This window comes from Siphonobacter sp. SORGH_AS_0500, from assembly GCF_031453245.1.
In the GTDB taxonomy this organism is placed as follows: Bacteria; Bacteroidota; Bacteroidia; order Cytophagales; family Spirosomataceae; genus Siphonobacter.
This window is the reverse complement of the sequence record NZ_JAVIYT010000001.1, coordinates 2,973,404-3,031,074: the sequence shown is the minus strand read 5'-3', so window position 1 is coordinate 3,031,074 and position 57,671 is coordinate 2,973,404. Positions and strand designations below refer to the sequence as shown.

The window sequence follows — 57,671 nt, the reverse complement described above, 5'->3', positions numbered from 1 at the left end:
ACCTAAGTCAAAATTGAAATTGGTGCTCATGAACTGCTTCAAATCTTCCAAATCAGCCGCAGTTGTTCTGGAAACGTTACCTGTGGCTCCAGGGCGGTTGGCTACCCAATCCAGAGCGGGCGTGCTGCTCTTGTAACGTTCAACGTTAGCAAAGAAGAACAACTTGTTTTTAATGATAGGGCCACCAATGCGGAAACCAGCGGTATTGTTATTGATCGTTACCGGAGGTAATTCTTTACCATTGGCTTTTTTACCTGCTAAATCAGAATTACGGAAAAGGTAATAAACCGAACCTGAAAATTCGTTGGTACCGGAACGAGTCACGGCATTGATACTCGCTCCTGAGAATCCCGTTTGGCGAACGTCGAAAGGAGCTACGTTTAACTGAACCTCATCCAAAGCGTCGAGTGATACGGCCGTAGTTCCCGTACGTCCACCCGCCGAAGCTGAAGAGCCTAAACCGAAACCGTTGTTGAATACGGAACCGTCAATGGTAATGTTGTTGAAACGGGCATCCTGTCCACCGAAAGACTGGCCGTTTCCGTAAGCGTTGTATTTGGTAATGTCGTTGATGGTACGGCCCAGGGTAGGAATCGTATTGATCGTTTCGCGACCATACGAAGCAGCGGCACCGGTCCGGTTCGAACTGAACACGCCGTTCTGGTTACTCGTAATCACGACTTCAGACAATTGGGAAGAAGCGTCTGATAATTGAAAGTTTACGTCCGCTGAAGTACCCAAGTTGGTGTAGATACCATCTTTCACCTGGTCCTGAAAGCCTACGAACGTAGCAGTAATTTTAAAAGGACCGCCTACCCGTACGCCAATCAGGGTATAACGACCGGAAGCATTGGTGGTAGTTCCATAACGGCTACCGGAAGGTTCGTGGATGGCAATAACGGTGGCTCCGGGCAGAGCTTCACCTTTATTATCCACCACAAGTCCCGTCACTGTAGAGGAAGTTACCTGAGCATGAGCCGAATTTAAACCGCAGAACACGGCTAAAAAAAGACCCAGAAACGAAAGCGTATGCCTTGATTTCGCTAAAAGTGCTTTCACAATTTTTTTGGTTAAATTTTAAGGAGTTTTGTTTTGAAGTATGTATGGGTACTGAAGTGGGTTCACTGCTAAACATAGAAAGACCTGACAGAACAAAAAATTCATAACTGTCAGGTCTTTCTAGAGGTGGTCAAATGTCAAATTATGATGCTAATCTACTAAAACAGGTAACGTAAACCAAATTGCATGCTCCAGGTAGTTGCCGTCGTCGTAACATTTCTGAACGGAGTGGTAGGCAACATGGTCTGACCGTTTACGGACACCGTGTTCATCTGGAATGTAGGAACACCAGCAGTAGTTACAGCTGATCTTCTTAACACGTTGTTAGAACCGGTAATTAACTCCTGCTGGATGCCCCAGTTGCTGTTTAGGAGGTTACCCACGTTCATGATGTCCAGGCTAAACTGGAGGCTGTGACGCTGCTTGCCAATGTTCGTGAAGATATCCTGTAACAAACGGAAATCGAAGTTATTAACCCAGGGCAGTAAACCTGCGTTACGACTTACATAGCCGCCTTTGCTATCACGTAATACCTGCACATTGTTCACGTACGTATCGAAAGCTTCGCGTTGTTGCTCTGCGGTGAAAGTTACACCGTTTGAAGTGAACGTAGCAAAGTTTAACTCTGAAGCACTGTTAGGGACGTATAACAGATCAGCTGAGATCCCATCACCGTTCAGGTCACCGTTGTACTGGAATGAGTAACGGCCCCGATTGGCACCATTGTAATATAAGGTGATTGTAGTAGCCAGGTGTTTCAGGTATTCGAAACGGTAAGAAAGGTTACCCACGATACGGCTTGGCAGAGCGTTGCTAGACGTGTAGAGCGTCAAGTCGTTCGGATTATTGATGTTCGGGCTGCTTCCCCAGGCCGAGCTTGCGTTAGATCCTGGGTTGTCCGAAATCGTTTTAGCCGATGTGTGTGAATAGAATAAAGATCCGTAGAAGCCTTTCGTCTGGCGAAGAGTGACCCCAATCGTTGCATTAAACGAGTGACCTTTCGTAGTGTTCGTTAATACACTGCCTGCGTTACCACCTAGGCGATTGTTATACGTGTAAGAAGCTGCATTAGGATAGAAATCACGCGTGTCGCCTGAGTAAGCCATCTTCTGCGTAGCCGCCTTGCGGTTGGCTCCAAATTGGTACACGCCCTGAAGGTCTTTCGTATACATCAGGTCAGCCGTGATTACGAAGGGAGTTCCTGGAATTACGTAATCAGCACCCAGACTGCTTCTCCATACTTGTGGCATTTTGAAGTTCCGGTCTACCAGAGCTAAGCTGCTGGGGACACCCGCATTGGGGTTCTTGATGAAAACATTTTCACCACCCGCCGGAGGATTATTCAGCCAGTAATATTTGTCAGGTTGGAAACGGATGTTGTTAATCCATCCTGAAGAAGCTGCGTAGCTACCAGGTTCGATTGTGTTCTGGATCACACCCGAGTTAGAGGGCATGTTGGTTAACCAAACGAAGGGCACACGTCCGGTAAAGATACCCGTTCCACCACGAACAACGAAGCCACCGTCTTCTTTCACGTCATAACGGAAACCGATACGAGGAGACAGCATAACGCGGGCTTTAGGCCATGAACCCGTGCTGTAGGTGCGGGGCTGTCCGTCCGTTCCTAGTAATTCCAGTTGGTCCACTACGGTGTTTGGCGTCAGTTTATTCAGGAACATGGGTAACTCCGCACGCAGACCGGCGGTTAAAGTCAGCTTTTTGTTCACCTGAATTTTGTCCTGAATGTAAGCGGAAGGTAAGCCGTATTTCGCCGGAGCATAAGTATCCTGACCCGCGTAAGGATACGTCAGGGCAAATTGAATAGGAGCTTTTTCATTAGCAGTTCCCGTAGTCAGGAAATCAGCAACGGAAGCATAGCGGTAATAAGAGGTACCAGAACGCAGGTATTGGTTACCGAAGCTTTGGTACTCGAAGCTAACCCCACCCGTAAAGTTGTGCTTGCCCGTTACATAGGTCAAGTTGTTCGTGATGTTGATGTTATCGTTCAGAACGTCATTGCCATAGGTGAACAGTTCGTAACCAGCCGTAATGTAGTTCACATAGTTGTTAGGATAACCCGTTCCGTCGCCAATGTCAATCATTGGAAATTCAGAACTTGGAGACGTACGTACCGACTGGATACGGCTGTAGGTAGCCAGGAACTGGTTGGATAGCTTGTTCGTGATGGAGCTGTTTAATTCAGCCGTTAAGGAGCGAACGATGTTTTTCTGGGTGTACATCGTGTTCGCGAAAGCCATCGATAACTGACTTACCCGGTTAGCTGTAGTGGAACGAGGGTAGGGGCCTGAGTTACCGTTGACAAGCGAAGGAGTGCTGCTTTCAACCTGGTTGTAACGAATGGCCAGTTTGTGTTTATCGCTAATGTTCCAGTCTAAACGAGCCAAAAAAGAGGTCGTTTTTTCGCTGTTATCGTTTGCATAATTTTCGTAGGCTCCTGGATCATAACCCCATTGGTTAATCAGGTGGTTACGAACAGCTTCCAAATCCGAACGACGCACACGGGTAATATTCTGATCGGGGTTGGAGGCTCCGTTTTCAGAAGCTTTCCATAAGTTAACTGCACCGGAAGCAGCACCTTTGTTTTCAATGTGCTCGGCGTTAACGAAGAAGAACAGCTTGTTTTTTACCAAAGGACCGCCTAAGCGGAAACCAATCGTACGAGCCGAAGAAACAGGTTTTTCAATGGTAACATTACCTGATTTTGAGCCTACCTGATTTTGGGTTCTCCAGAATGTGTAAGCAGAACCCGAGAACGTGTTGGTACCTGAACGCGTTACGGCATTGATCCCCGCCCCTGAGAACCCGCTCTGACGAACGTCATAAGGAGCAATGTTCACCTGAACTTCGTCGATAGCATCGATGGAGACCCCACCACCACCGGGCAGAGGGTTTCCATTCAGACCGAAACCGTTGTTGAAGTTGGCTCCATCAATCTGATAGTTGTTATAACGACTATCGCGGCCACCGAAGCTGTTACCGTTAGACTGAGGAGTCAGACGGGTAATGTCCGAGATGTCACGGCTTACGGTAGGAAGTGTAAGGATTTGACGAGCATTAAAAGAGGTAGCTGCACCCGTACGCTGACCCGTGAAGCCATCGCGGGTTCCCTGGATAGTTACTTCAGTTAATTGCGTACCTCCGTCAGACAACTGAATGTTGACGGTTGCCGCAGCACCCAGGTTAGCGAAAATATTGGTAGCCGTTTGTTCAGCATAACCGATAAATGATACCGTCACTTTGTAAGGACCACCTACCCGGATAGTGGGCAAGTTGTAAAGGCCTTCGGAGTTAGTGGTGGTACCATAGCGGGTTCCTGATGGTTCGTGAATAACGATCACGGTGGCACCAGGTAAATTTTCGCCTTTGGTGTCCGTTACGCGGCCATTAATAGCCGAAGTAGTAACCTGAGCATAGGATTGATTGCCAGTGATGATGAACATCAGCATCAGAGCAACTCCTAAGACTCCAGATAAAGGTAAAAACTTCCTCATCATGAAATTTGGAATTTAGTTTAAATTGAACTTTTAGTAGTGAGTGGAAAGAAAAATTTGACACAAATAAACATAGGAATTTGTCTTTTTTCAAGTCTTAATTTGATATGTACACTTTAAATATTTTTAATAATGTTCTGATCTGTAACAATTAGCCACTTTGGTATTGAAAAAGAACAATTTAGTGAATGTTAAATAATCGTTAAGTTTGCATAAGATATACTGTTGTATTTTTTTTATAATGGATGTATCCTCTCGAACCCTAAATTTCAATTTTTAATGAATTAACTGGGAAATACTAAGTTAGGAAGAAGAAAACTTTATAAAAGGATTAAAGCCATGCGGTAAAACAATCTATAAGCCTGGCAGCCATTCAGGAATAGATTACTTACAAACTATTTGGTAATTGATCCATATGCCAAATTTTATACCATAATTCGCTGACGTATATTTATATACGAATTAATTCTTAGGGTTACTGGTAGTTTATACCACAGGAGATGCTTACCATAGACTTGTAATAAAATCAAGGCATTACTAGTTGCTCATATTATATTTGTGGTTCTGTTAACCAACCTAATCCGGCAGGTTACATCATGCTTTAGCAGGCATCCCCATCTATGAAAAGAATTTATCTTGATAACGCAGCCACCACTCCGCTGGATCCGGTGGTTCTGGAAGAAATGTTACCCCTGATGCGGGAACAGTTTGGAAATCCCTCGTCTATTCACGGTCATGGACGGGTAGTTCGTTCGGCCATTGAGAAAGCCCGTAAGAAAGTAGCGGAATTACTGAATACGTCTCCTTCTGAGATTTTCTTTACCTCTGGCGGTACCGAAGCCGATAATACTGCGATTCGGAATACGGTACTTTCCAAAGGCATCAGACATATCATTACCTCGCCCCTCGAACACCACGCCGTTCTGCACACAGCCGAACATCTGGAAAAGGAAGGGCTGGCGAAAGTATCTCTTGTGGAACTGGATTCGAAGGGATATGTGGACTACGCTCATCTGGAAGAATTACTAAAAACAAACGAGCCGAGTCTGATTTCCTTAATGCATGGGAATAACGAAATTGGTAACTTACTGGATCTGGATCGGGTAGGGCAACTGGCAACGGAGTATAAGGCTCTGTTCCATTCTGATACCGTACAGACGATGGGCCATTACAAGCATGATCTTCAGCAGTTGAAAACTAATTTCATTGTTGGAGCGGCTCATAAATTCCACGGTCCTAAAGGGGTAGGATTCCTTTATATGCAGGCAGGAACTAAAATTCCTCCCTTCATTCACGGTGGGGCTCAGGAACGCAACATGCGGGGCGGTACCGAAAACGTGTATGGGATTGTAGGTCTGGCGAAAGCTCTGGAAATTGCTTACGCTGAAATGGCCGAGCACCAACAGCACATTCAGGGACTAAAAACTCATATGATGGACCGTTTGAAAGAGGCGATTCCCGAAATTGGCTTTAATGGTGACCCTGAAACGTCAGAGCAAAGTTTATATACGGTGCTGAATGTAAGCTTCCCACCGACTGCCGATAGTGAGATGTTGTTATTCAATCTCGACATTGAAGGTATTTCTGCGTCGGGCGGTTCTGCCTGTAGCAGTGGGTCAGACGTAGGTTCCCATGTATTAAGAGCGTTGAAAGCCGATCCTTCGCGTCCGTCCGCCCGGTTCTCTTTCTCCAAGTACACAACGAAAGAAGAAATTGATACCGTTGTTGACAAACTGGCGGTGATTATGGGCGTGGAAAAAGTTAGCTAGATTTTTATAAATAGTATCCTAAAAGAAAACCTCCCGGCAGTAACTGCCGGGAGGTTTTCTTTTTATGAGGTCAAGCTGTCATCCTGAGCGAAGCGAAGGAGCTTACCTGGAGAATAAGAAGCACTTTCGGAAAGTACATACGGCATTTAAGTAATGTTAATCCATAAATAACAATTTAAAAATTTGGAATACCTCAGGTAATGCATTCCAAAATGTTTCCAGAATTGGCCATTTGCTTTGTACACGTCGACCGAGCAGTTAAAACGTCGATGTTTGCGTATGAATGGTCTTCCTCTCCAATTATTCCGTGCCCGAAGTTTTCTTTTCAAACGAAAGCCTCGGTTCATTCTTTATGTATTGATGGGCACCCTGCCCGTTTCGGCTCAGGTGCAAACGCTCTCGCAGGTATTAGACCGCAGTGTAAAGCAGTTTCCGTTTCTGAAATCCAAGCAATCAGAGATGGAGAGTGCTCAGCAGCGAAAATCGGCGGCTCTAACCGAACGGTTACCTATTCTGACGGTTCAGCATCAGTATAATTACGCCACGAATAACAGCATTACCGGTTCGGTTTTTAATACCGAAGGAACCAACGTCGCTATTTCCGGTGGCGTTCGGCCTGAAAATAATTATGAAGGGGTCTTCGGCAGTTTTACAACGGCAGTAGCCGAATGGCGGCTCATCAACTTTGGTCGCGTGAAGGCCAGCATTCGGGCCGCCGATGCCGAAGTGACCCGTGCTCAGGAGGATTATCAGAACGAAATCTTCCAGCATCAGATTCGCGTATCGGATGCGTATCTGGCTTTGTTGATTAATCAGAAACTCGTTGACATTCAGCGACGCAACCTTGATCGGGCTCTCACGTTCAAGCAAATTGTGGACGCTGGGGTCCGTTCCGGCATGCGTCCGGGGGTAGATAGCTCCCTGGCCACAGCCGAGGCTTCCCGAGCCCGGATTTTATTACTTGAAAGTCAACAGCGGGAACAGGTTCAACGCCTCCAGCTTTCTGAATTAACGGGTCTGGTTGAAGATCATCTTCAGATCGATAGCCTTCGTTTTTATACCAGCTTACCCGCTTCACCTTCCGCTAGTGACAGCCTATTCTTAAATCATCCTGCCTTACGTTTTCAGAGAAGCCAGGTGGACTGGGCCACGGCTCGCAGCATTGCGACGCATCGTTCGTTATGGCCTACTATTTCGCTGGTGGGAGCAGGTTGGGCCAGAGGTTCGGGGGTTCAGAACAACGGCGATGTATACCGAACGGATGTGTCGAATGGGATAAAATATCAGGTTGGTAACTACCTCTTTGGCGTTTCGGCCCGCTGGAATCTAACCAATGCCTTGCGAATCAAGCGGGAATACCGGAGTGATGTAGCCCAAACGGAACGGTTTCAGCATTTATACCAAGAACAGAATAACCGCCTACAACGACTGACGCGAGAATCAGAAACGCAGTTTAACGTCGCGATGGAACAGGCCCGTCAGGCTCCGGTACAGTTGCAGGCTGCTCGTCAGGCGTATCATCAGGCACAGGCTCGCTACAAAAACGGGCTTGCGGATTTACCCACGGTTCTCCAGAGCTTCCTGACCCTTAATCGGGCCGAAGTCGACGCGTACGTAGCCAACAGCAACGCCTGGCGTTCCCTGCTACGCATCGCCGCCGCCGAAGGAGACCTCTCTCTCTTCCTAAATCAAGTAAAATGAGTTTGGATGTTTTGAGTTTGGGGTTTTGAGTTGGAAGTCAGCCAAGTAATAACTCAAAACCTTAATGGCAACCGCTCGAAACTCAAAACCCCAAACTCAAAACGCGAAACAAGCTATGCATCAACTCATCAGATCTGCTTTACGAAAGCCTGTGGCAATTGTGGTGGCGGTGGTGGGGCTACTGTTTTTTTCAGTACTCTCGCTTCGTACCATTCCTGTCGACATTTTTCCTGACCTGGACTTGCCGACCATTTATGTGGTGCAACCCTACGGGGGGATGGCCCCCGACCAGATGGACGGCTTTATTGCCACCCGTTACCAGGATCACTTTCTCTACGTGTCCGGTATTAAGGATGTAGACGTGAAAACCATTCAGGGTTTATCCCTCATTAAGCTTCAGTTTTATCCCGGCACGGACATGGCACAGGCAGCGGCAGAGGTTGCTAATAACGTGTCGAGGGCGAAAGCCTACATGCCCGAAGGCACCGTGCCGCCACAGGTCGTTCGTTTTGATGCCAGTTCTGTTCCGGTGGGGCAGCTGGTGTTTGAAAGCGAAACCCGTTCGCTGAATGAAATTCAGGATTATGCTTCTTCACGGGTGCGTCCGATGTTCTCGCGGATTGAAGGCGTATCAAGTCCGCCGCCGTTTGGGGGTAACCAGCGTACCATCGTCGTTCGTGTGGATCCTAAGAAAATCCAAAGCTATCAGTTAACGCCTGAAGAGGTTATTAAATCCATTGTGAGTAATAACCAGCCTTCGCCCGCAGGGAACATCCGGGTAGGCGACAAGGCCGTAATGACGCCCGTAAACTCGCTGGTGAAGAAGCCCGAAGACTTTCTGAATATTCCCATTCGTACAGGCTCTGGCCCTACGGTTTTTGTGCGGGACATCGGTACAGTAGAAGACGGAGCAGACGTAACGGTGAGTTATGCCCTCGTCAATGGTCGTCGGGCGGTATACATTCCGGTCGTTAAAAAATCGGATGCTTCGACGCTTCAAGTCGTTACCAACCTGAAAAATGCTTTACCCGAAATTCAGAAATCCGTACCCGAAGACGTAAAGATTTCCTATGAATTCGATCAGTCCGTTTACGTAACCAATGCTTTGAAAAGTCTGGTTACCGAAGGGGTGCTGGGGGCTTTGCTAACGGGTTTGATGGTATTACTCTTCCTGCGAGATTGGCGGAGTGTAATCATTGTAGTATTAACCATTCCCATCTCAGTCATGATTGCGGTGATGATGCTGAATCTGTTCGGGCAGTCCATTAACACCATGACGCTTTCCGGATTAGCTTTGGCCGTGGGGATTCTGGTCGATCAGGCCACCGTTACCATTGAGAATATCCACCAGCATCTGGAAATGGGGAAACCCAAAGCCGAAGCGATTTGGGACGCGTGTAAGGAAATCGTTTTCCCGGAATTCCTGATTCTGTTAGCCATTTTGGCCGTATTTGCCCCCGCCTTTGTGATGACGGGCGTACCGAAGTCCATGTTCTTGCCCCTGTCGCTTTCCGTGGGTTTCGCAATGATCGCTTTCCTTTTTATTGTCACAAACGCTGGTTCCGGTGCTTTCTAATTGGTTATTGAAATCCCATCCTGAACACGAAGCTCCAACGATGGCCCTGGACAGTCGGGAAATGCACTCGGTTATAGAAGAAGACCTGCATCCACCCGTTCCTGAAAGCGGCTTTGATCGCTTCAAGCATCGCTATAGCCGTTTTCTGGAAAAGCTGGTGCAACGCCGCAAGTGGGTAGTTCCCATTTACTTGATTGGAAGTATTGCGTTGATTGTGCTGTGCTTTCAATGGTTAGGAACGGACATCCTGCCGCATGGGAATAGCCATCAGTTCCAGATGCGATTGCGGGTGCCCGATGGAACACGGGTGGAACGAACCGAAACGGCAACGCTGAAAGTGCTGGACCTTATTAAGGAAGCCGTCGGTCCCGAGAACCTCGAAATTTCCTCGGCTTATGTAGGAACGGTGCCTTCGAGTTACGGTACTTCTAATATTTTCGTCTTTAATAGTGGCCCGCACGAAGCTGTAATGCAGGTTTCTCTGAAAGAAGATTATCACGTGAAAATGGATAACCTGAAGGAAGAACTGCGTCGGAGAATTGCCAAAGAGTTACCCAACGCCCGAATCTCTTTCGAACCCATTGAGCTGACGGATAAAATGATGAGCCAGGGGTCGGCTACACCAATTGAGGTAAGCGTGGCAGCGAAAGACCTGAAAGAGGCCGGACGTTTCGCAAATCTGATCAAGGCCAACATGCAGAAAATTGATTTCCTGCGGGATGTGCAAATTGCCCAGCCGCTGGAATATCCGGTGTTGAAAGTAACGATGGATCGCGAGCGGGCCGGACAATTGGGCGTAACCTCTTCGCAGGTAGCCCGTTCGATGGTGGCGGCCACTTCATCAAGCCGTTTTACCGATAAAAACCTCTGGCTCGATGATTCGAAAGGACTGGCTTACCAGGTGCAGGTGCAGATTCCAGAGTATTTGATGACTTCGGCGAATGAGATTGGAAATATTCCGCTGCGGTCAGGAGAAATGCATCCGGTCTTATCAGATGTGGCTCACTTTACCGAAGAAACGGCTCCGGGTGAATACGACCGGGCGGGGCCTAACCGACTGGTAACCATTAACGCCAACCTCCAGAACATTGATTTAGGGACGGCTCAGAAAGCGGTACAACAAGCCATTAAAGACGCAGGCGAGCCGCCTCGTGGGGTCATCGTGGAAATGAAAGGCCAAACTCAGTTATTAACCGACACATTGTCGGGGTTGCAAACGGGTTTGATGGTGGCCATTGTGATTATCTTCTTATTACTCAGTGCTAATTATCAGTCGCTGAAGTTATCCCTGGTCATTCTATCAGCAGTACCGGCGGTAGTAGCAGGTGCGTTAGTCATGTTGCTGGTCTGCGGGGCCACGCTCAATTTGCAATCGTACATGGGATTGATTATGTCCGTCGGCGTATCCGTAGCCAACGCCATTCTGATGGTAACCAATGCGGAGAATTTGCGGATATCTCTGGGTAATGCCCGCCGGGCCGTTATTCTGGCAGCGGGTAGCCGGATTCGTCCCATCCTGATGACCAGTATTGCCATGGTGGCGGGTATGTTACCCATGGCCTCGGGTCTGGGTGAAGGCGGCGATCAGATTGCCCCACTTGGTCAGGCCGTGATAGGGGGCCTGGTTGCCTCGACGCTGGCCGCTCTCTTAATTCTCCCTTGCGTGTTCACGCAGGTGCAGGCAAAAGCTTCTTTACAGTCGGTATCACTGGATCCTGAAGATCCCGAAAGCAAATATTATAAACTTCAAGCTCAGGAGGAAATCGCATGAAACGCATGAATTATTGGCTAATTCTTCCCGCCATAGCCAGCTTATATGCCTGCACACCCGCAGGTAGCGAGAATAAAAAAACGGAAATGAAAGCGGCGGCACCCGTAAAACTGGAAATGACCGAAGTTCGGGAAATGCAGCCGAGTAAGAACGTAACCCTGCCGGGTGAACTATTACCCTGGAATCGGGTGAATCTTTACGCGAAAGTGAAAGGCTTTGCCAGCCAGGTCAAGGTAGATCGGGGTACCTGGGTTCGAAAAGGACAGGTGTTGGTTCAGCTTGACGCCCCCGAAGTACTCTCGGAAGTCAACCAGGCTCAGGCTCAGGTGCAGGCTCAACAGGCAAATCTCATCCAGCAGCAATCGAAATACCGGGCCAGCCGCCTTACCTATCGGCGTCTGGTTGAAACCAATCGAGTGGAAGGAGCCGTTTCGCTCAATGAAATCGATCAGGCTCAGTCGAAGATGGATGCCGATAGTGCTCTGGTGATGGTGGCTCAGGAAAGCGTTCAAGCTGCCAAAGCCAATCTTCGCAGCAAACAGGATTTAAAGCAATACCTAACGATTACCGCTCCGTTCGATGGCGTGATTATCGAACGGAATATCAGTCCGGGAGCGTTGGTGGGAGCGGGCGATGCCGGAAAACCTTTGCTCGTGCTGGAGGATACCCGAACGCTACGGCTAACCGTAGCCATTCCCGAAGCATACGCGAATCAGTTATCTAAGAAAAGTCCAGTAGAGTTTATGGTAAACGCCATTCCTGAGCGGATTTTCAAAGGCTCACTGGCCCGGAGTGCCGAAAGCCTGCAACAGGACAAACGTTCAATGATGGCTGAATTTGACATTCCCAATGCCAAAGGAGAACTCAAAGCGGGCATGTATGCTCAGGTGAAATTACCCGTCGAGCGTTCGCAGGCGACCTTATTCGTACCTAAAAGTTCGGTCGTTACTTCATCCGAAAAAGTATTTGTTATTCGTTTAAATGGCGATAAAGCTCAGTGGGTAACGGTAGATACGGGTAATACGCTGGATAGTCTGATAGAAGTTTTTGGAGACGTAAAGGCGGGAGACGTCTTGGTTAAAAAAGCCTCAGAGGAAGTTCGGGACGGACAAACCATTCAAAAATAAATTCTTGATTCAAGCAAAAAGCCTCGACTCAAATCATTGAGTCGAGGCTTTTTGCTTGGGAAAGGTTACTTACAGAAATTATCAGATTCAATATTCAAGCGGTAAAATGTCACCTTTAATAAGGTATCTCGCTGAGTTAATGGCCAGCCGATGGCAGGGTTAGGAGTAGCCCGGAACCGGTAGCGTTTGCCTATTTCCAGTTTGTTGGAGGCTACTTGTCGAACGGTACGTGTTAAAGTAATCAGGTCACGCCAGGTATCGGTGCCTACCACCTGATATTGAACGTAGAGATTAGCAGGAAGTTTGGATTCATCTACTTGTTTACCAGCAGGACACTTCACCACCAATTCGACACTTAAAGTGGTTGGAGGCGTTTCGAAACTTATCGGAGCAACAATTGTCCGGCCATCACACAGATCCACAGGAGCCGAGGTGTAGATCGGTGTCGTCATGTCGCCGCCGTAGTAGTTATTCGCTCGGAAAACCTGAAGACGAACGGTTTTCTGAACCAATCCAGAGAACGAACGCTTCGAACCATTGTTCAGGTCCAGATAGGTTTCCAGGACGGGTTGGTTGGTTGCTACATCTATCAGTTTCGCATAGTAAAGAATATCAACGTTTTTCAGGTTGGTCTGAAACTGGAAAGTCGGCCCTACTTCACAAACAGGCTGTGTTTCGGCCAGTGCGTAATAGCTAAAATTAGAAACCTGAGTTTTGATGAAGAGCTTATTAGTGGAAGCATCTTTCTGAATGCGAAGCGTATTTTGACGAACCCAGATGTTGCGATTCAGGTCATAACGCCAGAAAGGAACTACATCTCCTTCTTTCACCAACTGACCGTTTAGCAAACGCTGATTCCCTATTAATTCAACGGTCACTTCGGCATTACCCGTTGATCCCTGAATAACCTGGCCGCCCGTGGTGAAAGCATCTAATTGAAAATAAGCCAAGCTTTGAAAAAGGAAAGCCGAGAGTTTGCGATCACTTTCGTCAACAGCATTATAAATGGTTTGCGTATGACCAGGCAAATACGTGTTGGCCTGGGTAGGATTAATATAATAAAGAGCCGCATTAACTTCACCCGTCAGGTCGTTACCTGCCAAGGTCTTTAACTCCAGATTATCCGGTAATGCCCATCGTGCTTTCGTTCCGGTTCCTGTTAAATCAGGCGTTTGCAGGGTAATAGAACGACCCGTATACGTTTGCTGCGTGGCTGATACACCGAAAGGAGGCTGATTGATATCAATAAGTTGAACCGTTTGGCGAATGTTGGTATTATCGGACATGTTAATCCGGGTCAGCTTACTTAAGTAGCCTTCAGCCTCGGCCAGTACAGAAAGTTTTACCGGATCCTGGGTAGTTGGCAGGTGATTGGGGTCAATAGACAACCCTAACAACCCTTCCGAGCTGGGCCTGATCACTTTGCCACCCGTCAGGTTTCTGATGCGTTCGGCATCATCTCCAACGATAGCAATTTTCAAATTGCTGGGAATTTTCTCCGCTGAGGAGGCATTGGCGTTGGCGTACTGGAGTAAAACGGTAGCTTCAGTACGCGGATCTTTAAACTGAAAATCGATATCCTTAAAAGGATTGGCACACGCATAAATTAGCGTCAGTAATGCGAGGCAGATCAGGGAAGGGAAAGAGTAGATTCGTTTCATCTTAAGATTTTGGCGGAAACCTTGATTGATTGAATATATACGTTTCTCTTTATCTCAAGGGTGGGTAGTAGGCTGAATAGTGTTGTTATTGAGATAAATATAAAGAAAAAAACTAACGATTGACCCAGTTTGATTATCATAAAATATCAGACCACCAGATTTTGGTAACCGTATGGAATCATGGGTATAACGTAGTACTTGGAATGAGCAGGTATAATCAGTTAGGAAAATAAAAAAAAGAAACCCCCAAACATCCGCCAATGTTTGAGGGTAACAAGTTTTGCAAGTATTCGTTAATACTTAGTTCTACTTGTACTAATAAAATTTTTTAAAATATCGGGCCATTCGTAATACAACTACCTAATGAGACGAAGCGTTCTCGATATGTGGAATAATTACTTCACATTAACTAGTGAAGAGTAAGGTAAGTAGCAGAAATAGGACATATTTTTAGTAGTAAATATATATATGATAGGATTAATTGAATATTTGTACAATAACTATAGTCTGTTCTTCTTGGTCAGAAATGTTGAAATAAGGGAGTGTAAGCACTATTGCTATTCAATGTATGCAATGGCTACTGATCTACACGTGCAGACTTTTTGAAGCCTGAGTAGCGGGCATAAACTACCAACCCTATTCTATATACTAATTCAAAGCTGGATCCACCTTTGCCCAGATCATTAACCCCGATGCGATAGCCGGGTTCAAGCCCAAAGCAGTCAGGTAATTGGCTAATGCATACAAAGCAAAACCCGCAATACCCTGCATGACGTAGAGGTAGAAAAAAGTAACGTACCGCAGCCATCTTTTTTCAGATAGTATAAGTGGATAAGCACCTGCCTCAACCGGGGAACTATATACGTATACATAAAAATGACTAGTTATTATCCAGTTTTATATGAATATGGTTCTATAATATGGCTGTATCTAACATGGTTTGGCAGTAGGAGGGTAATGAATAATAGCTTTGTTGAATGATGTAATGTATTAATCAGTATTACCCAATTAATCAGACTGGCTCAGTTGAGCGATCCATTGAAAAGTGCGATAGCTAAGCCGCTTATGATTACAAGGGCATAGCGTGGAAAATACATCCTAGTTTGTGTTGAAGTAATTAAGGATGCCATTCCGCTACCAACGTGGCCCGACCAGCTTTTGCTGGTAGCAATTACTTGCGTAATGAAGATAGATTCCAAGGCCTAGGTTAGTGCTGCGAGCGAAAAAGCTGGCAGCGGCCATGTTGGCAGCGGTGGCCAAAAATACATGTAGTTTATGTTGAGCTAATAAGTAGGTCATACCGCGTCCAGCTTTTTTGCTGGTAGCAATTGCTCGCGTCATAGTGATAGGTTCATGGCCTAGGTTAGTGCTGCCAGCGAAAAAGCTGGCAGCGGCCATATTGGCAGCGGTATCCAAAAATACATGTAGTTTATGTTGAGGTAATAAGGAGGCCATACCGCTTCAAGCTTTTTCGCTGGTGGCAACTACTTGTGCCGTGAAGATAAATCCAAGGCAAAAGGGAGGCTATGCCACTACCAGCTTTCCGCCGGTACCTATTACTTGTTTCAAGATGATTGGTTTCAAAGCACTGAGGTAGTGCTGGCAGTGATTGAAAAGTCATGCAAAAAAGCATAAACAATTAGTAAATTATGGAATGTTTTTTTTCGGTTAAATCCTGCTAGGTACACCCCAAATTTTAATACATTCATCAGACATGAAAATCAGAACGCTTGCTTTTGCTGGATTATTCTTTCTATTAAACGCCTGCGACTTTTCTCCTCAAGAAAAACAAGAAGTAAAAAATCAGGGATTCCCCGAGATTAGAAATCCCGAAACGGCTGCTCCTACCACTGGAGCCACGGGCGAACCTACTAGTCCTACGTATAATGAGTCAGATTCTCTAATTCTGCCTGAACCTCGTCAGGATACTTCAGATTTGAACTGAAGCCATGACGTTTATCAGTAAGTCGAAATTAGAGCAGCTTTAGTGGCCGAAATTGAGGAGAACGTCCCTTCTAGGGATGAGCCAATAACCATTAGCCTACATTTAACCTACCTTATTAGAGCTAATGAATTATTGAAATGTATGCCTTCCCTTTTTCATCTGTCCGCCAGTGTGGCCGCTTTCGCCTTTATTTTCACGAGCAATCATTTAGTTCTTACGACGGAAGACTCGCCTGAAAGAGCTGTGACAGATACGAGCGGTCGGTATCTAGCGAAAAAATACTGCCAGAGTTGCCACCTTTTCCCCGAACCAGAGTTACTCGACAAACAGACTTGGGCGAAGGGTGTACTTCCGTACATGGGGTTACGCCTGGGAATCAAATCTCATATCAACCCTTATCACGGATTATTTGCCGAAGAAAAGCAGCGATTGCAGGAAGCCGGGATTTATCCCGAAAAGGCCCTTTTAACCAAAGCGGAATGGCGAGCCATCGTTAACTATTATGTGAATGCCGCTCCCGAACGTACGCTTCAACCCCTGAAAGTACCAACGGCTCAAAAGAACCTTCCGCTTTTTGAGGTAAAGGAAATTTCTTGGCAAAACGAACACTTACCTCAAACCACACTCTTGCGTTACGATACGCTTTCCTCGCGTTTCTATGTAGCGGATCGACAGAAGCAAGTAACGATTCTGAAATCCAATTTTGAGGTAGAGCGAGTAATAAGCCTGGACAGTCCGGCGTCGGCCATGCGGGTAAGTAAGGAGGAAGACGTGCAGGTATTAACCACTGGAACACTCAATCCTTCGGATCTTTCTATAGGTAACTTATTGAAAATTAATGCTGATGATAAGATCGAAGTACAATTGCATTCACTGCCAAGACCCGTTGATTTTGTAGAATGTGATTTAAATCAGGACGGTAAAAAAGACGTAGTGGTCTGTGGCTTTGGCCATAATCTGGGAAAATTGTTATGGATTGAAAGTTACCGAGAATCCCACTCCCAGGAGCACGTACTTCGAGCCTTACCCGGAGCCCGAACTGCGGTAGTAAAAGATTTCAATGAGGACGGTAGACCAGATATCATGGTATTAATGGAACAGGCTCAGGAAGGAATTTTTTTGTATGAAAATCAGGGGAATGGACACTTTCTGGAGCGGGAAAAGCTACGCTTTCCACCCGTTTATGGCACCAGTTCGATGCAGGTTGTTGATTATAATCAGGATGGGTTTGATGACCTATTAATAACCAATGGTGATAACTGGGATTACACCAATATCCTGAAAGCTTACCACGGCGTTCGGGTGTATTTGAATGACGGAAAAAATAATTTTAAGGAAGCCTTATTTTATCCTCTGTACGGAGCCAATCAGGCCATTGCAGCCGATTTTGATGGTGACGGAGATCTGGATATAGCCGCTATTTCTTTTTTTCCAGATTTGCTCAATAGCCCTGAAAAAGGGTTCATCTACCTCGAAAACGAAGGAAATATGCAGGTAAAAGCCTATACAACGCCCGAAGCCGCTAGTGGAAAATGGTTAGTGATGGAAGTTGCCGATTACGATCAGGATGGCGATCTGGATATTATGCTGGGTTCGCACGTATCTAATATGCTGGATTTTACTACGCTCACGTTGCAGGGAAAGCAAACGTTTCCTCAAATCCTGCTATTAACCAATCAACGTGGTGCTCAATAAAATCGGCTTAAACATTACTGTTTTCCAAAGGTTTATATACGTACTCTCTACTTTTAAATCATCTGATATGAAACAATTACTTCTGGTTATAGCCCTGGTGTGGGTGTCAATGGCTTGCTCGAAAAAAGAAAGTGCTCCGGTTAATATCGACGCAGCTACATTGGAGCTGAATTATGATGAGCAACATCAGTTTGTATTAACCCAGGGCAGTAATACGCTGAACGCAAACGATTATACCTGGGCTTCCAGTAATACAACCATTGGCCAAGTTAGTGCTTCGGGTGAATTTACTGCTAGTCGAATCGGAGAAACCACCGTTACCGCAACGGCTAAAAACGGTGGTGGAATCATTGAAAGTAAAGTGACGGTAGTACCTTATTATAGTTTTGGAACTGAGCCTTCTTTTAGTTTAGGCGGAAGTAAAACGGTGGTGAAGAGTTATGAAAAACGTACGTTAGTAGCAGAGACAGACAGTACCTTAGATTATCAAGGGGAAAATAATTCAATCAACGGGGTTAGGTATTACTTTAATAATGCTGCCTATAGCGAATCATATTTGTTCTACATGCCAAGTGTTACATTACTACAAGCCCAAACCTATTATGATGAACGATATAGTTATCTTGGTAATATACAAGATCAAGGATTGACTTTCAATGTTTTTTCCATTACGAGTACTGTAGGAGTAGGAGTTACGGATGCCTCAAACCAAGGACGCGTAGCGGTTTATTTGCCGCTTAATTCGGGTGGAAGAATCCCTGCAAACTATTTGAAAGCAGCAGCCAATCGCATTCGATCTGGAGGAATTAAGTAATATTGATAGAAAAGCTGATAAAGCCGCTATTGACGAAATCAATAGCGGCTTTATCGTTTATGCTTGCGTCAAAAAGCTTCGGCTAGTTTTTCTTTCGATTCTAAAAAATTAACGTGTTTGCCTTTATTACTTTCGAACATAAAGTCTTTTAAACTTTTACTTTCATACGCACTGAAATCGCCGATAATAATTAGTTGAACACGATAGGTTGAAAATTTCTGAAGTATTTCTCCGGCCAGTTTCGTCTTCAAGTCAAAAAATGCAGGAGTTATATTTTGGGCATGAATAATAACTTTATCGAAGCCCTGGTAATAGATGTTTCCCAGTAGATCGGTGGCCTCTTCCAGAGTAGTAATAATCAGATCATCTGAAATAATTTCAGCAAATTCGGTTTGATTGATTTTGATTCTTTCCAGTTTCATAGAAATGAATTTAAGAGACGCTTTTACGCAGTAAAGGTAAGGAAGTGCCTGTTATTGGAATGATTCATTAGGGCACTTCAGTAGCTAAAATGCCCTATTCAGCGTCTAAAAGCTGGTTTTGGGTAAGTTCTTTTTTCATGGCATTCACTCACCCCTCACCTTTGTTACGAACCAAACGGCAAAGCACCTTTACAGGTAGGAAGTCGAAAACTTGAAAAGCCATGAAAAAACTCATTTTAGTATTCGGACTGATAGCAGGAGCCTTTCTTGTACAGGATAGTGCTGCTCAGGTAAATGTCAATGTAAATCTGGGAAGTCAGCCCGCCTGGGGACCAACGGGGTATTCGTACGCTCAGAGCTATTACTTGCCTGATATTGACGTTTATTATAACATTCCTCAAAAGCAATGGACGTATCAGGACGGCAATCGTTGGGTAACCGCACATACACTTCCGGCTCGTTATCGTGCCTATGATTTATACAGCGGACATAAAGTGGTTATTAATGAAGCAAGACCTTATTTAAACCACGCCAAATACCGCAAGCAATACGCCTTTTACAAAGGTCGCCACGATCAGGTCGCCATTCGTGATGGCAGAGATTCAAAAAACCGCTGGGATGATCGAAAAGAGGATCGCCACGATTCTCGTAAAGATCGGGATCGTTGGGAGGGAAATCGTCGTCGCGGCTAAACAAAAAAATCCCTGGTTTAAACACTGGGGATTTTTTTGTTTATATCACAATAAATAAAAAAGCCTGACACTTTTCAGTATCAGGCTTGCCAGTAGTCCGTACGGGAATCGAACCCGTGTTTTATCCGTGAAAGGGATACGTCCTAACCCCTAGACGAACGGACCGTAATCAGAACCTTCAAATTTCTAAGAAACTTTCTGGTAGTGGTCGCGTAGGGATTCGAACCCCAAACCTTCTGATCCGTAGTCAGATGCTCTATCCAATTGAGCTACGCAACCGGTACTTATGTCTTTTGTAATGCCTAAAATTCAGGTGGTGGTCGCGTAGGGATTCGAACCCCAAACCTTCTGATCCGTAGTCAGATGCTCTATCCAATTGAGCTACGCAACCTATTTCCCTTTCTGCCAGCGGCGTGATTGGGAGTGCAAAAGTAGCAATAGAAGCCCCCTTTGTCAAGTTTATGCTCAAAGGTTTTTAAAAATATTTTACTTCTTGCTGAATTTCAGGGCGTTGATATAATGATTAATGATTCGCTTGGTTCGGAGGTAACGTCCTACATTGAACTCATCATAATGGTCAGCCGAAGGATCGACGCTATTCACCATGACGAAATTCGAGGAATGAATAAACTGATTGTTTCCGATCCACATGGCTACGTGAACGACTTTCTCCGTACCGTCCTCATTGACCTTCCCAAAAAATAATAAATCTCCGGGCCGAAGCTTCGACCAGTCCTTGGTCGTATCCACCAATTCTCCTGAATTTACCTGTTGTGAAGCATCACGGGGCAACTGGACACCGTTGAGGAAATAAACGGTTTTGGTAAAGCCACTGCAATCCACGCCTTTGAAGGACGTGCCACCCCATAGGTAAGGCAAACCCATGAGTTTTTTAGAGGTACTCACCAGCGAGGATTCGGATATCTGAACGGAAGACAACCATTCCTCATAGAAACGGGCATCGGCTTTGCGAATAAAGGCTTTTCGACCATCAGGGTAAGCCACCTCATAAAAGGCTCCTTTTTCGCCTTTGTAAGCCACTAAATCGCCCGCAACGATGTCGGAGATGGTTGATCCTTCGGCGTTGGCCTCAGCGTAGCTGAAACCGTAAGGCGTTAGATAAATAAGTTTGCGGGCTTTCTGCCAGTTTTCAACTTCCGCAGGCGTAGCCAGAAAAATGGCCCCCTGATCTACCCAGGAAATGTATGCATCGGGCGTTTGCACCCGTAGCCAGCTTCCTTCTTTTTCGTATACGTTCAGTGGTGTGCCGAGTAATGCCTGCGTGGCTAACTCCGCCGAATGCTTGGGGGCGGAGCGGATATTGCAGACCGACACATTGACAATGGCCTGCGTTTTCTCGCCCACAGCGGCGTTGGGTAATATCTGCATTTCGTCCACCAGACTCGGTTGAACGGCTTTTAGTTTCTCTACCAACGCTTCGTGAGCTACAGCACTGCTGGTTTTGCCCGTCAATTTACCGTCCTCTGATACTTCAGCCTCAAAGATAACGGTGCGTTTATCGGGAGCGTAGGTTTTCTGAACCTGAGTAATGATTTCTTTCATGGATACATGCTGAGCCATTGCCGATCCAACCAGCAGGCAGAAACTCAGGGTTAATAGTGATTTCATTCGTATCGGTTAGACTAGAAACGGACGTAAATTTAAAGATAATGCCATCTATGAGTTCTGGGCAAACTGCTGACAAGCCTGAGCGATGTGCCTGAGGTCTTCGAACGTGTGTAAAGGGGTAATAACCAGTCGGGTAATAGCCGGATCGTTGGGGCCGGGGTAGGGGAAACAAGCTGTTAATATTCCCTGGTCCCGTAAATACTCGTGTAATCCCGGACGATCTGTCGTAAAGGCTGGATACTTTTCGATCCAGTGAAACAGATGAATGGCTTCCCCTAATGCTTCCACGAATTGTTCAACCCGCAATAGGAGCTTTTGATGGGCTGACTGATAATCGGGTAACGACTGGGTTAAGGCCCACAAGTACGCCGGATTCGCCGGACTGGCTCCGCTAAACATGGAAAACTGACGCATGGAATTCAGGATGGCCTGAGAACCCATAATGAGTCCCGCCGGCACACTCATGGCTTTATTGAGCGAAGCCGTGATAAGTAACTCAAGGCTCGCCGGAGCGTTGATTAACTCATGAATGCCTTTTCCGTTGGCTCCTAAAACGCCCAGTCCGTGCGAGTCGTCAATAACTACGGTGATTTTCTTTGAGGGGGGTAACCGATGCAGCCAGTCAAAAGGAACGGCAGCAGTATGGGGAGAACCCACGGAATCGGTAACGACCACGATTTCTTCCGAAGCCGTTGCCGCCAATCGTCTGGGAAGCTCGGCAAACCAGTTTTCGTAATCTTCGACAGCGGGCGTAAACCCTTCCAGTCTCAGGGCAGGGTGAACGTTAGGGGCATAGAAAATGGGAACCTGAGGGTTTTGAAAAACCAGCCATTTGAGTGCCAATTGTCCCGCCAGCATACCCGATGAAACGGTTAAGGTATCCGCCACGCCAAACCATTGAGCCAGAGCAGCTTCCGCATCTTCGTATATCGATAATCGGAGGGTATTACTTCGCGAACTACCCCAATTAATACCCACCTGCTGCATGCCCTCCATTACCCGTTGAATGAATACTGGATTTTTACTCATGCCCAGGTACGAGGTCCCGCTGCACCAGAGGTATTCTTTCTGATCAATAACCAGGGTTCGATCTGGAATAGATGAAGTGTAAAACGTTGACATTTAGCTTAATAACTTGGCTCCGGTTCCGTTTTCTTCGGCGTAAATTACTTTCCCGTAGTCGATGGTAACACCGCTGGAAATGTGGTCTTCTACCAGTAAAATACCGTCCATATCCACGTAATCGAGCAGCGGTAATAACTGAGCGATGGCTGAACAGCCAATGTTGGATTCGGTCATGCAGCCCACCATAACTTTCAGACCCAGCTTACGGGCGTGGGCAATCATCCGACGAGCGGGGGTAAGGCCGCCGCATTTCATCAGCTTGATGTTAATTCCGTGAAAAAAGCCATAACAACGGGCCACGTCGGCTTCTACGATGCAGCTTTCGTCCGCGATGAGAGGTAATGCCGACTCTGCGTAGACTTTCTTCATGCCTTCCCAATTGGTGGCCTTCATGGGCTGTTCGATGAATTCAACTCCAAGTTCTTTTAGAGCTATGGAATTCTGGATGGTTTCTTCTACATCCCAGGCTGTGTTGGCATCAACCCGGAAAACGGCATCGGTATGTTTTCGTAATTCCTGGATGATTTGAATGTCTTGTTTTGTGCCTAATTTAATCTTGTACAAAGGAAAAGGCATTTCCTTCATTTTATCAACCATTTTCTCAAGGGTGTCCATACCAATGGTATAATCCGTAATTGGATTCTTGGAAGGCTCCAGTCCCCAGACTTCGTACAATTTTTTACCCGCTTTTTTGGCGTATAAATCATTATAAGCTACGTCCAGAGCACACAAGGCAAAGGGATGTTCATCGCGTAAGTGCGGCTCAATGAATTCGTAAAATTCCTCGGGAGTACCGCCCGGATACTGTTCAATGGATGAGCGAACAGCTTCGAGCTGGGCAATCATGGTGTGCATATACACACCGTAATAAGTGGTTTCGGTGGCTTCGCCATACCCAGAAAATTCGCCGTCCTGAAGCTCAACGATGAGCGTAGGTTGTTCATTACGAGATTCGTGCGTGATGGTAAACGTGTGCCGCAACTGAAGAATATGGGAGTGAAGGAGAAGTTTCAAGAGACGATGAAATGATAAACGGTTCAATAATGAAGAAGGCAGATACGGTCCTAAAAAAAGAGAGGTACCCAATGATCACTAATCAAAGAAAATCAAAAAGCTCTGCCGATTAACAAAATTGTGTAATTTTATGAAAAATGGGCTATTTATTTTGTGATTCATTAGATTATTCTGTTTTTCTTTGGAACAAATCCGTTTATAGAAATGCTTCAAATGTAAACCCTATGACAAAGTCTCTGGTATTCATCGCTCCCACTAGGTTTGCTTGAAAATCATCCCGTAAATTTATCTGCCGTTTCAATTAGTACCGAACGAAATATAATCCTTTCCTTCCCTGTGAAAACTGAAGAAATTTCAGCTCCTGTAAAAAACGATAAAGCTGAGCGTAACTTTAATTTCTGGCAGTCGACCGTTGCTTTCATGACCTATGCTTTACTTCTGGTTTGCATACTCGGGCGATTCGGGACGTATTTTTTCTTCTTTGAGTTATTTAGCCACTTTGCCGTACAGTGCCTAGGCGTGTCGGTATTTCTACTGATTTACTGGATACTCTTCCGAAATCGGCTGTACGTAATTGCCTTGTTTAGCGTCATTCTGAATGCCTGGCAGGTGTTTCCCTGGTTACAGAGAACGGACACAAGCGGAACTGCTGATTTACGCATCATGCACACTAATGTGCTGTTTACGAATACTAATTATGAAGCCATCGTCAGGGGTATTGCTAAAGAGAAGGCGGATATTGTGTTAATCGCTGAAGCTACGCCTCCCATTTTTCAGCATTTCAGGAAGAGCCTCGGAGCCGAATATCCCTACCAATACATGGTTTACACGAAGTCACATTGTTATAATGTGATCGGCAGTCGCTTTCCCATTGAAGTAGACCACGCAGCTGTTACTGCCAATCGCATGATGCATGTTTACGCCAATGTAAAGGGCAAAAAAGTGGCTCTGATTTCGGTACACCCGAAAACGCCCCTGAGCTCGCTCTGGTTTAAACTTCGAAATGAGCGAATTTCCAAAGCCTTTGCCCTGGCTGCTCAGGAGAAAGTTCCGGCTATTCTGGCGGGAGATTTTAACGTCAGCGTTTTTTCGCCGGTGTATCAATCGCTGGTGAATGAATCAGGACTACACGCTTCCAGAAAAGGTATTGGACTTTTCCCCACGTATCGAAATGGCTATGGCCCACTGATGATTCCGATTGACCATGTGTTGACGAATAAAGGCTTCAAAACGGTAGGTTTTCACACCGCCGATATTGAAGACTCAGACCATAAAGCCATTATCGTCGATCTGAAATTCCAGTAAAAAAGCCCTGAGTATTCAGGGCTTAGAATTTATGGGATTAAGCGGAAGTTTAGTTGGTAGCTGGCGTGAAGCGAGTTTGAATGCGTTTGTAATACAAATTCGTCAGTCCTTCATAGCCAGAATCGGTCCCAACGACCACATAAATATTTCCGTCGGCGTTGGAGGTAACCTGTAACTTTTGATTTTCGTTACTGCGAGTAATAAACTTGTACGTACTGTCCTGCGTGCCGTTTGAGATATCTCCTAATACCATCAAATCCTTACCGCCCTGGGCCTGATTGCCCTTGTCCAGATTAAACGTATAAAAATCTCCCACTAGCGTTACCGCCGGAGCCACGCCTGAAGCTCCGGCTTTCAGATAGACGGAATGGGCGGGCGACCCTCCAATTCCAACGCTTTTATCCGGTGCGTTTGAGGCTAGTTCCACCACAAACTCAACGTTAAACTTGGTGTTGGGAGCTAAGCCAGAAACTTTTTGGGTCAGATACATGAATACGTCATCGCTTCGATTAATTGATTGGAGACGAAATCCCTGTTTGGTAGTATCTAGTGGAGCAGGAAGTTTTGATAAACCTTTTCTAAAACTGAAAATGGCCGTATCGGTGGCGGTTGAATAGTCCGAAAAACCAGCCGACCAATTTGGACTTCCTCCCATACTAAAGTCGGTGGCGGTGAGAAAAAAGGGTTCTGAAAAATTTTTGTTACAACTGATAACTCCGGTGGAAAGGAGAATCAGGCAAATCCATTTTGACAGTTGTTTCATGGTTTGTTTGTTAAATCAAATGAGTTCTGTTTCACACTGAACCAGTGGCAGACGCAAACGGTCTGAGAAAGCTTTCTGAATTTAAGACCCTGGTTACTGATTAAAAGTTGTAACGTAGCAATTATTTATTAAGTATTTATAAGGTAAATTATTGAATTTGAATATCTTATGATTGGTGAAAATAGTTAGTTACCCCGCCGCTCGGCTAGAGCCGAGCGACGCTGTAGTTTGGTAGGCTTCTGTCCGATGTTCGCAAGCTTGGTCTTGTTTGGGAAAGCTGTTTTGTAACTAGCTAGGGGTTTGCACTCTACCGGCCAGAGGCCTAGAGCTAGGTAGTCACTCGGCTAGAGCCAAGCGACTGCGGGAATTAACTTCCAGCCAGAAAGTGTTGCTAAATCCTAAGTAGGGTCCTTCGCTTCGCTCTGGATGACAGGAGGAGAGGCAACCCCAACTACCTCAGCCCAGCCGATGCCAGCTTTTTCGCTGGCATCATTCGTCTCACGTTTCATATCCACCCGGCAGTCACTCGGCTAGAGCCGAGCGACGGCGGGAATGTGACTTGCAGCCAGAAAGTGTTACTCAATCCTATAGTAAGGTCCTTCGCTTTGCTCTGGATGACAGGAGGGAAGAAGAGGGTGTTATAGCCCGACCAACGTGGTCCGACCAGCTTTTTGCTGGCAGCTCTGTTAGGAATTGGAGAAGTAGAGTTATTTCTTAACCTGCATGCGATGCCAAATTTCGTAACACGCCCGGCTGTTGTGGTAAGGGCATTTCCAGGCATTAACCTTATCAGCCTTTCGGGAGGGCTGATGATGGGCATCCGTTTTCTCGAACCATTCGCCATCGTTATAGTCAATCAAATGCTCTTTGATGAAAGCCCAACTTTGCTGCGATTTTTCCAGAAAATGTTGCTTACCCGAAAGTTGATAGGCGTTGAAGTAACCCACCATTTGTTCACTTAATACCCACCAGCTTCGATCTTCGTTTTTATGTCCCGAGGTCGGATCGAATTCGTAAGTCAAGGCTCCGTCTGGGTTTAAGCCTTCCAGGGTAGCGGTAACCATTTTCAGACTTAGCTCTTTTACTTTTGCTAGTAACCCCTTTTCATTTAATACTTCGGCTGTTTCGTAGAGTAACCAGGACGCTTCAACGTCGTGTCCGAAGGAAATTTCGGTGGATTTTACCTGCCAGTCTTCCGTGAAAAACAGCCGCATGTGATAACTTTCAGGATTAATGATATGACCCATAAAGTCATTTTCCAGCATGGAGCGAACGTGTTTTTTCAATTCAGGATCGGGCCATACGCGGTATAAATTTGTGAAGGGTTCAATCAAATGCAGGTGCGTATTCATCGATTTTCGCTCTTCACCCTTACTCAAAATATAATCCTCCGTTTGCGACCAATCTTCATTAAAAGCTTCAATAAAACCGCCTTGTTTCGGATCGTAGGCCTTTTCAACCAGCGTTCGGAACAACTGTTTCGCATCATCCAGGACTTGAGGTATTTTCGTAGCCCGGTAATATTCGCTTAGTCCGTACAAAGCAAAGCCCTGACCGTATAACTGTTTCTTGGTAACAGAAGGGCTACCGTCCGCTTTCACCGACCAATACACACCGCCATTCTTTTTATCCCAGAAGTAGGTTTTTATAAACTGATACGCCCGATCAGCCAGCGTTCGATAGTCCGGTTTTCGGGTAACCCGATACGCTAGCGAGAATGCCCAGAGAATGCGGGCATTCAGAACAATCGCCTTGTCTGCTTGTAAATCAGGTTGATTGTCTGCGTCTATCCGACCATAAAAGCCTCCGCGTGGATCGACGGTATGCGTTTCCCAGTATTGAAAAATGCGTAGAAATTCCTGATAAACTTCCTGTTGCAGGGCCGGTAACGAAAGCATAACTCAGCTACGTTTAAAAAATCAGTTAACGAAAAGAGAGGTATGAAAAGACTTCGCCAGCTTCAAATTCTGAACGATCTGCGGGTAATTCCAGAAACCCGGTACACGCCAATAAATTTGCGAAATCACCTGACCCTGACCCTTTGAGTGGGGTCGCCATCAATCGGCCTTCTTCGTTAAAAGAAGCGGCAACGGTTAGAAAATACGTCAGCTCGGGTTTGAAAACGATCTTTTCTGAAAGAACGGCTTTCATTGGTGCGAGCGTGCCCTGCAACAAATACGGTCGAACGTATTTCAGAAAACAGGCAAAGGTAGAAACGGGATTGCCGGGCAAAGCGAAAACGGCGTTTTGTCCTGCTCTAACTCCAAACCAGACGGGTTTACCGGGCCGCTGAGCTACTTTATGAAATTGTTTCTGAATCCCTAATTTCTCCAGCGTAGCGGGTACAAAATCCTTTTTACCGGCTGAAACGCCACCCGTCAGAATTAGAATTTCAAAGTTCTGTATTAATTCCGTTAACTTCTTTTCCAGTGATTCAGGATGATCGGGGAGGTGAAATAACTCGCTGGCAAAACCCATTTCCTGCAAAGCCGCCGCCAGTTGATACCCACTGGATTTACGAATTTGATGGGGGAGAGGAGTTACCTGAATATCAACCAACTCGTCGCCCGTTGAAATAATAGCTACGCGTGGTTTTTTCTGAACCAATACCTGCGACTTACCCACGGAAGCCAGAATGCCAATCTCAGAAGAACCCAAGCGAATGCCAGCCTGTAATAACACTTCACCCGCCCGACGGTCGCTTCCCTGGTGATGTACGTTTTGCTGCGGATTGACGTTTGTATTCAGAGCCGCAAATCGTTTATCTCCGTACTCTGAAAATGTTAAGTCTTCGTAACGAATGACCGTATTTGTATTCGATGGAAGAACCGCTCCCGTCATGACCTCGAGGGCTGAACCCCGTGAAGTGATCGTTTTAGGCGACTCTCCGGCGTATTGCGTTCCTTCAATTCGGAATAATCCTTCGGTAATGGGCGTATCAATCGAAACGGCGATACCATCCATTGTTACCCGATGGAAAGGAGGGAAATCACGGTCAGCCGTTATCGCTTCGGCCAGAATTCGGCGGTTGGCTAGCGGTAGAGGAATCGTTTCAGTACCCCAATCGATTTGATGGGCAGTGATGATCTGGGAGGCTTCTTCAACAGAAATCATAAGCAAAGGCGTAAAAAAAGGAATATCAAAGATGGCAGAGTAGACTTATTCAAGCAATGCTTCCGGCCCGAATGCTTTTAAATATTGAATTTCTTGGCTCTATTTGTAAGTTAGGTAGCCTCGGAAAGGTTTACATTTGAAGGTACTTTCTGTAAAAAGCCCCAAACTCCCATCTCAATAAGCTTAAGACTAACCAGTTTTTATGAGAAAACCATTTTCCCTCATTGCATTACTTGTTTTTATAAGTACGGTCTGTGCCAGTGCTCAGCCCTCTGCTGAACCGTATGGCCCCCAAGCTTTGACTATTCTGGATGCCCGTAAGTTTCACTGGTCGCCCGATGGAAATGCTTACCTGAATTTTCAGGGAGGCGAGTTAGTTCAGACGGACGTTAAAACCGGAGCGAAAACTACGCTGGTAACAAAACAGCAATTAACTCCCGCTGGAGCGAGTGAGCCTCTGCGAGTGCAGGCCTTTGATTACTTGCCTACGCTTAAAAAATTATTGATCTACACCAATGGCAAGCGGGTGTGGCGTTATGCTACCCGTGGTGATTATTACCTGCTGGACATGGCGGGTAACTCCCTTAAGAAGCTGGGACAGTCGCTGCCCGAAAGCTCTCTGATGTTTGCGAAAATTTCGCCCGATGGTTCTCAGGTGGCCTATGTTTCCAAGCATAACCTTTATGTAGAGGATTTAAAGTCAGGAGCGATTAAGCCTTTGACGACTGACGGAACAGATCGGTTAATCAACGGGACGTTTGACTGGGTTTATGAAGAAGAACTGGATTGTCGCGACGGATTTCGCTGGTCGCCCGATAGCAAGCGAATTGCCTTCTGGACGGTAGATGCCCGTAAGATTCGTAATTTCCTGATGATGAATAATACGGACTCCACGTATTCTTTTAACGTTCCCGTAGAATATCCTAAAGCAGGAGAGAAGCCTTCTCCGACGTTTGTCAAAACGGTTGAAGTGGCAACGGGTAAGATTACACCCATCCAGATTCCCGGCGAGCCGGATAACAACCTGTTACCCCGCATGGAGTGGATTCCTGGAAGTTCGGAGTTATTAATCCAGCAACTCAATCGTCGTCAGCAGGAGAGTACCTTATACGTAGCGGACGGAACCACTGGAGCGGCGAAAGTGATTAATAAAGAAACCGACGATGCCTGGGTAGATGTTCGGAGTAACTGGTCAGAAAGTGAAGTGACGAACTGGCACTGGCTCGCGGGTAACAAAGAGTTTTTATACCTAAGCGAAAAAGGCGGCTGGCGTCAGTTATATAAAGTGACGAAAGAGGGTAAAGAAACGTTGCTTTCAAAAGAACCTTATGACATTATTAACGTCTATGCAGTCGATGAAAAAAATGGGTATGTGTACTTTGCAGCTTCCCCTACGAATGCAACTCAGCAATATTTATACCGTCTGAAACTGAATGGAAAAGGAAATGCGGAACGCTTAACGCCAGCAAAATACGCAGGGACGAACGATTACGAGATCTCTCCGAACGGTTTATGGGCTAGTCATTCGTTTTCTTCAGCAAATATTCAGCCTACTGGGGGTTTTATCTCCCTGCCTACGCATAAGCCAGCCGATGGGAAAACTGAGCCTGAGTTGAAAGCGGGTCGAATGAAAGTAGAATTTTTCCAGGTAAAAACATCCGAAGGAACCGTTATGGATGGCTGGATGGTGAAACCTGCCAACTTCGATTCTACGAAGAAATATCCCGTTGTCTTTTACGTGTATGGCGAACCTGCTTCGGCGACGGTAGTCGATCGTTTTGGCTCGGGTTACAATCGTCTGTTCCAGGGAAATATGGCCGATCAGGGCTACATCTATATTTCGCTGGATAACCGCGGAACTCCTGCTCCGAAAGGTCGGGCTTGGCGGAAAGCGATTTACCGTAACAACGGAATCGTGAACACCAAAGACCAGGGACTGGCTACGCAGGAAATTGTAAAATGGCCATTTATCGATAAAAATCGCGTAGCCATCTGGGGCTGGAGCGGCGGTGGCATGTCTACGTTAAATGCTCTCATGCAGTATCCTGATTTGTACCAGACGGGCATTGCTATTGCGGCTATTTCGGATCTGCACTTGTATGATAACATCTACGAAGAGCGGTACATGGGTATTCCTTCGGAAGCTCAGGCTGACTATGCCAAGGGATCACCGATCAGTCACGTTAAAAACCTGAAAGGAAACCTGTTGTACATCCACGGAACGGGTGACGATAACGTGCATTACCAAAACGCGGAAGTGCTGATTAACCATTTGATCAAGGCAGGTAAGCTGTTTAGTCTGATGATTTATCCGAATCGCAGTCACAGCATCTCCGAAGGTGAAGGAACGTCTCAGCACTTGTCAAAAACCTATACGGACTTCTTGCTGAAGAACTGCCCTCCGGGAGCAAAGTAAGCGTATTGCATTCTACCAGGAATCGCTTAGATTTGGCAACGCTTCGGCGTTGCCATTTTTATTTCTTACCTTCTTAAGCCGCAATGCAATGAGTACGAGTGAACCTTTTGGTTATGAAGCAATCTTGAAAGATACCCAGGACTCTGGCTTTACGATGGCCTCCGAGCCACTGACGGGTTCTTTGCTTCGGACGCTGGCTGCCACCAAACCCGGTGGGAAATTTCTGGAATTAGGCACGGGTACGGGATTATCTACCAGTTGGATTCTCGCCGGAATGGATGCGGCATCGACATTGATTTCGGTTGATAATGATCCTAAATTTCTGGAGATTGCGGAACGTCACCTTCACAGTGATGAGCGACTTACACTGGTACGAGCCGATGCGGGAGGATGGCTGGAAGCGAATGCGGAGGAGTCATTCGACTATATCTTTGCGGATACCTGGCACGGGAAATACCTGTTACTGGACGAAACACTGGCTCTATTGAAACCGGGTGGTTTATACATCATCGATGACTTATTACCGCAACCCAACTGGCCCGAAGGACACGATATCAAGGCACATTTATTAAAAGAACGCCTCCTTTCAGAACCCCAACTCTGGATTACCCAACAAGACTGGGCCACGGGTATTATGATTGGGGTGAAAAAATAAGTCTAGTTGTTAGTTTTCAGTTTATAGTTGTCAGTTAGCGTTCGAATACTAGTGAGTGTTAATAAAGACATCCATCATAACTGAAAACTAACAACTAAAAACTGAAAACTATTATGCCTCTTTCTCATATAGACGAAAATGCGAACCCTACGATGGTGGATGTGGGGGATAAGCTGATTACCCGCCGGACGGCTACGGCCCGGAGTCTGGTTTTATTACCCCCAGCCGTGCTGGAAGCTTTGCAGGATGGTGAAATTAAAACCAAGAAAGGCCCTGTGTTTCATACCGCCATCATTGCCGGAACGATGGGGGCGAAGAAGACTTCGGAACTAATCCCCTTCTGTCATCCGCTGGGACTGGATTCCTGTAAGTTCAAAATTGAAGTCATGGGTAATCAGGTGCAAATTGATTGTACCTGTGCTCTGGAAGCCAAAACCGGGGTAGAAATGGAAGCCCTGACGGGAGCCTCTATCGCCGCTCTGACGATTTATGACATGTGCAAAGCTTTATCTCACGATATCGTTATTCAGGAAACCCGATTACTCACCAAAACAGGCGGAAAATCTGATTTTCAGTCGAAATAGATTGTTTGAGGAGGTTTGAATGGTTTGAAATCGTTTGATTTTCTGAAAAACCATAGCCCTAAAGGGGTTCAATACGAATAGCCCCGGATGTAATCCGGGGTTTCTTGCAATATCCTATATGTTACTCTTCCCCGGATTACATCCGGGGCTACCCATATTAAACCCCGCTGGGGTTATTAAAAGCTGGGGTTATTAAAAAACGATCAAACCTTCTCAAATTAACCCAAGTCAAAGTGAAATGAAGCAATTACCGCCGCTTTGGGGATTGGTGCTGGCTGGGGGGCAAAGTTCCCGCATGGGGCAGGACAAGGCCTGGTTGAGTTACCACGACATGCCTCAGTGGCAGTATGTACAGAAGCTGTTACAAAAGGTTTGTGAGCGGGTATATCTTTCCATGAATCCTTCTCAACCATCCGTTTCGGGCGAGTTAGTAATCACCGATCAATACGCGGAGCAGGGGCCAATGGGCGGGTTAATGTCCGCCATAGGAACCAATTCTGAAGTGGCCTGGTTAGTAATGGCGGTAGATATGCCTGTCGTAACCGAAGAAACCTTACGTTTTTTGTCGACTCATCGGAACCCTGCATGTGCGGCAACGGTTTATAGAACTTCTGATAATCAGATAGAACCATTATTGGCCATTTATGAGCCGTCTAGTTTTTCATCGATTCATACTTTATTTGAAAAAAAAGCATTAAGCTTGCAGAAATTTCTAGGGACATCAGACGTTACTTTCCTGAGTCCGCCCAAGCCCTCAGAGTTAATCAGTATAGATACCCCCGAAGCCTACCGATACTGGAATAAGCATTAAGCTTTCTCTTCAGATTCTCCGCTAAGGTTTGCAATCCCATAGATTACGATTGGAACAGTTTCAGGAATTTTTAAACAAGTATCTTCCAGGAAACGACTGGCTCAATTTTTTAGGATTCTTTGTTATCCTTGCTACTGGAACGCTCTTTCGCCGTTTTATGGGCAAAAAGCTGAGTCAGATCACCTTCGGAATCGTTCGAAGGGTATCCCGGGAAAATGAAGTAACGGTTCAGGAGTTTGTTACTTTATTGGGGCGACCTCTGGAATATGTCTTTTTGCTGGTCATTGCTTTTTTTGCCTTTGATCTCATCCATATCCCTACCCAGTGGGAGCTGGCTCATCCAACGGAATTTGGCCTTCGCCTTATTTTTCTCAGAGGATACAAAAGTTTACTCATTCTGGCCCTAACGTGGGTTCTGATTCGTTTTGTGAAGTTTCTGGCGATTGTTTTTACCCGTCGGGCAGAACGAACGGACACGAAAATGGATGATCAGCTGGTGCCTTTTCTAACAGACATCATCATTGCATTGATCGTCATTGTGGCGGGGCTGATTATAACGGGCAAGGTATTTAATATTGACGTTGCCACGTTAATCACCGGATTGGGAATTGGCGGTATCGCTATTGCTTTGGCGGCCCGCGAAACGCTGGAAAACCTGCTTGCGTCGTTTACCATTTTTATGGACGGCTCATTCGTAGTAGGAGACGCCGTACAGATCGGGACGATGACAGGCGATGTAGAAAAAATAGGTTTCCGCAGTACGCGTATACGTACGGTAGATGGCAGTCTGGTAACCGTACCCAATCGTCTGATTGTCTCACAGGTATTAGAAAACCTTACTCAGCGTGAATTCCGACGGGCCAAGTATACGATCCGGCTGGATTTAAGTACCTCTTCCGAACGGTTAAGAGCGGTGATTTCTGATATTCAGGACGCAATTGACGTTCATGAATTTACAAAAAACAAACCTGGTGTCATACGTTTTGATGCCTTCGGCGATCAGTCCTTCGACGTACTGATTATCTATTTTGTAGAAACCCGGGACATTCGCACGTTTAACCGAATCAAGGAAGAAATTAATTTCAAGATTATGCAAATCGTTTTAACCCATAAAGTTCGCTTTGCCAATCCTATCAGTACCGTTTATTTAAAAAACGATTTTATCAATAACTCTGGCGATAACTCGCTGTAACAAAAAAGTTTAGGTTGAGATATTGACAAAATGCTTTCGTCCGTTTTACCTTTGCAACTCATTCACCAATGCGACGCATCTCCAGACGCTGGTACGCTCTCCTTCCCCAATCGTTGTAGTAGCTTTTACCCTTCTGTGAATGAATCAAAAACAACTCAAGCATTTTTTCTATTTCACCCCACCATATTAATTTTCTATTCCGGCACGGCCGCGATTGATACGTTATTTTCATGTATACATCAGAAGAGCTGAGTTTGCGGCTGCTGTCAGAATTGAGGGCAATCGCAAGGGAGTTGAGTATATCTAATCCCACCCAATTGTCCAAATCTGATCTCATTGCTAAAATTCTAGAAAGACAGGTCGAACAGAAAAAGCCTGCCAGTACCACTCATATGCCAGCAGCCTCCGATAAACCCCGGGCTCGGCGTACGCGGAAAGTGGCCGAAGAACAGGAGGTAACTCCCGCTCCGGTAGCCCAGCCCGTCGTTGCTGAATCACCCGTAGTTGAAACTCCTGCGGCTCCGGTTGAACCCGTTTCAACTGAAAATCAGGATAATCGACACAAACGTACCCGCATTCGTCGCGGTAACTCAGACGAGAAAATCCCAGAAGCTTCTACTTCCACTCTGGAAGCTGCGGAAGAACAGAAAAATCAGCAAGATTCGGCTTTTGAGCCCATTGATGAAATGGAAATTCCGGCTGAATTAGCGAATGATTTTTCTTTAGACGAGGCGTATCAGGCCACTATGGAAGTAATGCCTGAGCCTCAGACGGCCGCCGTTCAGGCTCCTAATCCTGAAACGGGTGCACGTCCGAACAATCGGGAAAACCGTGAACCTCGTGACCGGGAAGGACGTACCGATGAAAATGGACAGCCTTTACAGCCCAATCCTCGCTCGCAGCAAATGCAGCAGCAGGTGAAGCGTAACTATAACCAACACATTCGGGAGTTCGACGGATTAATTGAAAACGAAGGAGTTCTGGAAATTATGTCAGACGGAGGATACGGCTTTTTGCGTTCCGCTGATTATAACTACCTGGCTTCTCCCGATGATATTTATGTATCTCCTTCTCAGATTAAATTATTTGGTCTGAAAACGGGAGACACCGTTCGGGGAGCGATTCGTCCTCCCAAAGAAGGGGAGAAGTATTTTGCCCTGTTACGAGTGGAATCCGTTAACGGAAAAACCACCGAAGAGATTCGGGACCGTATTCCTTTTGAATACTTAACTCCCTTATTCCCAACGGAAAAATTAAATCTGTTTACCTCGGGTCGCGAAAACTCTACCCGTATCCTTGATCTGTTTGCTCCCATTGGGAAAGGTCAGCGGGGGATGATCGTAGCTCAGCCTAAAACGGGTAAAACGGTATTACTGAAAGAAATTGCCAATGCCATTGCCCGTAACCACCCCGAAGTGTTCTTGTTGATCCTGCTGATTGACGAACGCCCGGAAGAGGTAACGGATATGCAGCGAAGTGTAAAGGCGGAGGTTATTTCCTCTACTTTCGATGAGCAGGCCGATCGCCACGTGAAAGTATCGAGCATGGTACTGGAAAAAGCCAAACGTATGGTAGAATGCGGTCACGATGTCGTTATTCTGCTGGATTCTATTACTCGTCTGGCTCGTGCGTATAATACGGTCGTTCCATCTTCGGGTAAAATCCTGTCGGGTGGGGTAGATGCCAACGCTCTTCATAAACCCAAACGCTTCTTCGGTGCAGCTCGTAATGTGGAGAACGGAGGTTCATTAACTATTATCGCTACTGCTCTAATCGAAACGGGAAGCCGGATGGATGAGGTGATCTTTGAGGAATTCAAAGGTACGGGTAACATGGAACTTCAGTTGGATCGGAAACTCTCGAATCGTCGGATTTTCCCAGCTATCGATGTTCCTGCTTCCGGTACTCGTCGCGAGGATCTGCTTATGGATCCCGAAACGCTCAAACGAGTATGGATCTTACGCAAATATATGTCCGATATGAATTCCGTAGAATCAATGGAATTCCTGCTGGAAAAAATGCGGGGAACCCGTTCAAACGAAGAGTTCTTACTCTCAATGAATCGATAATACTAGCGTTTGAGTGTTTGATTTCGTTTAAGAAAAGTTTAAAGAGGTTTTAGTGATTAAAACATTTTCAAACCTTACGAAACGAAATCAAACGTTCAAATGTAGAAAAGAGCCTTACCTACAGGTGAGGCTCTTTTTTTATAACCTTTTCGGGTAAGCCTGAGTTATTATTATAGGCATATTTAACAAATGGCTTCGTTAGTGAACAAACAGAAGTACATTTGTAAATGTCGACGAATTCTTAAGTGTTTTCGAACTAATCTTCCATTCGTTCGCTCAGAACTTTTCATTTTATCTAACGATTTGTTATGTCAACCGTCAAAACGCTGACTTGGTTAGTGCTAATCAGCTGGATTGCAGGAGGGGCTTATTGGCACGTTTGCCAGATTAAACAATTGTGTGATGGAAATCCAGAACCAGTAGTGGTAAGCGAAGAGGTTTCTTCTACTGAATTTGATATACCGGCCCTTGATATCCAAGACGCTAATTCTTTTCATGTAACTTCCATACACAATCTGGGTTTTGCTCGTTCAAGAGGTGGGGTTTCTACGGAGGCGGTCCAGCCTCAGTTACAATCGCTGGCGGTTTATCTGAAAGCTAATCCCAGGAAAACAGTGAAATTGGTTGGGTATTATGCCAGTGACGAGGAAAATAACACGGCCTTCCAATCCTTGGGATTAGCCCGGGCTGATGCGATTAAGCAATACTTTTTGAAGTTAGGAGTTCCTGATAAACAGGTATTGACCGAAGCCGAACAACGGGCCTTAGCCTTCAGTCCGGCGGACTCATCCTATGGAGCAGGCTTTGTCTTTTCGGGAACAGCTGAAGTGGCAGAAACGCTAACGGAAGAAAAGCTAACGGAAACGACTCCGCCGACCTCCACTGCTACTTCCTTCGAAGTCCCCAAAGGACAAACGGAAGAGGAACTAGCCGCTGCGGCTACGTATGAAAGCATTTTCCGGCCCATGGAGTTATATTTCCCGCTGAGTAGTAATCAATTCATTCGAACGAAAGATAACGAGACGTTTTTTAATGAAGTAAAGAAATACCTGAAACAGAACCCTAATAAACGCCTGATATTAACCGGGCATACGGACAGTGAAGGGCCAGATGACTCGAATTTGAGACTATCTAAAAGTCGGGCAGAGGCAGTGAAGCGACAGTTTGTCAGAAAGGGAATAAAACCTGATCAGATTATTACGATTGGAAAAGGAGAGACGCAGCCGCTGGCAGACAATACGTTACCCGCAGGCCGAAAGGCTAATCGTCGGGTAACGATGGCGATCGACGAACAGAAGATGTAACAGAATTTCTCGGAAATAAGTATTGATATGTACGAACATTTTAATCCCATGCATCTGGAAAGTGCCTGGTTACAACACCTGATTTTTCTGGGAGGAGCCGGCATTCTGGGGTATATCATTGGCTATCTGAACGGGAAGACGACCCTCAATAAGCTAAAGGCAAGTTTAAGTAATCTGGAGTTTCATCTGAATCAGTGCGAGCAGGGTTTGTACGTGCCGCCGCAGCCGAAAGCCATTCATCCGGCTACCCCTTTTGCCGAGCCCATCGTAGCTCCGCCCGCTGAAGAGGCAGCTCAGCCGATGGCGACTACTGTAATTCCGAATGAGGAAGACGACCTGAAAAAGATTGAAGGCATTGGTCCCAAAGTAGAGAAGCTATTGCATGAGGCGGGTATCAAAACTTTTGCTCAGCTAGCAGCGGCGGAACCTTCCCACGTGATGTCCATTTTGCGGGCTTCTGGCGGTTCCCGTTTCCAGGTTCAGGAATCCAGTAGCTGGGCTAAACAGGCGAAACTGGCTCAGGAAGGAAAATGGGAACAGCTAAAAGCGTTACAGCAGGAGATAACCCAGAAGGGGTAATAAGGACGTAAGACTTGCATTGAAGAATGCTATTCAAGCTTAGAAAATCATGGTATTAATACAATCGTTAAGTCAAAACATACCCATTGCTGTGCTGGAAGCCGTTGCCATCATGACTTTGGTGGCGGGTATTGGCTGGATCTTAGGCCGCCGTTCCATGAATCATCAGATTGATACGATTCAAATGGAAATCGCTACCAAACAGGTGGAGCTGGAAATGTGTCGTCAGGGCAAACCGAAACCATTCAGACAGGACAAGACAACCAAGCCGTTTCATGCCAGAGCCTTTTGCGGTGCCGCAACCCGACTCTGTCATTCCTTCGGAACCCGAAGTAATCAAAGAACCGACCATCGAGATACCTCTGGATATTGCTACTTTTGAAGGCATTCCAGGACTTACTTCCGCCATTGCAGCTCCGGTTATTCTGGATGAACCCGATGATCTGAAGGTTATTGAGGGGATTGGTCCTAAAATTGAACAAATCCTGAATGTCAACGGAATTATTAGCTTCAAAAGTCTGGCCACTACCTCCGTTGACCACATCAGAGGGTTATTAAAAGCCGAAGGTCCCCGTTTTGAAAACCGGGACCCTTCTACCTGGCCGGAGCAGGCTCAACTGGCTGCCGAAGGCCGCTGGGTGGAATTAAAAGAATGGCAGGATGAATTAAGTAAAGGGCAGCGGAGTTAATGAATAGCAGACTGTTGAAAAACAGTTAGGATGAACGTTTCATTTTTCAATTATCATTATGACTGAAAGTAGTAAAACCTTTCTCTATCAATACCTTAACAACCCTTCACCAACGGGTTTCGAAGCCTCCGGACAACGCATTTGGCTGGATTACATCAAACCTTACATTGACGAATACATCGTTGATACCTACGGTACGGTGGTGGGGGTAATCAACCCGGGCCAGCCTTACAAAGTAGTAATCGAAGCTCACTCCGATGAGATTTCCTGGTTTGTGAATTACATCTCAGACGATGGTTACATCTACGTTCGCCGCAACGGCGGTTCTGATGCGGTCATTGCTCCTTCCAAGCGGGTGAATATTCACACGAAAAAAGGAATCGTTAAAGGCATTTTTGGCTGGCCTGCTATTCACGTACGTGACCTGGCAAAAGACACGGCTCCGAAAGTAACCGACCTGACGATTGATTGTGGGGCTACGAAAAAGGAACTGGAAGAAAAAGGCGTTCATGTGGGTTGCGTCATCACCTTTGAAGACGAGTTAACCGAGTTAAATGATCGCTATTTTGTTGGTCGTGCTCTGGATAACCGCGTGGGCGGTTTCATGATTGCAGAAGTAGCTCGTTTGCTAAAAGAAAATCAGGTGACATTGCCTTATACCTTGTACGTAGTCAATGCCGTTCAGGAAGAAATTGGCTTACGTGGAGCTGAAATGATTGCCCGCCGTCTGAAAGCTGATGTGGCTATCTGTACGGATGTAACGCACGATACTACTTCGCCGCGATACGATAAAAAAGAGCAGGGCGATTTACGCTGCGGTGGCGGTCCGGTGTTATGCTATGGGCCAGCGGTGCAAAATAACCTGCTGGATTTTCTCATTGGTGTAGCCGAAGAAAAAGAGATTGCCTTCCAGCGTCAGGCGGTAAGCCGCTCGACGGGCACGGATACGGACTCGTTTGCTTATGCGGCCGAAGGAACTGCTTCTGCGTTAATCTCCCTTCCGCTGAAGTACATGCACACTACGGTTGAAACCGTGAGTAAGCAGGACGTTCAGGCCGTGATTACTCTGATGTATGAAACCCTGTTAAAGCTCGAAAGCGGTCAGGATTTTAGATATTTAAGCTAACACAGGCAACGAAATAAACAGTATAGGGGTCGTAAGTGGGAACGCTTACGACCTTTTTGCGTAAGTATGCTAAATAAGCATAGGAAATGAACTTTGCTTCAGGAATCCCGATTGTAGAATAGATTCCCCTTCATTCCATTACCCCCATGAAAAAGCGAATACTGAATCGATTTATTAACTACTTCATTCGAGGACTTTTACTCATTGCTCCCCTGTTTTTTACGGGCTACATCCTGTATCAGGCTTTTTTGTATCTGGATGGATTAATTCCAGTGGGCATTGGTACGGGTAAAGAGCAGATTCGGCTTTGGGGAGTAGGAATGGTAATCGTTCTGGCTATTGTCTTTCTCGTTGGTTTTCTGGGATCTACCTTTATCCTTATACCTATTTTCAATGTTTTTGAGGAAATCATTGATCGTCTACCCTTGGTTCGAATTATTTATTCTTCCCTGAAAGATCTAACCTCAGCCTTTGTAGGCGATAAGAAGAAATTCAATCAGCCCGTGTTGGTAAAGATGGATGCCCATTCGGAGTTATACCGGATTGGTTTTCTAACCCAGACAGATTTAACAGATTGGGAATTGCCCGGTTCGGTCGCGGTATATTTTCCCCAGTCGTATGCGTTTTCCGGCCATTTGTTTATTGTTCCGAAAGAAAATGTAAAGCCTGTGAATGTAAGTGCTACGGAAGTAATGAAGTTTATTGTCTCGGGTGGCGTTACTTTGCATTAATCTTTACGACAAATTTGGTGTCAATCGTAGGAATGATTTTGTTCAGGAAAAGCCCAAACCCTCTGGCTGAAAGCATACTTTTCCTCGAAACCAGACGTTTTTTGGGTTGCATGTTACTTTTGTTACTGAAAGCTATGAAATGGATTATACTCCTTCTGACCACCTTTTCTGCTACGGCTTTATGGGCTCAGAGTCCTTCTACGGAAGAATTATTACGGAAAGCGAACCCAAGTATGGGTCGGGCTTTAACGGCCCATCAATCGGTGAAATACATTGCCGTTGATTATCCCGGAGGGAGAAAGCGTTTTTTCGCGGGCGACGAGATTGTCTTCAAAGCCAAAGGGCAGAGTGGAAAAATCCGTGATAATATTTTTGCCGTTACCGACTCTACCGTCGTCTTCGCTGATTTTAGTGAAATTACCAATCAGAATGAATTCGTAGAGTACCGGCTCGATCAGATTCGTAAAGTTTATTTCATGAATGGAAGCGGGCTGGCGGTTCAGGCGGGTTATCTATTACCCATCGCCGGAGCTCTTTATTTTGTCATGGATTTCTTCAGTCCTGTCTGGAATCAGGAGTTCAAGGGAGCTCCTTTGCAGTTGAAAACCTCTACTGCCATCGTTTCGGGCGGTTTGTTCGGTTTGGGAGCTTTGTGTTTTAAATCCACTCATAAGGCCTTGAAAATCGGTAATCGCAATCGCTTAAGAATTCTAAAAACGATGTAGACCAGGATTAATGGGGGCTCTTGGTACGTCAATAAATTTAAATTTCGGCCAAAACTCAAAACGGTTATAAAGTAAAACCCCGGAAAAAGAATAATTTTGCGGCTGGTTGTTATTGCGTGCATATTATTCTTCTGTACTGTCTTGAAAAAGCTCCTCCTCCATAAAGTTACCAAACCTTTTCAGGTTGACATTTTATTACCTGCTTCCAAATCCGAATCGAATCGTGCTCAAATCCTGAACGCGTTAGCGGGTGGTAAGGGCTTGCTCACGAACCTTTCCGAAGCTCGTGATACACAAACCATGCAACGCTTACTGATCCTGGATGGACCAGTAGCCGACGTACTCGATGCGGGAACGACCATGCGTTTCCTAACGGCTTATTACGCCGTGCTAGGCAAGAAAAAGATCATGACGGGGACTGCCCGGATGCAGGAACGCCCGATTGGAATTCTGGTAGATGCCCTGCGGGAATTGGGAGCTGATATTACGTATCAGAAAAATGAAGGCTACCCACCGCTGGAGCTGAACGGATTCAAATTTTCCGGCAAGAAGGATTTAACCATGCGGGGCGACGTGAGCAGCCAGTTTATCTCAGCGATACTGATGATTGCTCCCACCTTACCTGAAGGGTTAACCATTCATTTGACGGGTAACCTGGGTTCGATACCTTACATTGAAATGACCATCCAGCAAATGCGTCAGTTTGGAGCAGAGGTAACGGCAGACTGGGAAAACCGCAGCATTCGTGTAGAAGCAAAACCTTACGCAACCTGCGATTATGCCATTGAATCCGATTGGTCGGGAGCAAGTTACTGGTATAGTCTGGTAGCGTTAGGACCCGAAGGCTCAGAAGTAGAGCTATTGGGATTAAAAGAAAATTCACTTCAGGGAGACTCGGCCATTGTTGACATTATGCGTCAACTGGGGGTAGAAAGCACCTTCACTGGTCGTGGGTTTAAACTGACACAAATTCCAGCAAGTGATCATCTGGAGTGGGATTTTACGCATTGTCCTGATCTGGCTCAAACGGTTTCGGTGGTAGCGGCCATGAAAGGAGTGCCTGCGATTTTTACCGGCATTGAAAGTCTGAAAGTAAAAGAAACGGATCGGGTGTTAGCAATTCAGCTGGAGCTTCAAAAATTCGGAGCCGATCTGGTGGAAGTAACGCCAAATGAAAAATATCAGATTCAGGTAGGGGAAAGTACCGATTGGAATAAGCCCGAAACGATTATTCATACGTATGAAGACCACCGGATGGCTATGGCTTTTGCTCCCATCGCCATGCGAACAGACCTGATTATAGATGATGCGTCAGTGGTCGCCAAATCTTATCCTCGGTTTTGGGATGACCTCTCCAAAATCATCGAAATTTCCTAATTTGAAGACGAGACCCGATCATTAATATCGGGTCTCGTCTTTTTTAGAGATAAGATGATGGAAGGTCCTAACCGATCAAGAGCAGTGTCGACGTTTATACGCTAGGTTATTTAAGAAAGTAAATTAAAAACGATAGTATAAGACTCATTAGTTAACATATCCACTAGTAGTAACAAAAGACTTTAATTGTTTCTGAGGGACAATAAGTAGTGTGAAAGTATATAAGAATATGACAATTGAGCGTTTAAAAGGCAAATCGTTTGAAGCACTTTCTTTCTATAAAATCATCCAGTAAAATCTATGTTATTGAGTATTTACGTATATAAATTCTTAACCACGTATATAAATGTTAATTCGAAATCTAATGAATAGATTTTTTTATTTGAATAGAATTTATTGGGTAGGATAGTAGTATTTATCCGGTAAATTATGATTTAACGCTCATAGAAGGCTATGGATTAGTTAATTGATGGAATTTAAGATACTAATTTTATGTATTTATATTTATGAGTATTTTGACTTAAAAAACGCAGGTAACTTAAAAAAATATCGAATTGTTGGCTTGCGTTATGGTAAGTACCATAAAAATGTGCTATTTTAGCTGACAGTAAAACCGCCATTTCATAATTTCCTTGAAAAACGTATGCTTTCAGAAAACGTTACACAGCCACTCTTGTCCTACATCCGCAGATATGTGGAGCTGTCTCAAGAAGATGTAGATGCCATCAACTCTGCGTACCAAACTCGACCCTTCAAAAAAGGTGATTTTTTCATTCATCAGGGGGACCACATTGATGAGGTTGCCTTTGTGATTGAAGGAGTAATGCGAGTGTACCGCACCGACAAAGGAAAAGAAGTAACTCTATTCCTTCGAGACGAAAATTCTTTTGTGACGAGTGTAACCGGTTATTCTACTCACCGTCTCAGCCCTTATTCGGTTCAGGCTCTGGAAGATTCTACTTTACTGGTGATGACGAGCGAAGATCGGGCAACCCTTTTTGAAGAATCGCAAGCCTATCAGCGTTTTTCAATGATGATGCTGGAACGTACCGTTCAGGACATGGAAGGCCGTATTGATTCTCAAATTGCTGACAATGCTGCTGATCGTTATTTACGTTTATTGCAGGATCACCCCTCGTTAATTCAGCGGGTTCCTCAGTATCATTTGGCTTCTTATTTGGGTGTAACGCCCGAATCATTAAGCCGTTTGCGGAAATATCTTTAGTAGTAGGTTCATAATCGAACTTTTTCTACGCAAATTAGGGACATGAAGCCTATTCAAAAGGGCCATGTCCCTAATTCTTTTTATACCGAAATACTAGCCGGTATCACGAGCTTTCTGGCTACCGCCTATATCATTGTAGTGAATCCTTCGGTATTATCTCTTTCCGGAATGCCCTTTTCCGGCGTGTTAACCGCTACCGTTCTGGTATGTTTTTTCTGTAGTCTGATGATGGGACTGTATGCCAAAAGTCCTTACGTGGTTGCACCGGGCATGGGGCTTAATGCCTTCTTCACATATACCGTCGTGCAGGGAATGAATGTACCTTATACAACGGCCCTGGGAGCCGTTTTCTGGGCGGGGATTTTCTTTTTAATCATCTCTATTTTTAACGTTCGGGTGGTGTTAATTAAAGCCATTCCTAAATCTTTGCGTTATGGCATTGCCGCAGGTATCGGGCTCTTCATTACCCTTATTGGGCTAATCAATGCCAAATTTGTCGTAGCAAACCCGGCTACCATTATCAGTATAGGTACGTTAAACCCGGCGGTAATCATTTTCATTATTGGTCTGTTAAGTACCCTGGTCTTCATTCAGAAAAAAGTAAACGGCGGCATTTTATGGGGGATCGTTCTTACGACATTCATTGCATTAATTCCTGGCAGATTATACGAAAGTGAGCGACTGATTAACTGGAAAGGTGTTTTTGCTGCCCCGGATTTTAGTCTGATCTTTCAACTGGATATTTGGGGCTCTTTAACGTGGGCGATGGCTCCGGTCATTTTTGCCTTCGTTTTTACGGATCTTTTTGATAGCCTCAGTACATTCATCGGATTAGCCGAAGCCACGGGCCGACTCGACGAAGAAGGGGAGCCTTTAGCCATCAAAGAATCGCTGTTAACCGATGCCGTGGCGACGACCCTGGCGGGATTAGTTGGGAGTAGTCCGGGAACGGCTTACATTGAATCGGCTGTAGGCATTGAAGCGGGGGGACGAACAGGGCTTACCGCCGTTACGGCTGCCTCTTGCTTTTTACCCTGCCTTTTTCTCTCACCTCTCTTAAGCATGGTACCCTCCTTTGCAACGGCACCAGCTCTGGTCGTGGTAGGCGTATTTATGATGAAAACGGTAATACGCATTCCTTGGGACGAATGGGAAGAAGCCGTCCCTGCTTTTCTGGCTATGGTCTTAATCCCTTTCAGCTATAGCATTACTCAGGGAATCATTTGGGGCTTTCTAAGTTATGGAGCCCTGAAACTAGCTTCTGGTAAGTTTCGGCAGTTACCTTTGGCCTTCTGGCTGATTATTGGCTTGTGTCTGGCCGCTTTACTGAATGAATAAGTAATAAAAATGAAAAAGATTTTTGGAATTCTATGGATTCTTTTAGGCCTGACCTCAGGACTGAGAGCACAATTGACCTATTCCACCACGCCCGATCAAACGAGTGGCTTTCCCAGGAAAACCAGCAATTACACCGCCATTATGGGAGCATTCGCAGATGAGGTGGAGGTTTTGAAAAAAGAGATCAAAGGTCGTAAAGAGAAAAAAATTGAAGGACTAACTTTCTATACAGGACAATTGGAAGGCAAGAAAGTGGTGTTGGTGCAGGGAGGAATTGGTAAGGTTAATGCCGCTCTGACTACTACTTTATTGTTGGAACATTTTAGACCTCAACAGGTATTGTTCACCGGAATTGCGGGAGGGTTGAATCCCGATTATCATCCCGGAGATATTGTCATTGCGACTCAGGTGGCTCACCACGATTATGGACGTTATCTGAATGAAGGAATGCAACAGCGACCAACGCGGAACCCCTATAACTTCAAAGAAAATCCAGTTTATTTTCAGTCAGATTCTGCTTTATTACTCGTGACGGGCCTCGTGGTTCCGAAGGTAAAACTGGAGTCGATTGGCGATTACAAGCCGCTCATCCACACAGGGATTGTCGTAACCGGAGATGTGTTTATGGCTTCTGATTCCGCCAGTCTGAACATTCGTAGAACCATGAAAGCCGATGCCATTGAAATGGAAGGGGCAGCCGTTAGCCAGATTTGTTACCAGCAAAAAGTGCCTTTTTTAATCATTCGAAGTTTGTCAGATAATGCCAATCATTCCGCTTCGGTAGATATGCATAAATTCGGACCAATTGCGGCTCGCAACTCAGCTACGCTGGTAAAAGCACTGGTACAGCGGCTAAAATAGGGCCGTAAGTACGGATTCTATTCAAAAAAAGTCTACTTCTCCCACCTTCTGTTAGTTTTGCAGTTCGGAAAGAACGTTGAAATAGAAGATTGAGTTTTCGGTGAATCTACTATTCGAAAGAGTTACTTACTAATGATTGTACATCAGGATCTTTATACGTTTGTTCGGGATATCTTCCTTGCCATGGGTTGTCCTGAGAACGACGCTACGCTGGCTGCCGACGTATTGGTATCAGCCGATTTACGCGGAATTGATTCCCATGGCGTTGCCCGTTTGTCCGGTTATGTCCGATTAATGGATCTGGGCCGCCTGAATCCCAAACCTACGATCCGTATGGTCCACGAAACGCCCTCCACGGCGGTAATCGACGGAGATGCCGGGTTAGGATTGGTGGTAGCCCCCAAAGCCATGGGAATAGCGATGGAAAAGGCCGACAAAGTTGGTACGGGCTGGGTAGCGGTTCGAAACTCCAACCACTTTGGAATTGCCGCATATCACGCTTCGCTTGCCCTGAAAAATGACATGATTGGCTGGTCCATGACACACGCGGGGCCTTTGGTTACGCCGACTTTTTCCAAAGAAAGATTATTGGGAACAAACCCGATTTGCGTAGCTATGCCCGCTCAGGAAGAGCCACCCTTTGTACTCGACATGGCTACCACAACGGCAGCTTATGGCAAACTCGAAATTCTGCAACGCAAAAATCTGGAAACACCCACGGGGTGGGTTCAGGATGCGGAGGGTAACCCCACTACCGATGCCAACGCCGTTCGAAAAGGCGGAGCTCTGCTCCCTTTGGGGGGAGATCGCGAGCATGGCAGTCATAAAGGATATGGACTAGGAGCAATGGTCGATTTGTTTTCGGGAGTATTGTCGGGAGCAAATTATGGCCCCTGGGTTCCGCCCTTTGCAACGGCAGGGTTTATGTCTGCCGACGAAGGCGTAGGCATTGGCACCGGGCATTTTCTGGGAGCCATGCGGGTAGATGCTTTTCGGCCCGCCGATGAATTTAAAAAACACATGGATCAATGGATCCGCCGCTTCCGCAGTGCCGAAGGACTCAAGGGAGAGCAGGTATTAATTCCGGGAGATCCAGAACGATGGATGGAAGCTAAGCGGAAAGAAGAAGGAATTCCGGTATTAGCTCCGGTAATTGCTGATTTAAAAACGCTGGGCGAACGTTTTCACGTTAAGTTTCCAAACGAATAAATCTGTTTTTTCGTTATCATCAACCACAACACGTTATTGAACAAACCCCATGATTCAGAATAAATATATAAAATACGCTATTATTCTGGTTTCTATTCTGATTCCTATTGTTACGTTTTACTTCTGGCAGATTTTTTATACGTCTAATTTAAATGTGAAAGGGAAGCGGGATTTTTACCTGTTAATTCCCACCAAATCAGCCAATTTTGAAACCGTTGTAGATTCGCTGGAAGCGAATAAAATGGTGCATGATGTGATGTACTTCAGATTTCTTTCCAAGCTTCTGAAGTATCCTGAGCACGTGAAGCCCGGCCGTTATAAAATCAAACCTAACGCCGGAAACTATGAGGTAATAAAAGCCCTCCGTTCGGGTAATCAGACTGCGGTTAAACTGACTTTCAATAACGTACGGTTGAAGCAGGAGCTGGTAGAAAAAGTAGCCGGAAAGTTTGAATTTGATTCAACTGAGTTTAAACGAATGTTAAACGATCCAGAGGTTGCCAAATTCTACGGCTTTACCCCCGAAACAATCGTAGGGATGTTTTTACCTAATACCTACGATGTATACTGGAATACCACGCCTCAGAAATTACTGGGACGTATGAAATCAGAATACGATAAATTCTGGACAGCCGAACGGAAGGCAAAAGCAAAGGCTCTAAATCTAACCCAGGATGAAGTCATAACGCTGGCTAGTATTGTAGAGGCTGAAACGAAAAAGAAGGATGAAAAACCACGGGTAGCGGGAGTTTACCTGAATCACCTGGCGGCGAATGAACCCCTCAGAGCTGACCCAACCGTGATTTTTGCGATTGGTGATTTTGGTATTAAACGATTGCTGCACAATCAGTTACTGTACCAGTCGCCCTATAACACATACATTAACAAGGGCCTGCCTCCGGGACCTATTAACATTCCAGAGTCATCGTCCATTGATGCCGTTCTGAACCGCGAAAAGCACGATTACATGTACTTTTGTGCAAGTCCGAAACTGAATGGCTATCACATTTTTGCGGTAACGTATCAGGAGCATTTAAAGAATGCTAAAGATTATCAGGAAGCATTAAATCAGTTAGGAATTAAAAAATAAAAGACGATAGAGCATCAGATCCGGTAAAAGGAATGGTGCTCTTTTTGCTAATGAAGTATGCGTTTTTTTCAACACGAACATACCTACCGGGTTTGTTATGCCGATACCGACCAGATGGGATACATGTATTATGGTAATTACGCCCGTTTGTACGAAATTGGTAGGGTAGAAGCCCTCAGAAGCCTGGGTTTTCCATATAAAAAGCTGGAGGAATCAGGGATTATGATGCCGGTTTATGAAATGAAAACCCGGTATCTGAAACCCGCCCGTTACGACGAGGTAATTACCATTCGAACGAGTATCAAGCAGCGTCCAGCCGCTCGTATCGTTTTTTATTTCGAATTAATGAATCAGGAAGGAGTGCTTTTGAATACTGGAGAAGTTACTCTTGTTTTTGTAAACATGCAAACCAATCGTCCCGTACTGGCACCAGCTGAATTATTGGTAAGACTACAGCCTTCTTTATCAGAATGAGGGCTTTAAGTTTTGATGCATAAAGGTAACTGATGGCTAAAACTTACTCAAGATCCCGAACTTTTCAGAGGCGAATAAAAACCTGGCTTCGAGGTGTAAGAGTTCGTAAAAGAAACTTTTCACTGTATCACTTATTACAGGTCTTACTGGCAAACGTACTGCAATTTGACATTGATCAGCGGGCCACTGCCGTAGCCTATAGCTTTACTCTGGCTATTTTTCCGGCTATCATTTTCCTTTTTACCCTGATTCCCTACATTCCCATTGCTAATCTGGATGACCAGATTATGACTATTCTTTCGGATGCCATGCCTCGGGGAATCTACCGGGAAGTAGAGCCTACCATTCGGGATATCGTAAGCCGGAGAAGAAGTGGGGTATTGTCATTCGGTTTTATTTTCGCCTTATTCTCGGCAACGAATGGAATGATTGCTCTCATGCGTTCATTCAACATCACCCAACGCACGCACGATGAGCGGGGCTTTATCAAAACGCGTCTCGTTTCTATCTTACTCACGTTTCTTTTGGTACTAGTATTACTGGTTGCGATTGGCGTACTGATTATTGGCCGACTGGTGGTAGATGAGCTGGTAGAGAAGCGAATCATCAATGTAGATTCTACCTACATGTATGCCGAAGGGCTGAGTTACCTGACCGTTTTCATTCTACTATTCGTTGCGGTCTCCGTTATTTATTACATTGCTCCAGCTTTGCATCGTCGCTGGCGGTTCTTTAATACGGGTTCTATTATTGCTTCAGTACTGATCATTCTTATTACACAGGGTTTTTCTTATTATATTTCCAACTTTGCCAGCTATAACCGGCTATACGGTGCTGTGGGTACTTTGATAGCCCTGATGATCTGGCTATATCTAGTTGCCTTGGGCCTGATTCTCGGTTTTGAAATTAACCAGAGTCTGGATGATGCAACGCAGAAGAAAGAGGAAGAAATAAAGGATTTATAAGAGACGATGATTCATTACCCTTTAGTATCTATCATTTGCCTTTGTTATAACCACGGACGTTTTGTTGCGGAGTGTTTAACGTCCGTTTTTAATCAGTCTTACCCTGCTATTGAATGTATTATTGTTGATGATTGCAGCACCGATACCAGCGTTCCTATTATTCAGAACCTATTACGAACTCAGGATCAATTAATTACGAATAGGCAAAACCTAGGTATTTGTAAGAGTTTTAATAAAGGGCTACAGCTCGCCAAAGGAAAATATATTGTTGATTTGGCAGCAGATGATTATTTATTACCAGAAACGATTAGGCAACAGGTAAGCTATTTTGAAACGCTTTCTGAGGAATACGGAGCCATTTTTGGCGAGGCCATCCTGGTTAATGAAGCCGGTAATAAAATAGGAACCTGGTATAAAAGAGATGAAGGGGGGCAGTTGATCCAGTCCGTTCCTCAGGGCGATGTTTTTGCTGCCGTTTTAGCTGGCACACCCATTTTAACGGTTACGGCTATGACGAGAAAAGTCGTGTATGATGCTCTAAACGGCTATGACGAATCGTTATTATATGAGGATTTTGATTTTTTGGTTAGGGCATCTCGTCATTGGAAATATGCTTTCAAAGATGAGTATTGGGTGAATTATCGTCAGGTAGCAGGATCGCAATCGCGTAATCAGCAGACCCGAAGGGCCAAGCAATTGGAGTCTACCTTTATGGTGTGCAAGAAAGCGGCTGCTATGATTAGAACCCCCGAGGAAGAAACAGCGTTATTATGGCGATTAAAACAGGGAATAAAGCAATGTTTTTATCTCGAACATTACTCGCTTGTTAGGAAATATGCGACCTTGCACGAATCTCTGAAACCACTTAGTGCGTCTTATCGGGCCATCCTCTGGGCCTGCCAACTAAGAGTTCCTTTTTATCAAATCTATCGCGGATATCAGAAAATCCGACGATAATAGAATTGTAAAGCCATGCCAGCTGAATTAATAAGTATACATCCCGTAAACCCCGAACCCCGAAAGATTGCTCGGGTGTTAGAGGTATTGAGACAGGGCGGAATTGTAATTTATCCCACCGATACGGTCTATGGAATGGGTGGGGATATCCACAATGCCCGAACCGTTGAGCGGATCGCTCAGGTGAAGGGTATTAAGCCCGAAAAAAGCGATTTTTCGATTATCTGTAATGACCTGAGCCATATTACGGACTATGCCAAAGTATCGGATCTTGCTTTTAAAACAATGAAGAAGATACTTCCAGGGCCTTATACCTTTGTCCTGCCGGCCAGTAACAAACTTCCAAGATCCCTGAATCCCCGCAAGAAAACCATTGGCATTCGGGTACCGGATCATGCCATTACCCGGGAGATTGTTAGTCAGTTGGGTAACCCGATCATTACTACTTCGATTAAACTGGAGGATGATTTCATGGAGTATCCTACTGACCCCGAAGAAATTTTCCACCAGTTTCAGCATAAGGTTGACCTCATTATCGATGGAGGACCGGGAGGACTTATTCCTTCTACCATCCTGGATGCTACTTCTGACGACATTGAAATCATCCGGGAAGGTTTAGGTGAATGGGAGGAGTAATGAATGCCTAAGCATTAAAAAAGCCTGATCTAGCTAGATCAGGCTTTTTTAATGCTTAGGCAAGAACCATTTCGTCTTCCGAAGGGTGAGTGGTCCGCTTATGTTTCCATCGTTTATGTGACCAGAGCCAGAGAGCGGGTTGTTCGATCAGGGTGTTTTCCAGCCAGCGAATGTACACTTCGGTTAAGGCACCTGAAGAAATATCTTGATAGGAAGGTTCTGCCACTAATTCCAGATGAAAGGAATAATAACCCCGGCGAATCTTCGTAACTTTTCCAAAGACGATAGGGGTATTAAATTTTCGGGCTAGTTTTTCGGTTCCGTTAAAAAAATCAGTTTCCTGATGGAAGAAAGTGGACCAATAGGCCGAATCCGGATGATGGGGAGCCTGATCAGCCAGTGTTCCAATGACCCTGGGTTCTTTCCTACGACTAACCATATCTCGTAGAATATTATACATAGAAACGGGCTTAATGCCGAAACGAGATCGGATGGCGAGCATAAACTTTTCGAAGAAATCATTCGACAGAGGCTTATAAATGACATCCGCTGGTATACCATCACTGGCGATGCTCAAGGATACCCATTCCCAATTCATCTGGTGGCCCAGCATGGTGAACACCGTCTTTTTTTCTTCATTCACTAACCGATGGAGAATCTCGGAATTTTCTAATTTCATTCGACGCTGGATTTCCTCCTGGGTAATCGTCAGCGTTTTAACGGTTTCTACTATGAAGTCGCAGAAATTCTGAAAAAACTCCCTGGCGATTTTTTCACGCTCCTGTTCTGATTTGTTGGGAAATGCAGCCGCAAGATTGGATAAAACTACCTGTTTCCGATAGCCGAAGATGTAATAGATAAAGAAGAAAAGGACATCCGAAAAAAGATAGAGTATCTTAAAGGGTATGCGGGATATAACTCGGAATAATACCATTTATGTAATCATAATAAATTCAAAAACTCATTAGGCTTGTCTATATAACTACAAAAGTTAAAAAATAATTTGACACATGAGTTTTTTTGACTTCCTTTAAAAAAGTGATTTAGTTGCAAATGTCGGAAAATAATACCATAGTTGTAGAAATTCAGTATCTCCCGGGTTTGGAATTCTGGACGTGCTACGAAAATTTTGAGACCATTCTCCTTGAAAAACACGAGCATTTTCAAAAGCAGACCTTCAGAAATCGGTGTCAGATATTAACGGCTCAAGGGGTTGATACGCTGGTAGTGCCAGTACTGGATGGACGCAGTAAGCATAAAACGCTGATTCAGGATGTAAAGATTGATTACCATCAACCCTGGATTAAGCGACATTGGGGGGCAATTGAAGCAGCTTATCGAAAAACTCCCTTTTTTGAGTACTTTGAAGAGAAATTTAGGAAGGTTTACGAACAAAAGCCTGACTTTTTGTACGACCTGAATAGGCAGATGCTGACAGTTTGTCAAGAGTTTTTGCGAGTGCCGGATAAATGTAAGGACACTGAAACCTATAATCTGGACTATGAATGGCCAATTATGGACGCCAGGGGCCTGATTTCACCCAAGAAGGGGCCGGAGGAACGGGGTTTTTATCAGCCCATACCTTATCGGCAAAATTTCGGGGAACAATTTTTTCCTAATCTAAGTATTCTCGATTTATTATTCTGTCAGGGAAATAAGGCTCGATCAATTTTGAAGGCTTCTATTAAAAATACATCAACAGAAAATACGTTGACAGTATAAAACCAGCAGATTTTATAGATTCTGGATTATAAATGAACAATAGCTGTTCGTCCGGCGTTAGCCGGTTAAATAAAGCACGCTAAACCTTAAGTATGGAAGCGAAATTTTCAAACCGCGTGAAAGAAGTCATCTCTTTGAGCCGAGAAGAAGCTCTGCGATTAGGGCATGACTACATCGGGACAGAGCATTTGCTTTTGGGTATGATCCGTGAAGGCGAAGGCGTGGCTGTTGCCCTGTTAAAGAAATTAAGTATCAACCTCGATGAGTTGCGAATGACGATCGAGCAAGCTACGAAGGGAACAGCAACGCACAGCGTTCGGAACATGGCCAATATTCCTTTGACTCGTCAATCGGAGAAGGTACTTAAAATGACTCATTTGGAGGCGAAGGTCTTCAAAACCCAGTTGATTGGCACTGAACACGTATTGTTAGCCATCCTTCGGGACGAGGATAACATTGCGACTCAGATTCTTCATAAGTTCAATGTGAACTACGAAATCGTTAAGGAAATGCTGGAATATCAATCAAACCCTAACATCAATGCCGGCCCGGATACGGACGACAACGATGAAGACAGCCGCATGTTTGGTTCCAGCCCTCGTAGTGAATCTGGTAAGCCAGGAGCAGAGAAATCCCGCACGCCGGTGTTGGATAACTTTGGCCGTGACCTCACCAAGTTAGCTGAACTGAGCAAGTTGGACCCTATTGTGGGCCGTGAGAAAGAAATTGAGCGGGTAGCTCAGATTTTGTCTCGCCGTAAGAAAAACAACCCTATTCTGATCGGGGAACCTGGCGTTGGTAAAACAGCCATCGCTGAAGGCCTTGCTCTCCGCATTGTTCAGAAGAAAGTAAGCCGCGTGCTCTTTGGCAAACGCGTCGTTACGCTCGATCTGGCATCGCTGGTAGCCGGTACTAAATACCGGGGTCAGTTTGAAGAGCGGATGAAGGCGGTAATGAATGAGTTGGAAAAATCACCCGAAGTGATTCTTTTCATCGACGAAATTCATACCATCGTTGGAGCTGGTGGAGCTTCTGGCTCACTGGATGCCTCTAACATGTTCAAGCCTGCTTTAGCTCGTGGGGACATCCAATGCATTGGTGCTACCACACTGGATGAATACCGGCAGTATATTGAGAAAGATGGTGCCTTAGCCCGTCGTTTCCAGATGGTTATGGTAGATGCTACTAGCATTGAAGAAACCATTGAGATTCTCAATAACATCAAAGATAAATACGAAGAACACCACCACGTTAACTATACACCCGAAGCTCTGGAAGCAGCGGTGAAATTGTCAGAACGTTACATTTCTGATCGCTTCCTGCCCGACAAAGCTATCGATGTGTTGGATGAAGTAGGTGCTCGTGTACACATCAATAATATTTCAGTTCCCGAAGACATTATTCAACTGGAAGAAGCAGTTGAAGAAGTGAAAAAGCAGAAAAATCAGGTCGTTAAATCGCAGAAATACGAAGAAGCGGCACAACTGCGGGATCGGGAAAAGAAATTACTTGAACAGCTTGACAAAGCGAAACAACGCTGGGAAGAGGATACGAAAACTCGTCGTTATACCGTAACGGAAGATAACGTTGCAGAGGTGGTAGCGATGATGACGGGTATTCCCGTACGTAGCGTGTCCAGCGATGAAGGCAAGAAGTTACTTACGCTTTCTGAAGATCTGAAAGGCAAAGTAATTGGTCAGGAATCTGCCATTGAGAAACTGGCTAAAGCAATCCAGCGGACGCGTGTAGGTCTGAAAGATCCGAAAAAACCGATTGGTTCTTTCATCTTCCTGGGCCCTACGGGAGTTGGTAAAACGGAATTAGCTAAAGTGCTGGCCTCCCACTTGTTCGACAAAGAAGATTCGTTGGTTCGGATCGATATGTCTGAATATATGGAGAAATTCAGCGTAAGCCGTCTCGTGGGGGCTCCTCCAGGATACGTGGGTTACGAAGAAGGCGGTCAGTTAACGGAAAAAATCCGTCGTAAGCCTTACTCAGTTGTCTTGCTTGACGAGATTGAAAAAGCTCACCCGGATGTATTTAACATTCTGTTACAGGTGCTGGATGACGGTATCTTGACGGATGGTTTAGGTCGTCGGGTTGATTTCCGGAATACGATCATTATCATGACTTCGAACATCGGAGCTCGTGACCTGAAAGATTTCGGAACGGGTATTGGTTTCGCTACGAAAACTCGGGTGGATGGTCAGGACGAAGCGGTGAAAAGCACTATTCAGAATGCTCTGCGTAAGGCGTTCTCCCCTGAATTCCTGAACCGTCTGGATGATGTAATCATCTTCAACTCACTCGAACGCGAACACCTGCATCGGATCATTGAGCTGATGCTTGGAAAACTTTTCGCTCGGATCACTACGCTGGGTTACCGCGTTGAGTTAACCGAAGCCGCAAAAGACTTCCTGGCGAAGAAAGGATACGATCCTCAGTACGGAGCTCGTCCGCTGAACCGGGCCATCCAGCGTTACCTGGAAGATCCCGTAGCGGAAGAAATCCTTAAAGGAGATCTGGCCGAAGGCGATATTCTGCTAGCCGATCATGATGGAACCAGCGAAACGCTGACGATCACGGCTAAAAAACCAGAAACGATTACGGAAGAATAGATTTTCCTGAATAGATAGTAAAGAGAGTGGTGAAAGCCACTCTCTTTTTTATTGCCAGTTGGTAATGCGAAGCTTCCTAAAAAATTCATTCTCCTCCATTTCACGAACATCGCCAGGTTGTAAATCTCCCAAAGTAATCTCTTCAATGGATACCCGAATGAGCCGTTGGCAATGGTGATGGATTGCTTTCATCATCTTCCGAATTTGCCGAAATTTTCCTTCCGTTAGTGAAATAAGTAACCAGGTATGGGGACGGTCATCAGGATATTCCCAGCCACTTTGAAAGAGGTTCGCGGGTTTTTCTACGATATCGACCTGGCAGGGGGTGGTTTTGTAGTATAAATCTCCGGTGAGTGGAATAAGGACGCCCGTTCGTAAAGCTTCTAATGATTCGGGGCTTACTTGTTTATAAACCTGAACCAGATACCTGCGTTCGTGCGGAATATCGCCCTGAAAAAGAAGTTTAGTAACTTTTTTATTGGTAGTAAGTAATAGCAAACCTTCCGATTTATTATCTAATCGGCCAATGCAGTGCGTTCCTTCAGGAAAGTTGAAATTCAAGTTTCCTAACATATGCATAGCCTCGGCCCCAGTGAACTGCGATAGCATGTTAAAGGGTTTATTAACCAGAAAATACCGATGTGGCAAGGCTTCACTCATCATAAATAAGTACGGTAAAAAGAGAATAAGGACTTAAAAGTAATAGCTATGACGAGTTAATAGCTCAATATTCTGGCGATTCAAATCTAAAAAATGATAACCTACTTCTAGTGAATGCTATACATTATTGATTCGTTATCTTTGCCAAATGAATTCAGAAGAATCCAGCGGAAATACTGCTCTATTACTTGAGTTAACCACTTACAAAATGCCATTTGGGAAGCATAAAGATTCCCTGATTTCAGACTTACCCGTTTCTTACTTAGAATGGTTTGCCCGGGAAGGTTTTCCGCAGGGCAAGCTGGGTGTGCTGCTCCAAACCATGTACGAGATCAAACTCAACGGATTGGAATACTTACTGGACGGAATTAAGAAACAGCAGTTTAGATGATTTCCAAAGCCAGACTTCGCTACGGCTTCCTTATTCTTGTTACCATTGCTATAGGCCTTATTTCCAGAAAACTATCTTTTATACCTTTGGGGGTAGGAGATGCTTTATGGGCATTAATGATTTTCTGGATGATGATCTTCTGTTTCCCTACTGCAAAACTTGTTCGACTCATGTTAGTTAGTCTACTAATTTGTTTCGCCGTCGAAGCGAGTCAACTGTATCAGGCCGAGTGGATAAATGCTATCAGAAGAACGTTACCGGGCCGACTGATTCTGGGTCAGGGTTTCTTATGGTCAGACTTGTGGGCCTATGCAATAGGAGTATCGGCGGGAGGATTTGTTCAGGAAAAAGTAATAAACAAAACAGCGGAATAAAGGGCTGTTTTATTGTGGTGCAAGAATGTAGTAACGAAAATGGGTGAGGTTCATCCCCGGTTTCAGGGCACTAAATGAGAGCGTAAGTCAAACGTAAAAAATGTTAATATTCTATTTGACAATACGTTATCAGAATTTTTGCCTTTAGTTTTGTAGGGTTTTTCTTCCAATTCACCATCAGAATTTATTAAAAATTGAG

At 45.3% G+C, this 57,671-nt stretch carries 49 protein-coding genes, 3 tRNA genes and 1 pseudogene (1 of these 53 cut by a window edge); 36 read left to right on the top strand and 17 right to left on the bottom strand.

The genetic code is table 11. The annotated features are described in order from the left end of the window. Positions 1–1,059 carry the start of a carboxypeptidase regulatory-like domain-containing protein gene (locus QE357_RS12845; RefSeq protein ID WP_409050241.1) on the bottom strand. The gene continues 2,289 nt to the left of window position 1, outside the view, so the window shows 1,059 of its 3,348 coding nt (coding positions 1–1,059); the start codon lies at positions 1,057–1,059; its stop codon lies off the left edge, out of view. 158 nt (positions 1,060–1,217) lie between these two features. Then, a complete protein-coding gene (locus tag QE357_RS12840) occupies positions 1,218–4,574 on the bottom strand; it encodes a TonB-dependent receptor (RefSeq protein WP_309707983.1) in 3,357 nt (1,118 codons plus the stop codon). 617 nt (positions 4,575–5,191) lie between these two features. Between QE357_RS12840 and QE357_RS12835 the strand changes: the two genes are divergently transcribed. From QE357_RS12835 to QE357_RS12820, 4 genes and pseudogenes are all read left to right on the top strand, one after another. Then, on the top strand, positions 5,192–6,340 hold the full coding sequence (locus QE357_RS12835) for a cysteine desulfurase family protein (RefSeq protein WP_106637833.1): 1,149 nt from the start codon (positions 5,192–5,194) through the stop codon (positions 6,338–6,340). 279 nt (positions 6,341–6,619) lie between these two features. Then, positions 6,620–8,041, top strand: coding sequence for a TolC family protein (locus QE357_RS12830; RefSeq protein WP_232793787.1), 1,422 nt, complete (start codon positions 6,620–6,622; stop codon positions 8,039–8,041). Positions 8,042–8,156: 115 nt separating this feature from the next. Further along, positions 8,157–11,388: pseudogene (locus tag QE357_RS12825) on the top strand (efflux RND transporter permease subunit). Between the two features lie 5 nt (positions 11,389–11,393). Next, positions 11,394–12,515: an efflux RND transporter periplasmic adaptor subunit gene (locus QE357_RS12820; RefSeq protein WP_106637884.1), complete on the top strand. Its 1,122-nt coding sequence runs from the start codon at positions 11,394–11,396 to the stop codon at positions 12,513–12,515. Positions 12,516–12,580: 65 nt separating this feature from the next. Here QE357_RS12820 and QE357_RS12815 read toward each other — a convergent pair whose 3' ends face one another. From QE357_RS12815 to QE357_RS12805, 3 genes are all read right to left on the bottom strand, one after another. Continuing rightward, entirely contained in the window at positions 12,581–14,176 is a 1,596-nt protein-coding gene (locus tag QE357_RS12815) for a hypothetical protein (protein WP_106637835.1), read from the bottom strand. A 648-nt stretch (positions 14,177–14,824) separates the two neighbouring features. Then, positions 14,825–14,947, bottom strand: a complete 123-nt coding sequence (locus QE357_RS12810; RefSeq protein ID WP_309707969.1) for a hypothetical protein — start codon at positions 14,945–14,947, stop codon at positions 14,825–14,827. A 363-nt stretch (positions 14,948–15,310) separates the two neighbouring features. Further along, positions 15,311–15,631, bottom strand: a complete 321-nt coding sequence (locus QE357_RS12805; protein WP_309707965.1) for a hypothetical protein — start codon at positions 15,629–15,631, stop codon at positions 15,311–15,313. 259 nt (positions 15,632–15,890) lie between these two features. On the opposite strand from QE357_RS12805, the gene QE357_RS12800 reads away from it, so the two are divergent. From QE357_RS12800 to QE357_RS12790, 3 genes are all read left to right on the top strand, one after another. Next, on the top strand, positions 15,891–16,121 hold the full coding sequence (locus QE357_RS12800) for a hypothetical protein (RefSeq protein ID WP_106637836.1): 231 nt from the start codon (positions 15,891–15,893) through the stop codon (positions 16,119–16,121). Positions 16,122–16,262: 141 nt separating this feature from the next. Next, positions 16,263–17,816 carry a VCBS repeat-containing protein gene (locus tag QE357_RS12795; RefSeq protein ID WP_309707961.1) on the top strand — a complete coding sequence of 518 codons (1,554 nt, stop codon included), beginning with the start codon at positions 16,263–16,265 and terminating at the stop codon, positions 17,814–17,816. 67 nt (positions 17,817–17,883) lie between these two features. After that, on the top strand, positions 17,884–18,630 hold the full coding sequence (locus QE357_RS12790) for an Ig-like domain-containing protein (RefSeq protein ID WP_309707959.1): 747 nt from the start codon (positions 17,884–17,886) through the stop codon (positions 18,628–18,630). A 68-nt stretch (positions 18,631–18,698) separates the two neighbouring features. On the opposite strand, the gene QE357_RS12785 is transcribed toward QE357_RS12790, so the two are convergent. Continuing rightward, complete coding sequence (locus QE357_RS12785; protein ID WP_309707956.1) at positions 18,699–19,052, bottom strand: DUF4180 domain-containing protein; 354 nt, start codon at positions 19,050–19,052, stop codon at positions 18,699–18,701. A 221-nt stretch (positions 19,053–19,273) separates the two neighbouring features. Between QE357_RS12785 and QE357_RS12780 the strand changes: the two genes are divergently transcribed. Then, positions 19,274–19,744 carry a hypothetical protein gene (locus QE357_RS12780; RefSeq protein ID WP_309707952.1) on the top strand — a complete coding sequence of 157 codons (471 nt, stop codon included), beginning with the start codon at positions 19,274–19,276 and terminating at the stop codon, positions 19,742–19,744. Positions 19,745–19,837: 93 nt separating this feature from the next. On the opposite strand, the gene QE357_RS12775 is transcribed toward QE357_RS12780, so the two are convergent. The 6 genes from QE357_RS12775 to QE357_RS12750 form a co-directional block, all read right to left on the bottom strand. Beyond that, a tRNA-Glu gene (locus QE357_RS12775) sits at positions 19,838–19,909 on the bottom strand. 40 nt (positions 19,910–19,949) lie between these two features. Further along, positions 19,950–20,023, bottom strand: a tRNA-Arg gene (locus QE357_RS12770). A gap of 35 nt (positions 20,024–20,058) precedes the next feature. Then, positions 20,059–20,135 (bottom strand) — tRNA-Arg (locus QE357_RS12765). A gap of 95 nt (positions 20,136–20,230) precedes the next feature. Beyond that, entirely contained in the window at positions 20,231–21,373 is a 1,143-nt protein-coding gene (locus QE357_RS12760) for a C40 family peptidase (RefSeq protein ID WP_309707949.1), read from the bottom strand. Positions 21,374–21,421: 48 nt separating this feature from the next. Then, positions 21,422–22,495 carry an aminotransferase class I/II-fold pyridoxal phosphate-dependent enzyme gene (locus QE357_RS12755; RefSeq protein ID WP_309707946.1) on the bottom strand — a complete coding sequence of 358 codons (1,074 nt, stop codon included), beginning with the start codon at positions 22,493–22,495 and terminating at the stop codon, positions 21,422–21,424. Beyond that, the gene (locus tag QE357_RS12750; RefSeq protein ID WP_309707943.1) at positions 22,496–23,512 is read right to left on the bottom strand and encodes a dipeptide epimerase; all 1,017 of its coding nucleotides are present in this window, start codon (positions 23,510–23,512) and stop codon (positions 22,496–22,498) included. A gap of 336 nt (positions 23,513–23,848) precedes the next feature. On the opposite strand from QE357_RS12750, the gene QE357_RS12745 reads away from it, so the two are divergent. Next, entirely contained in the window at positions 23,849–24,817 is a 969-nt protein-coding gene (locus tag QE357_RS12745; RefSeq protein ID WP_157830420.1) for an endonuclease/exonuclease/phosphatase family protein, read from the top strand. Between the two features lie 49 nt (positions 24,818–24,866). Here the strand turns inward: QE357_RS12745 and QE357_RS12740 are convergent, their stop codons facing one another. The 3 genes from QE357_RS12740 to QE357_RS12730 form a co-directional block, all read right to left on the bottom strand. After that, positions 24,867–25,580: a hypothetical protein gene (locus tag QE357_RS12740; protein WP_307143338.1), complete on the bottom strand. Its 714-nt coding sequence runs from the start codon at positions 25,578–25,580 to the stop codon at positions 24,867–24,869. A gap of 707 nt (positions 25,581–26,287) precedes the next feature. After that, on the bottom strand, positions 26,288–27,478 hold the full coding sequence (locus QE357_RS12735) for an AGE family epimerase/isomerase (RefSeq protein ID WP_309707937.1): 1,191 nt from the start codon (positions 27,476–27,478) through the stop codon (positions 26,288–26,290). 25 nt (positions 27,479–27,503) lie between these two features. Further along, the gene (locus tag QE357_RS12730) at positions 27,504–28,694 is read right to left on the bottom strand and encodes a molybdopterin molybdotransferase MoeA (RefSeq protein WP_309707934.1); all 1,191 of its coding nucleotides are present in this window, start codon (positions 28,692–28,694) and stop codon (positions 27,504–27,506) included. Positions 28,695–28,896: 202 nt separating this feature from the next. Here QE357_RS12730 and QE357_RS12725 point away from each other — a divergent pair, with 202 nt between their 5' ends. The 23 genes from QE357_RS12725 to QE357_RS12615 all read left to right on the top strand — a co-directional run bounded on the left by QE357_RS12725 (position 28,897) and on the right by QE357_RS12615 (position 51,707). Continuing rightward, positions 28,897–31,110, top strand: coding sequence for a DPP IV N-terminal domain-containing protein (locus QE357_RS12725; RefSeq protein WP_309707931.1), 2,214 nt, complete (start codon positions 28,897–28,899; stop codon positions 31,108–31,110). A gap of 88 nt (positions 31,111–31,198) precedes the next feature. Continuing rightward, positions 31,199–31,765 carry a class I SAM-dependent methyltransferase gene (locus QE357_RS12720; RefSeq protein ID WP_309707929.1) on the top strand — a complete coding sequence of 189 codons (567 nt, stop codon included), beginning with the start codon at positions 31,199–31,201 and terminating at the stop codon, positions 31,763–31,765. 113 nt (positions 31,766–31,878) lie between these two features. Beyond that, positions 31,879–32,349, top strand: a complete 471-nt coding sequence (gene moaC / locus QE357_RS12715) for a cyclic pyranopterin monophosphate synthase MoaC (protein ID WP_106637852.1) — start codon at positions 31,879–31,881, stop codon at positions 32,347–32,349. A gap of 238 nt (positions 32,350–32,587) precedes the next feature. Further along, positions 32,588–33,160 (top strand): NTP transferase domain-containing protein, encoded by a 573-nt coding sequence (locus QE357_RS12710; RefSeq protein WP_106637853.1) that lies wholly within the window; start codon positions 32,588–32,590, stop codon positions 33,158–33,160. Between the two features lie 49 nt (positions 33,161–33,209). Beyond that, positions 33,210–34,352, top strand: coding sequence for a mechanosensitive ion channel family protein (locus tag QE357_RS12705; RefSeq protein ID WP_309707924.1), 1,143 nt, complete (start codon positions 33,210–33,212; stop codon positions 34,350–34,352). 230 nt (positions 34,353–34,582) lie between these two features. Further along, complete coding sequence (gene rho / locus QE357_RS12700) at positions 34,583–36,421, top strand: transcription termination factor Rho (RefSeq protein ID WP_106637855.1); 1,839 nt, start codon at positions 34,583–34,585, stop codon at positions 36,419–36,421. A gap of 308 nt (positions 36,422–36,729) precedes the next feature. Continuing rightward, entirely contained in the window at positions 36,730–37,725 is a 996-nt protein-coding gene (locus QE357_RS12695) for an OmpA family protein (RefSeq protein ID WP_106637856.1), read from the top strand. A gap of 27 nt (positions 37,726–37,752) precedes the next feature. After that, complete coding sequence (locus QE357_RS12690) at positions 37,753–38,304, top strand: helix-hairpin-helix domain-containing protein (RefSeq protein WP_106637857.1); 552 nt, start codon at positions 37,753–37,755, stop codon at positions 38,302–38,304. A 49-nt stretch (positions 38,305–38,353) separates the two neighbouring features. Further along, positions 38,354–38,686 carry a hypothetical protein gene (locus QE357_RS12685; protein ID WP_309707911.1) on the top strand — a complete coding sequence of 111 codons (333 nt, stop codon included), beginning with the start codon at positions 38,354–38,356 and terminating at the stop codon, positions 38,684–38,686. Beyond that, complete coding sequence (locus QE357_RS12680; RefSeq protein ID WP_309707908.1) at positions 38,580–38,993, top strand: hypothetical protein; 414 nt, start codon at positions 38,580–38,582, stop codon at positions 38,991–38,993. Before QE357_RS12685 ends, QE357_RS12680 begins: the two co-directional genes overlap by 107 nt. Positions 38,994–39,051: 58 nt before the next feature. Then, entirely contained in the window at positions 39,052–40,119 is a 1,068-nt protein-coding gene (locus tag QE357_RS12675) for a M20/M25/M40 family metallo-hydrolase (RefSeq protein ID WP_309707906.1), read from the top strand. Positions 40,120–40,265: 146 nt separating this feature from the next. Further along, complete coding sequence (locus QE357_RS12670) at positions 40,266–40,850, top strand: DUF502 domain-containing protein (RefSeq protein WP_106637859.1); 585 nt, start codon at positions 40,266–40,268, stop codon at positions 40,848–40,850. Between the two features lie 134 nt (positions 40,851–40,984). Further along, complete coding sequence (locus tag QE357_RS12665) at positions 40,985–41,575, top strand: hypothetical protein (protein ID WP_157830421.1); 591 nt, start codon at positions 40,985–40,987, stop codon at positions 41,573–41,575. A gap of 141 nt (positions 41,576–41,716) precedes the next feature. Continuing rightward, positions 41,717–42,952 carry a 3-phosphoshikimate 1-carboxyvinyltransferase gene (locus QE357_RS12660; RefSeq protein WP_309707902.1) on the top strand — a complete coding sequence of 412 codons (1,236 nt, stop codon included), beginning with the start codon at positions 41,717–41,719 and terminating at the stop codon, positions 42,950–42,952. Between the two features lie 643 nt (positions 42,953–43,595). Next, complete coding sequence (locus QE357_RS12655) at positions 43,596–44,177, top strand: Crp/Fnr family transcriptional regulator (protein WP_106637861.1); 582 nt, start codon at positions 43,596–43,598, stop codon at positions 44,175–44,177. Between the two features lie 42 nt (positions 44,178–44,219). Next, entirely contained in the window at positions 44,220–45,515 is a 1,296-nt protein-coding gene (locus tag QE357_RS12650) for an NCS2 family permease (RefSeq protein WP_309707899.1), read from the top strand. A gap of 9 nt (positions 45,516–45,524) precedes the next feature. Continuing rightward, positions 45,525–46,376: a 5'-methylthioadenosine/adenosylhomocysteine nucleosidase gene (locus QE357_RS12645; RefSeq protein ID WP_106637863.1), complete on the top strand. Its 852-nt coding sequence runs from the start codon at positions 45,525–45,527 to the stop codon at positions 46,374–46,376. A 132-nt stretch (positions 46,377–46,508) separates the two neighbouring features. Continuing rightward, positions 46,509–47,585 (top strand): Ldh family oxidoreductase, encoded by a 1,077-nt coding sequence (locus QE357_RS12640; protein WP_309707894.1) that lies wholly within the window; start codon positions 46,509–46,511, stop codon positions 47,583–47,585. 49 nt (positions 47,586–47,634) lie between these two features. After that, positions 47,635–48,675, top strand: coding sequence for an endolytic transglycosylase MltG (gene mltG / locus QE357_RS12635; protein ID WP_309707892.1), 1,041 nt, complete (start codon positions 47,635–47,637; stop codon positions 48,673–48,675). A gap of 57 nt (positions 48,676–48,732) precedes the next feature. Next, a complete protein-coding gene (locus QE357_RS12630) occupies positions 48,733–49,149 on the top strand; it encodes a thioesterase family protein (RefSeq protein ID WP_106637866.1) in 417 nt (138 codons plus the stop codon). 32 nt (positions 49,150–49,181) lie between these two features. Next, positions 49,182–50,114 carry a YihY/virulence factor BrkB family protein gene (locus QE357_RS12625; RefSeq protein WP_106637867.1) on the top strand — a complete coding sequence of 311 codons (933 nt, stop codon included), beginning with the start codon at positions 49,182–49,184 and terminating at the stop codon, positions 50,112–50,114. Positions 50,115–50,120: 6 nt separating this feature from the next. Beyond that, positions 50,121–51,071, top strand: a complete 951-nt coding sequence (locus QE357_RS12620; protein WP_309707889.1) for a glycosyltransferase — start codon at positions 50,121–50,123, stop codon at positions 51,069–51,071. A gap of 15 nt (positions 51,072–51,086) precedes the next feature. Next, complete coding sequence (locus QE357_RS12615) at positions 51,087–51,707, top strand: L-threonylcarbamoyladenylate synthase (protein ID WP_106637869.1); 621 nt, start codon at positions 51,087–51,089, stop codon at positions 51,705–51,707. A 55-nt stretch (positions 51,708–51,762) separates the two neighbouring features. Here QE357_RS12615 and QE357_RS12610 read toward each other — a convergent pair whose 3' ends face one another. After that, positions 51,763–52,641 (bottom strand): lysophospholipid acyltransferase family protein, encoded by an 879-nt coding sequence (locus QE357_RS12610; RefSeq protein ID WP_309707883.1) that lies wholly within the window; start codon positions 52,639–52,641, stop codon positions 51,763–51,765. A gap of 119 nt (positions 52,642–52,760) precedes the next feature. On the opposite strand from QE357_RS12610, the gene QE357_RS12605 reads away from it, so the two are divergent. Continuing rightward, on the top strand, positions 52,761–53,429 hold the full coding sequence (locus QE357_RS12605; RefSeq protein ID WP_106637871.1) for a WbqC family protein: 669 nt from the start codon (positions 52,761–52,763) through the stop codon (positions 53,427–53,429). 92 nt (positions 53,430–53,521) lie between these two features. Continuing rightward, positions 53,522–56,047, top strand: a complete 2,526-nt coding sequence (locus QE357_RS12600; protein WP_106637872.1) for an ATP-dependent Clp protease ATP-binding subunit — start codon at positions 53,522–53,524, stop codon at positions 56,045–56,047. A gap of 48 nt (positions 56,048–56,095) precedes the next feature. Here the strand turns inward: QE357_RS12600 and QE357_RS12595 are convergent, their stop codons facing one another. Next, positions 56,096–56,710: a pseudouridine synthase gene (locus tag QE357_RS12595; protein WP_309707877.1), complete on the bottom strand. Its 615-nt coding sequence runs from the start codon at positions 56,708–56,710 to the stop codon at positions 56,096–56,098. Between the two features lie 145 nt (positions 56,711–56,855). On the opposite strand from QE357_RS12595, the gene QE357_RS12590 reads away from it, so the two are divergent. Together QE357_RS12590 and QE357_RS12585 are read left to right on the top strand one after the other, a co-directional pair. Beyond that, entirely contained in the window at positions 56,856–57,098 is a 243-nt protein-coding gene (locus QE357_RS12590; protein WP_106637874.1) for a DUF3820 family protein, read from the top strand. Then, the gene (locus QE357_RS12585) at positions 57,095–57,472 is read left to right on the top strand and encodes a DUF2809 domain-containing protein (RefSeq protein ID WP_309707873.1); all 378 of its coding nucleotides are present in this window, start codon (positions 57,095–57,097) and stop codon (positions 57,470–57,472) included. Before QE357_RS12590 ends, QE357_RS12585 begins: the two co-directional genes overlap by 4 nt. Positions 57,473–57,671 lie beyond the last annotated feature (199 nt).

Coding starts and splice junctions, on each gene's coding strand:
- QE357_RS12840 (WP_309707983.1), bottom strand. CDS start 4,574: ATGATGAGGAAGTTTTTACCTTTATCTGGAGTCTTAGGAGTTGCTCTG.
- QE357_RS12830 (WP_232793787.1), top strand. CDS start 6,620: ATGAATGGTCTTCCTCTCCAATTATTCCGTGCCCGAAGTTTTCTTTTC.
- QE357_RS12735 (WP_309707937.1), bottom strand. CDS start 27,478: ATGCTTTCGTTACCGGCCCTGCAACAGGAAGTTTATCAGGAATTTCTA.
- QE357_RS12790 (WP_309707959.1), top strand. CDS start 17,884: ATGAAACAATTACTTCTGGTTATAGCCCTGGTGTGGGTGTCAATGGCT.
- QE357_RS12785 (WP_309707956.1), bottom strand. CDS start 19,052: ATGAAACTGGAAAGAATCAAAATCAATCAAACCGAATTTGCTGAAATT.
- QE357_RS12720 (WP_309707929.1), top strand. CDS start 31,199: ATGAGTACGAGTGAACCTTTTGGTTATGAAGCAATCTTGAAAGATACC.
- QE357_RS12625 (WP_106637867.1), top strand. CDS start 49,182: ATGGCTAAAACTTACTCAAGATCCCGAACTTTTCAGAGGCGAATAAAA.
- mltG (WP_309707892.1), top strand. CDS start 47,635: ATGATTCAGAATAAATATATAAAATACGCTATTATTCTGGTTTCTATT.
- QE357_RS12665 (WP_157830421.1), top strand. CDS start 40,985: ATGAAATGGATTATACTCCTTCTGACCACCTTTTCTGCTACGGCTTTA.
- QE357_RS12695 (WP_106637856.1), top strand. CDS start 36,730: ATGTCAACCGTCAAAACGCTGACTTGGTTAGTGCTAATCAGCTGGATT.
- QE357_RS12640 (WP_309707894.1), top strand. CDS start 46,509: ATGATTGTACATCAGGATCTTTATACGTTTGTTCGGGATATCTTCCTT.
- QE357_RS12595 (WP_309707877.1), bottom strand. CDS start 56,710: ATGATGAGTGAAGCCTTGCCACATCGGTATTTTCTGGTTAATAAACCC.
- QE357_RS12680 (WP_309707908.1), top strand. CDS start 38,580: ATGCCAGAGCCTTTTGCGGTGCCGCAACCCGACTCTGTCATTCCTTCG.
- QE357_RS12740 (WP_307143338.1), bottom strand. CDS start 25,580: ATGAAACAACTGTCAAAATGGATTTGCCTGATTCTCCTTTCCACCGGA.
- rho (WP_106637855.1), top strand. CDS start 34,583: ATGTATACATCAGAAGAGCTGAGTTTGCGGCTGCTGTCAGAATTGAGG.
- QE357_RS12685 (WP_309707911.1), top strand. CDS start 38,354: ATGGTATTAATACAATCGTTAAGTCAAAACATACCCATTGCTGTGCTG.
- QE357_RS12675 (WP_309707906.1), top strand. CDS start 39,052: ATGACTGAAAGTAGTAAAACCTTTCTCTATCAATACCTTAACAACCCT.
- QE357_RS12725 (WP_309707931.1), top strand. CDS start 28,897: ATGAGAAAACCATTTTCCCTCATTGCATTACTTGTTTTTATAAGTACG.
- QE357_RS12610 (WP_309707883.1), bottom strand. CDS start 52,641: ATGGTATTATTCCGAGTTATATCCCGCATACCCTTTAAGATACTCTAT.
- QE357_RS12755 (WP_309707946.1), bottom strand. CDS start 22,495: ATGTCAACGTTTTACACTTCATCTATTCCAGATCGAACCCTGGTTATT.
- QE357_RS12585 (WP_309707873.1), top strand. CDS start 57,095: ATGATTTCCAAAGCCAGACTTCGCTACGGCTTCCTTATTCTTGTTACC.
- QE357_RS12835 (WP_106637833.1), top strand. CDS start 5,192: ATGAAAAGAATTTATCTTGATAACGCAGCCACCACTCCGCTGGATCCG.
- QE357_RS12805 (WP_309707965.1), bottom strand. CDS start 15,631: ATGGCCTCCTTATTACCTCAACATAAACTACATGTATTTTTGGATACC.
- QE357_RS12670 (WP_106637859.1), top strand. CDS start 40,266: ATGAAAAAGCGAATACTGAATCGATTTATTAACTACTTCATTCGAGGA.
- QE357_RS12795 (WP_309707961.1), top strand. CDS start 16,263: ATGCCTTCCCTTTTTCATCTGTCCGCCAGTGTGGCCGCTTTCGCCTTT.
- QE357_RS12615 (WP_106637869.1), top strand. CDS start 51,087: ATGCCAGCTGAATTAATAAGTATACATCCCGTAAACCCCGAACCCCGA.
- QE357_RS12605 (WP_106637871.1), top strand. CDS start 52,761: ATGTCGGAAAATAATACCATAGTTGTAGAAATTCAGTATCTCCCGGGT.
- QE357_RS12620 (WP_309707889.1), top strand. CDS start 50,121: ATGATTCATTACCCTTTAGTATCTATCATTTGCCTTTGTTATAACCAC.
- QE357_RS12780 (WP_309707952.1), top strand. CDS start 19,274: ATGAAAAAACTCATTTTAGTATTCGGACTGATAGCAGGAGCCTTTCTT.
- QE357_RS12730 (WP_309707934.1), bottom strand. CDS start 28,694: ATGATTTCTGTTGAAGAAGCCTCCCAGATCATCACTGCCCATCAAATC.
- moaC (WP_106637852.1), top strand. CDS start 31,879: ATGCCTCTTTCTCATATAGACGAAAATGCGAACCCTACGATGGTGGAT.
- QE357_RS12760 (WP_309707949.1), bottom strand. CDS start 21,373: ATGAAATCACTATTAACCCTGAGTTTCTGCCTGCTGGTTGGATCGGCA.
- QE357_RS12690 (WP_106637857.1), top strand. CDS start 37,753: ATGTACGAACATTTTAATCCCATGCATCTGGAAAGTGCCTGGTTACAA.
- QE357_RS12650 (WP_309707899.1), top strand. CDS start 44,220: ATGAAGCCTATTCAAAAGGGCCATGTCCCTAATTCTTTTTATACCGAA.
- QE357_RS12645 (WP_106637863.1), top strand. CDS start 45,525: ATGAAAAAGATTTTTGGAATTCTATGGATTCTTTTAGGCCTGACCTCA.
- QE357_RS12655 (WP_106637861.1), top strand. CDS start 43,596: ATGCTTTCAGAAAACGTTACACAGCCACTCTTGTCCTACATCCGCAGA.
- QE357_RS12800 (WP_106637836.1), top strand. CDS start 15,891: ATGAAAATCAGAACGCTTGCTTTTGCTGGATTATTCTTTCTATTAAAC.
- QE357_RS12590 (WP_106637874.1), top strand. CDS start 56,856: ATGAATTCAGAAGAATCCAGCGGAAATACTGCTCTATTACTTGAGTTA.
- QE357_RS12810 (WP_309707969.1), bottom strand. CDS start 14,947: ATGCAGGGTATTGCGGGTTTTGCTTTGTATGCATTAGCCAATTACCTG.
- QE357_RS12815 (WP_106637835.1), bottom strand. CDS start 14,176: ATGAAACGAATCTACTCTTTCCCTTCCCTGATCTGCCTCGCATTACTG.
- QE357_RS12710 (WP_106637853.1), top strand. CDS start 32,588: ATGAAGCAATTACCGCCGCTTTGGGGATTGGTGCTGGCTGGGGGGCAA.
- QE357_RS12630 (WP_106637866.1), top strand. CDS start 48,733: ATGCGTTTTTTTCAACACGAACATACCTACCGGGTTTGTTATGCCGAT.
- QE357_RS12820 (WP_106637884.1), top strand. CDS start 11,394: ATGAATTATTGGCTAATTCTTCCCGCCATAGCCAGCTTATATGCCTGC.
- QE357_RS12600 (WP_106637872.1), top strand. CDS start 53,522: ATGGAAGCGAAATTTTCAAACCGCGTGAAAGAAGTCATCTCTTTGAGC.